We start from the raw sequence: 56,097 nt of genomic DNA on the forward strand, positions 1-56,097 counted from the left end.
CAACTGAAGAGCGATGTGTGGGATCCGATGACGAAAGAGAAAATAACAGTAAGTCAAGCTGCGGAAACGACAGCTCCTATTATGAAAGAATATATGTCAAAGCATACGTATAAGCATGATTTGAAAATGATGCTGAAAGTACGCGGAGAAGAGTTGCCGAAAGATTTGAAAGATCTTTCCTTATTTACACTCGTACCATCCTTTACGTTAACGCAAATTCAAAAAGGTTTACTAACAGGGATGTTCATTTATTTAGCGTTTGTATTTATAGATTTGATTATTAGTACACTTTTAATGTACCTCGGGATGATGATGGTACCGCCGATGATTTTAAGTTTACCGTTTAAAATACTCGTTTTCGTATATTTAGGTGGATATACAAAAATCGTCGATATTATGTTTAAGACGGTCGCCTGAAGCGCTTGATGCTATGTGATAGGAGTCATATAAATGAATACGTCACCAATTATAGATATTTTCCAAACCTTTTTTTATAAAGGGGTTATGATTTTAATGCCGATTGCCGTTGTAAGTCTGATTGTCGTTATTATTATCGCGGTTATTATGGCAATGATGCAAATTCAAGAGCAAACGCTGACGTTTTTACCGAAAATGGCCAGTATTGTGCTCGTTATTATCATTTTAGGTCCGTGGATGTTCCAAGAGTTAACGATGCTTATTTTAGATTTATTTGATAAAATCCCATCGCTATTGCGTTCGTACTAAGATAGGTGAACTGAAATGAATATGGAATTATGGGCGGCGACGTTTTTTGCGTTTTGTCGCATTACTTCATTTTTATATTTTTTACCGTTTTTCTCAGGTCGATCAATTCCGGCGATGGCAAAGGTTACATTTGGACTTGCTCTTTCAATTACAGTGGCCGATCAAGTGGATGTCTCTCACATCAAGACAGTTTGGGACGTTGCAGCTTATGCAGCAACGCAAATTGTAATTGGTTTATCACTTTCAAAAATTGTAGAGATGCTGTGGAACATTCCGAAAATGGCAGGGCATATTTTAGACTTTGATATCGGTTTATCACAAGCAAGTTTGTTTGATGTAAATGCGGGCTCACAGTCTACTTTACTATCAACCATTTTTGATATATTTTTTCTCATTATTTTTATTTCACTTGGCGGCATTAACTATTTCGTTGCCACGATTTTAAAGTCGTTTCAATATACAGAGGCGATTTCAAAATTGTTGACGACTAGTTTTTTGGATAGTCTACTCGCAACGTTATTATTTGCGATAACATCAGCGGTTGAAATTGCTTTGCCACTTATGGGCAGTCTATTCATTATTAATTTCGTCCTTATTTTAATCGCAAAAAATGCACCGCAATTAAACGTTTTTATGAATGCGTACGTAATTAAAATTACGTGTGGGATTTTGTTTATTGCGATGAGTGTACCGATGCTCGGTTATGTGTTTAAAAATATGACGGATGTATTACTTGAAGAGTATACGAAACTATTTAACTTTTTCTTAACGAAGTAGGGGGACGCGCATGGCAAAGGATAATAAAACAGAAAAGGCCACCCCGCAGAAGCGTAAAAAATCGCGTGAAGAAGGGAATATCGCCCGGAGTAAAGATTTAAATAATTTATTTTCCATTCTCGTATTAGCAGTTGTCGTTTACTTTTTTGGAGATTGGCTAGGGTTTGAGATTGCGAATTCCGTAGCGGTGCTGTTTGATCAAATTGGAAAAAATACAGATTCAACCGAGTATTTTTATTTAATGGGGATTTTATTACTGAAAGTATCGGCTCCGATATTAATACTCGTATATGCTTTTCATTTATTCAATTATATGATTCAAGTCGGCTTCCTATTTTCTTCTAAAGTCATTAAACCGAAAGCGTCACGTATTAATCCGAAAAACTATTTTACGAGATTGTTTAGTCGTAAAAGTTTAGTAGATATTTTGAAATCACTGTTTTACATGGGATTAATCGGTTACGTTTCGTACGTTCTCTTTAAAAAGAATTTAGAGAAGATTGTTAGTATGATTGGATTTAACTGGACAGCGTCACTTACTGAAATTATTAGCCAAATTAAATTTATCTTTTTAGCCATTTTAATTATTTTAATCATTCTTTCTATTATTGATTTCATTTATCAAAAATGGGAGTACGAACAAGATATTAAGATGAAAAAAGAAGAAGTAAAAAGGGAGCATAAAGATAATGAAGGGGACCCGCAAGTAAAAGGGAAACGAAAAAACTTTATGCATGCAATCTTGCAAGGAACAATTGCGAAGAAGATGGATGGCGCAACGTTTATTGTAAACAACCCGACTCATATTTCGGTCGTACTTCGTTACAATAAACACGTTGATGCAGCACCAATTGTCGTTGCAAAAGGGGAAGATGAGCTCGCATTATATATACGAACACTTGCCCGTGAACAAGAAATACCAATGGTGGAAAACCGTCCGCTTGCTCGTTCTTTATATTATCAAGTCGAGGAAGATGAGACGATTCCTGAAGATTTATATGTAGCTGTAATTGAAGTTATGCGCTATTTAATTCAGACGAATGAACTTGAAGTATAATAGCGCGTTTGGAGGAGATCTCTTTGTTTAAGATAGATTCTGCAAGAACCTATTTTTCTATCTTTTTAGCAGCGTCATTCGTAGTGGCGCTCTTAATTCCACTTCCACCATTTATACTTGATATCATTATCGTTTTTCTACTAAGTATGTCAGTACTTATTTATATGCGAGCGACAAGTATTAACGAGTGGGATGAATTAAAGTCATTTCCGACGATGTTGTTATTAATCGGGATTTTCCGCGTATCGATTAACGTTTCGACGACGCGAGCGATTTTGACAGATGGAAATGCCGGTCATGTTATTGAAGAGTTCGGCCAGTTCGTAATTGGCGGAAACTTATTAATTGGTATCGTTATTTTTACAGTATTAATCATATTCCAGTTTATCGTTGCAAACGGTGCATCTCGTACAGCTGAAGTAGCAGCTCGTTTTACACTTGATTCTTTACCGGGGAAACAAATGTCTATCGATGCTGATTTAAACCAGCGTATTATTTCAGAAAAAGATGCACAGGCAAAACGTAAAAAATTAAATATGGAAACAGAGTTTTACGGAGCGATGGATGGTGCCGGGAAGTTCATTAAAGGGGACGTTATTTTCGGGATTGTCATTTTATTCGTAAACATTATTTTCGGTTTAATTGTCGGAATGATGCAGCAAGGAATGAGCTTTGCAGATGCAGCTCTTCATTATACACAGTTAACTGTCGGTGACGGAATCGTAAACCAAATCGGTTCATTAATGCTTGCAATTTCAACAGGTATTATCGTAACGCGTGTATTTGACGGCTCACCGGATACAGTAACAGAAGGTATCTTTAAAGAGTTATTAGCGCATGAAGTCGTTGTATATGCACTAGGTGGTTTATTTATCGCAATGGGTATTTTTACTCCGCTACCGTTTCTACCATTCGCACTCGTTGGTGGAACGATTATCTTCTTAGGCATTCGTAATAAAAATCGAATAAAGAAAGAAAAAGAAGACGAGCTCCAAAAAGAATTAGAAATGATTCAAGGCGAAGATGAGCAATTACAACAAGTGGAAGATTCATTCGGAGTATTTACGGATAAATATCCAATTATAGTAGAGCTTGGTTTAGATTTAGCAGCACTTGTAAAGCAGAAAATTAACGGGGAAACAGCTCGTGATAAAGTTGTTCTTATGCGGAAGTCGATTATTACTGACCTTGGTATTAACGTTCCTGGAATTAACTTTAAAGATAATACGAGTTTTAGACCACGCGGACGTTACATTATTCGAATTAAAGGTGCGAAGGCGGCTGAAGGTGTTTTAAAATCAGGTTATTTATTAGCACTGAAAACACCGAACGTAATGGCTGATTTAGATGCAGAGCCAGCGAAAGATCCAATTTTCGGTGAAGATGGATATTGGATTTTAGAGCATATGGTGCAAGATGCACAAATGAAAGGCTATCAAGTGTTAGAGCCACTTAGCATATTAATTACACATTTAGATGTTATCGTTAGACGTAATCTTCATGAATTAATTCAGCGTCAACATGTAAAAGACTTAATTAACTCGCTTGAAAATGATAATGGCGTTCTATTAGAAGAGATTAAGAAGAAAGAAATTGATTTATCACTCGTTCAAAATGTTATTAAACAACTTCTAAAAGAAGGTATTTCTATTCGTGATTTACCAACAATTATTGAAGGTATTATTGACGGCAAAGAAATTTATCAAAACCACGTTGACGGTGTGACATCATTTGTTCGTGAATGTATTTCAAAAGTTATTTGTGAAAATGCGAAAAATCCGGACGGAAAAATATATGCAGCGCTCTTCTCTGATTCAATTGAGTTAGATGCGGATGTTGTGAATAATTCATATCAAGGTTACTTATTAAACTGGGATTTAGATTTAGAAACACGTGTCGTTGAGCAAGTGCAACGCGTCTTTAAGCAAGCACGTTTAATGGGAAGAGAACCAGTGTTATTAACACGTAGAAAAGATTTTAGATTTGCGATTGTAAGACTGCTAGAACGTTATCAAGTGGAAGCACAAGTACTTTGTATTAGCGAATTAGCACCAGAAATTGTGGTGGATCAAATTGCCTATATTGAATAGTAGGGGGTGAAGTAATGGAAAGTACAGAAAAGAAAGAAGCGTTAATGCGAATAAAAGCAGCTTCGAAAAATGAATTGTATCGAAAGTTATTTGACCAATATGGTACAGATTATTATTACGTTGTCGATGAAAGTGTAAAACGAAATATACCGTTTTTCTGGAAAAAGGATTATGAAATGTTAGTTGCTTTTCCAGAAGAAAAACAGGAAGAAGTGAATGAAGGTACAGCACAATTTCATGAACAGTTAATGGATGTCGTGAATGATCCTTCAGAACAAATTGTGAAGGCGAATGGAATTCAATCAGTACTGCACAATTTAGAAAACGTAACGACTTCTATGTCATACGCGGCAATGCAAACAGGAAATAGTGAAGAATGGGCAAGAAAAAAAGAAAAACTATTAAAGCTGTTTGAAAAAGGAATTGTCGTGGTGAAACAGACGAAAGAAACGGAAGTACCGAAAAAGAAAAAAGTTGTGAAACAAGTCGTTCCGGTAAAGAAAGAAGAAGTAGTTCCAAAGAAAGAAAATCAAGAATCTGTACCGTTTATTATTCAAAAAGTAATTCGGATGCTAGAACAAAACGATGTAGAACAATATTTCATTTATGCATATGCTGAAAAGTTAAAAATAAAGTTTGAAAATGCAACGATGATTACGGAAGAAGAAGTTATTAGGTACATATTGGAAGATATGAAATCTCATTTCAATACGGAAAACGTCTTTGAAAAAGAAGTACAAACAATTGCATTAATCGGTCCAACTGGTGTTGGTAAAACGACGACGCTTGCGAAAATGGCATGGCAATTTCACGGTAAGAACAAAACAGTTGGTTTTATAACGACAGATCATTCGCGCATAGGGACAGTGCAGCAATTGCAAGATAACGTAAAGACAATTGGATCGGAAGTAATTGCTGTGCGTGATGAAGCTGCAATGACAAGAGCGCTTACGTATTTTAAAGAAGAAGAGCGCGTCGATTATATTTTAATTGATACAGCTGGAAAAAATTATCGTACGTCAGAAACAGTAGAAGAAATGATTGAAACGATGGGACAAGTAGAACCAGATTATATTTGTTTAACGTTATCAGCTTCGATGAAAAGTAAAGATATGATTGAAATCATTACAAACTTTAAAGATATTCATATAGATGGTATTGTGTTTACAAAATTTGATGAAACAGCAAGTAGTGGTGAATTGTTGAAAATTCCAGCAGTATCATCAGCTCCTATTGTATTAATGACAGACGGCCAAGACATAAGGAAAAATATACATATCGCTACAGCTGAACATTTAGCGAAACAAATGTTACAAACATCGTAGAAAAGAGGTGAAGAATAAGGCGCTTGCCTTATTCAAACGAATATGAACGGTCTTTATATAGGTTCTATGGGTATGATGAACTACATGCAGCGAATTAATGTTCATTCGAATAACGTTGCAAATGCTCAAACGACAGGATTTAAAGCAGAAAATATGACGTCTAAAGTATTTGATGTACAAGACACATATCGCCGCGGAGATGGGGCGGTAACAAATATCGGTTCGGTCGATTACGCTGTAGTACCAGCCGCAACACACGTGAATTTAGTACAAGGAAACATACAAATGACAAATAGTGCTACAGATTTCTTTTTAGATGACGGCGCGGCCGGCACAACATCATTTTTTGTTACTTCTAAAAATGATGAAACGTTTTTAACGAGAGATGGTAGTTTCACATTAAATAGTGATCGTTATTTACAAACATCTTCAGGTGCTTTCGTAATGGGAGAGAATAATGAGCGTATTCGTATTCCAGAAGGAGCAAAGGTTGCTGTACAAGCAGACGGTACATTATATGATGAAGTAACACAAAATAATATTGCTCGTTTGCAAACAAAAACAGTAGATGCAGAAACGAATGCACGTCTCGTGCAACGTGAAAACAAAAGCTTTACACTAGCAGAAGGAAACATTGCTAATTTACCGAACGGAACAGGAATAGTAAAAAATCATATGCTAGAAAATTCAAATGTAGATATGACGAAAGAGATGGCCGATCTTATGACGGATCAAAAGATGATTCAAGCATCACAGCGTGTTATGACGTCATTTGATAAAATTTATGAAAAAGAAGCGAATGAAATATTGAGATAAAGGACTTCCAAAAGTGGGAGTCTTTTTTGTTATTGCTTTTATTACAGTTACATCATAAAATGATAATGATTATCAATATCATTTTATCTATTTTCATAAGAATAGAATTTCATAATGACAGCAACATTTGTTTAACTAAGTGAATTAAAAACAAGGGGATGGTGTATATATGTCTACAAAGAATCAACTTTGCATTGGATTATGTTTAATTTCTAGAAAGAAAGAACAAGAGAATGAGTTTAATTCCGGAATTGATGAACAAGTAGAGTTGGCACTACAGGCAGAAAAGGCTAAGTTAGATTTTGTTTTTAAAGCCGATTATTTAGTGGCGCACCCAGATTTAATTGCTCGTAATAAAGGGAGTGTCATTTTAGACCCGACGTTACTGTTTACTGCTATTGCTTATGCGACAGAAAAAATTGGAGTCGTTACAACTGCTTCAACTTCGTTTTATCCACCATATATATTAGCAAGGCAATTACAATCGTTACACTGGATTAGTAACGGCCGAGTAGGGTGGAATATTGTTACATCCATTGACGGTGCTGAAAACTTTGGTGAGGAAGGGATGCCATCATCTGAGGAACGATACGCGAAAGCGGCAGAATGTACAGAGTTAGTAAGAAAACTTTGGAGGAGTCACCCTAATGAAGTATTGAAAGTAGATAATCCTGATGTTATTAGAGAGATAGTAAAGCCTATTGAGCATAATGGTGAGTACTTTAAGGTAAAAGGTCCACTTAATATTCCGCAGCATATATCAGGAGAAATGCCATTATTTCAAGCCGGTGCTTCAGAGTCTGGTCGGAATTTTGCTGCTTCTGTTGCTGATGCAATTTTTGCCGCAACGCCTGATATAGAGTCAGGAATTGAACTTCGTCAAGATTTAAGAAGAAGAGCAGAACAGCATGACCGTAGCCAAGATGTTATACGTGTATTACCTGGATTATATTTCTTTATAGGTGATACATATGAAGAAGCGTTAGAAATGCATAGGCAAGCTCATCAACATCTCACAAAAGAGAAGAGATATGCGTTACTTGAAATGGTTCTCGGATTAGATGCGAGAGGGATTCCGCTAGAAAGTAAAATTACGGAAGAGATGCTGCCAAGTCGGGATCAAACTGTACGTAGTAAAACTCATGCCGAGTTATTACGGAACTTCATTATTAAAAATGAACCAACAGTTGAACAAATACTAGAACGACCAGAAGTTGTTGGATCGGCTCATTGGGTTGCGGTTGGTACACCACAAGACGTTGCGAAGCAAATTATGGATAGGTTTGAGGCAGGGGCGTTAGATGGATTTATTGCTATTCCAGGAGGACCTCCAAAGTCACTAGATCTATTCTTTAGTGAAGTCATTCCTTTATTTGTGAAGGCGGGTGTATTTAGGGAAGAGTATACAGGTTCTACTTTACGGGAGCATTTGGCGGGGAACATATTAAATACTTTACAGTTAAAATAATAGCATGTAGAAAAAAGCCTTATTGTAAAAGGCTTTTTTTATTTAAAATTAAAAATTCTGAAATATAAGTTGACTGTATGAATGTTATTTTTTATATTAGTAGGTATAACTATAACTACTAAAGAGGTGAGAGTATGACAACGGCATTATATTTAGAAGATGCATACAAAACGAGTTGCGAAACAGAAGTGATAAAAGTAGAAGGGAATAAAGTATTTCTAAAAGAAACAGTTTTTTATCCAACTGGTGGAGGACAGGAATGTGATACGGGTGTCATTGTACAAGATGGGTCTGTATTTGAAGTTGAAAAAGTAAAGAAGGAGCAGGGAGAAATAGTTCACTATATAAAAGATGAAGCTCAAGTAAAATTAGGTCCAGTTAAATTAGAGATTAATTGGGAAAGACGTCATAATTTAATGCGTCATCACTCTTTACTGCATCTTATCGGAGCTGTTGTTTATGAAAAGTATGGAGCACTATGCACCGGAAACCAAATTTATCCTGATAAAGCACGTATCGATTTTAATGAGTTACAAGAGTTATCGAGCGTGGAAGTAGAAGAAATTGTTGAGGAAGTGAATAAACTTATTGAGCAAAATAAAGAAATTTCCACTCGTTATATGAGCCGCGAAGAAGCAGAAAATGCTGTAGGAATGATTAAAACAGCAATAAATCTCCTGCCAACTACTATCCAAGAAATCCGCATTGTTACAATTGAAAATTTAGACGAACAAGCTTGTGGAGGCACACATGTGAAAAATATGAGTGAAATAGGAACACTTGTTATTGATAAAGTAAAAAGTAAAGGGAAGCAAAATCGTCGTTTTGAAGTAAGGGCGATTTAGATTGTGAGGGGTTACCGATGGATGAAATTATAAAGGAATTACAAAAGTTAGGATTTTCCCAGTATGAATGTAAAGCGTATATTGGATTGTTAAAACACTCCCCAGTAACAGGCTATGAAGTGAGTAAACAAACAGGAGTACCTCGTTCTATGATTTACGAGGTACTCGGTAAGTTAATGGATAAAGGAGCGGTGCATATTGTACCTTCTGAACCAGTTAAATATGTACCAGTACCAGCTACCGAATTAATGAATCGAATGCGAAAAGACTTTGAAAAGTCCTTTGAATTTTTAGATGAGAAACTAAATTGTTTAGAACAAGAGCGACAAATAGATGTAATTTCGCATATTCGCTCAAATGATCGTGTTTTAAAAGAAATATGCAATATAATTAATAGGGCAAAGGAAGAATTATGGATTTCTGTATGGGAAGATCAAGTGCATGAAATTGAGCCGTACATTCATCAAAAGGAAGAGGAAGGCGTACATATATTTTCAATCTTATTTGGAGCTCCAGAAACAAAAATAGGAGCCACGTTTCATCATAATTATATGACGCCCCACGTTGTTGAAAAGAGAATGGGTGGTCATTTAACTGTTATTGCTCGTGATGGAGAGGAAGTATTAATTGCGAACTTCTCAAATGATAGCACTTCATGGGCCATTACAACGTATGACCCAGCGCTAGTTCTCGTTGCGACAGAGTATGTGCGGCACGATATTATGGTTGAAGAAATCACAAAGGAATTTGGAGCTGATAAGTTAGATACGTTATGGCGTGAAAATATAGATTTAGTTCATGTCGTAACAGGAAAACGAACTTTAGAAGGAATGGAGGATGATAGAGATGAGTAAAGCTGAGGCACATGTAGCTTTGCAGAGCGATGATACATTTCAGCAAGGAGTAAAAGATTGTTTACCAACTGTATTTGGTTATTTGAGCATCGGTATAGCAGCTGGTGTAATTGCAAAAACAGCAGGTTTTTCTATCATTGAAATTGCATTTATGTCCACTTTAATTTATGCAGGTTCTGCCCAATTTATATTAGCTGGTATGTATGCAGCCGGTGCTCCTGCTTCCGCAATTATTTTCACTGTATTTTTTGTTAATTTACGCCATTTATTAATGAGCGCAGCGCTTGCACCGTACTTTACGAAAATTCCTCTATTTAAAAACTTAATCATCGGTTCTCAAATTACAGATGAAACTTTCGGCGTTGCAGTGCAGCATGCAGCGCAAAAAGGATATTTAGGTGAAAGGTGGATGATTGGGCTTAACGTAACAGCGTATTTAAATTGGATTCTTGCTACTATTATTGGTGGGCTGTTTGGTGAGTGGATACCAGATCCGCATACATACGGGATGGATTATGCATTACCAGCGATGTTTATCGGATTATTTGTTCTTCAGCTCATAAGTAGTAAACCAACACTAGTAATTCATTTAAGTGTTGCAATTGTATCGATTATTATCGCATACGTTTCACACCTATTTATGCCAGCTAGTATAGCGGTTATTATCGCAACATTACTAGCTGCGACGATTGGAGTGGTGATTGAAAAATGGAAATGAGATTAGATGTATTATTACTTTTACTAGCAGCAGGAGCTGTTACACTCGTGCCACGTATTTTACCTCTACTCGTATTTAGCAAACTACAAATTCCTGACTGGGGTCTAAAATGGTTAAATTACATACCAATTGCGATATTAGCAGCGCTTTTAGCACAAGTTTTATTTATGCATGAGACGATGCAGTGGGATTATCTTATTGCAGCAATTCCAACATTTCTTGTAGCGATATATACTCGTAGTTTATTAGGTACAGTATTAACGGGAGTGGTTGTGATTATTTTGTTACGTTTCTTTTTCTAAAAAGGATTACGCTCATATAATAGCGAAAAGTGTAATAACATGAAAAATATAGGGGTGGTGTTATGATACTTTTAACGATAGGAGCAATTTTGTTAACGTTGTTTATTTTCTTTATTCTCGGTTTTATTACATTTATGATGTTTGTTGATAAGGCGACGCCTCAAATATATTATACACCTTGTGAATCAGTGACAGTGAAAGCTAAAGGTAAACATAGAAGGAAGAAAAGTTGAAAGTTGGCTTTTCTTCCTTCTTCTATTACATCCCCGAAATAACTAACAACAATAACCAAAATAGAAAACTAATAAAGGAAAGAAAACCAATACATATCGAGAACACACGATTATTTCTCCATTCGTGCCAAAAAGCGATAAATCCTAAAATACAAAGGAAAAACCAAATGGGCAGGAATATGAACTCGCTAACTTTCTCGGGGAGTAACGAATAAAAAGTTGTTACATATACGATCCAATTAGTAAAAAATAAAATGCAAATGATAATAGATTGTAAGTAGGGGCGGTTGAAAAATCTCCCTTTTTTTACGGTTTTAAAAATGATAGTTAGCGCTGAGATAAAGGCAATGAGTATGAAAACAAGTAAGAGTAATGTCAGCGTCATTTGATTCTCCTTTATAAGATTGTTTTTATCACGCATGGGCAGTAAGACCCACATCTTAAAACTCAACGTAAGAAAAGAGATTAGGTGGGGGATGAACATCCCCCACTGATTGAAGTTTCACTTTACAAGAAATGAATCTATTAAATTGTATGCTTGTTTTGTAGAGTGCCCGTTATATTTTTCAGTGTACGGATTTAGAAATCCATGTTCACCGTGTAGTTGTTTTATTTCTAATAAAGGATTATTTTGTTGCTGCAATGTTTGAATTAAAGAGGATACTGAAAAACTAGCTTCTTTTTCAGGGAAAATAAGTAAGGTGGCACATGTTGGTTTCATATGAATATAGTCACGTATGCGGGAACCGTAACATCCGATAATAAAATCTATTTTTGGATTGGTACTACATAACCATGAGATGGTAGCTCCAACACTAAAGCCGATAAGTCCGATATGTGTGTAACTAGTAGAAAGATTAGTAACGAATTCTTCAATTTGCTTTTTTCCATAATCAAATCCAATATGATTTACAAAATGTTCATATGCTTTTTCTTCATCACTATAATGAAATGCATGTTGCGATTGGAGAAGGTTAGGACAGAATACGTCTATATGAGATGAAGTAAAGTGTTGGATAACGTGATGCATATGGTCGTTCACACCATATATTTCATGAACAGCAATGAGAGCTACTTTTTTCTTCATAGTTATAAAGTACCTCTATGAAACTTAAATTCTTTCTCAACAAGGCAAATACGCAGGTGAAAGTTGTCATACCATTGCTGACGACCTCTTTTTTTCGCTTCTTTATGTAAGGCGTTCTTCTTCCAATTTTCAATTGCATCCAGTGATTCCCAATAAGAAATTGTTATTCCGAGTCCCGAATCACCTCGTGCACTTTCTACACCTAAAAATCCAGGTTGCTGCTTTGCAAGTTCCTCCATTTTTTCGGCAACGGTATTATAGTCAGTTGTATCATTTGATAAATTAGAAGTGAATATAACCGCATAATAAGGCTGGTTTTTTTCTAAATTAGATGCCATTATTTTTCCTCCTTAATGTATAGTACGAATAATTAATCCATAGTTTGTATTTTAGCAGGTCACAAAAAGAAAAGAAGTAGAAAATTCTTATTTTTTCAGCTCATGTAAAATAAAGAGTTGAAGAAATTTATAATAAGTAATCTGAAAGAAGAAAAATGCCACTTCAAAAGAGAAGTGGCATTTCTTATATTTCCTCTAAGCTATTAACTGGAACTGTTAATTCGCGTCCTGGGTTTTTCACTTCATATATGCGGGCGGTTTCATTGCTTTCGTCGACGTGTTGAATCATAACAGGCATGCCTTGAAAACTAACATTAGCTTGCTCCGCTGACACAGAAAGCTCTTTTGCACGTTGAATATTCATTTATATTCCTCCCATCATTATTATCTTTGCTAAAAAAGAGGAATAATATACCATTTCGAGACATTCTTAAAGTTTTTGTATTATTTGTAATGTTTCTTTAATAAATGAGGAGAAAATAGAATCAGGATAGTTATCTATCGCTTGAACTGCTTCTTTTGCTTCTTTCAGAGCAGCTGTTTTATCTTGAAGTTCTATATAGCAAAGGGCACGATAAGATCCAGCTGTTAATAACCATGATTGATCAAGTGGATGACTCATATAATCCGGTATGATAGCACGATCTAATACTTCTAAAGCTTCCTTGTAATGTTTTAAACCATACAAAGATTTTCCTTTTTCAAGATAATACAGTCCATCGTCTTGGAAAATTGGATCGTTTTTTAGTTTTTCTCGAAATTGTTCTAGATGTTCTAATGCGATTGTATATTCATTCGTAACAGTGTTATAGTAATAAGCTTTTAATATATGTATATTTGCAGCTGATAAAGTATCTTCTGTAAAAATGGCAAATTGCTCCGATTTTTTTATGTAATATAAATATCGTTCTTTATCAGTTGTAATGATTTTTTGATAAGATAAAATACGATAAAATTCATCTGTTTTATAATACACTTGATGTTTTTTTGAAAATGCAAGTGCATCTAAAATGACTCCCTCACATTTTCCATAATCGCCAAAAGCGAGTAAAATAATTGCTTCTTTTAAGGATAATTGTATATGTGTAATAAGATCCATTTCTAAATTCTTCGATTTATAGTCATCACGAATTTTGGTAATCAGCTGTAAACATTCTTTATATTTTTTACGCTTGAAGAGCATATAGTAAAACAGTAGTTTCGTTTCAGTACTTTCTCGATATAAAGTATATTTTTCAAATATAGAAACAGCTGTTTCAACGTAATATTCAATATTATAATCGTTCACAATAGCCGCTCCAGTTATGAACTGTTTATATAAACGTGCTGTATTTAAAGTAGAAGGTAAATCTTTTTGAACGATAGGTAGTAAAGTCTCATATACTTCATCACATTTATTCTTTATGAGTCGCTCCATTTTTTGAATGAGTTCTACAATTTCATGATCGTCTTCCTCTAATAAAAAACTCGTTTCACATTCAAGTTTTTCTGCAATATATTGTAATGTTTTCATGGAAGGTGTAGCTTTTCCATTTTCAATTTGACTAAGCATGCTTTTTGTAAGTTCCGAACCTGCCAGTGCTGTTTGAGTAAGCTTTTTTTCTTTTCGCAATGCTTTAATTTTTTCTCCGAGAGTTGCCATATTATTGCTCCTTTATAATTAAAAAGTTAAATACAATTTAACTTTTTGTTGTAAAAATTGGAAAGTTGATTATATAATAAGTTTAACACAATTTAACTTTTAAGGGGAGAGAGTCAAAAATGGGAGATATAAGTATAGGACAACATGATTCAAGAATGAAGATTGCAACTAGAAATATCATTTTAATGATGATTGGAAAAATGACGTCTTTATTAGGCGCAGGTATTTATACGTTCGCAATGGGGTTATATGTATTAAAGACTACTGGTTCAGGGATGGGTTTTGCAATTACGCTCGTTTGCGGATCACTTCCAAGGATGATCTGTGGCCCAATTGCTGGTGCTGTAGCAGACCGTGTGAATCGAAAATGGCTTGTCATTGGTACTGATTTATTAAGTAGTTTAACGATGCTTAGTATGTTTATTCTTGCTACTATATTTGGGCCATCACTTCTTTTTATTTATATTTCAGCAGCATTATTATCAATTTGTGCAAGTTTTTATTCTGTTGCATTAACTTCGTCTATTCCGAGTTTAGTAGATGAAGGACGTATTCAAAAAGCGAGTGCTTTAAATCAAACGGCGGCTTCTTTATCAAATATTTTAGGACCGATTATTGGCGGAGTTGTATATGGTTTCTTTTCAATTAAATCGTTTTTCCTATTAAATAGCATTACGTTCTTTTTAGCGGTTATTTTGCAATTATTTATCGTATTTGATTTATATAAAAAAGAAGTGGCTGAAAGTACAGAGCATTTCTTGACGAGTATAAAAGAAGGTTTTTTATATGTAAAAAGACAACGTGAAATATATGGTTTAATGAAAATAGCATTGTGGGTAAACTTTTTTGCGTGTGGTCTAACAGTTGCACTTCCGTACATTATCGTCCATACATTGCATTTATCTTCAAAGCAACTCGGTACTGTAGAGGGAATGTTAGCAGTCGGGATGCTAATGGGAGCGATTGCTTTATCAGTGCGTAAAGAAGTGAATAATCCGTTTCGTTCTATTTATACTGGACTGTTTTTGTTTGCAGGTTTAAGTTTATGTACAGTCTTTCCGTTGTTAGTTATCATTCCAAAAGTAGCAAGTTTTATTTACTATATTGCTTTTATGATGTTAACTGGTATAGCAATTATGATTGTAAACATTCCAATGCAAGTACATATGCAAAAAACGACAGATCCGAGCTATCTAGGGCGTGTGTTTGGCCTACTTGAAACAATTGCGACTGCAATCGCACCACTTGGTATGATTGTATATGGACTACTATTAGATATGTTGCCAACTAGCATTGTTATGATGACAATAGGCGGAGGTTTATTGTTAGTTGTATTAGTTGGAGTAAAGCAACACATGGCGAAAAAACAAGTAGATGTGTCCGCTTAAAAATAATAAAAATTTGACTTATCATTATAAAAATGACTAAACTAGTATTTTAGTTTTTGAAACTCTTTTTCATGTATGTTAAAGTAAAGTGAGCTTGCAAAGAAAAGGAGACAACAGCATGAAAAAATTAAGTTTTGTTATGCTTTTTCTATTAGTCGTAATGGCTGGATGTAGCAATTATGACACATATATTGAAACAGGTATGCAATCATTGAAAGATGAAAAGTATAGTGATGCAACAATGTGGTTCGAAAAAGCAGAAAAAGAGAAATCAGGAAATGAAGCGAAATCATATAAAGAAGTTGCTGAGAAAATGGATCGCGGAGCAACAGCATTAAAAGACGGTAAGTATTTAGAAGCGAAAGACATTGCAAATGAAGTGTTACAAAAGAAAAAAGATGATGAACTTGAAAAAGCTGTAACATCAAATGCAGAGAATATGATTCAAAAAGCAAAAGATGTGGAAGAGAAAGTAAATGAAAGAGTGGCAAAGCGTAGAAAGGTAGAAGAAGAAGGAATCGATAAAATTATTAAAGCTGTCGATAGTATAGATGAAGTGAAAGAAAAAGAGAAGAAAGTATCAGAAGCATTAGATAAGGCTGAAGAGGCGCAAGCAAAAATTGAGGCAAAGAAAAATAAATAGATTTATAGTTTGAAAGGCTGTCGTGCATAACGACAGCCTTTTAATTTTTTGTTGCAAATGAAGTGATGCTCTGTAGTAAAAAAGAAATAATTTTAGAATTCCATCTGTCCTCATGATGAATCGTATAAATGTTACGCTGAAATTCAAATTCAGGGATTGGTATATAGTATAGCTCATTTCGTTGTATTTCTTGCTCGATAGCAAGTTTAGAAATAAAGGCAATTCCATTACCATATTTTAAAATTTGTTTCATCGTTTCTAATGAGTCTAATTCAATTTCAGATTGGAATGTAATGTTGTGCGCCAACGTCCATTGTGTAAGTAAATCTCTCGTTGTAGATGGATTACGATGCAATAGTATGCGTTCCTTTTCGATATTTTGTAACGATACATTGTCTTTCTTTGAAAAATGATGTTCTTTGGAAAAGGCAAGAACAAGTGTATCGGGCATTATATTCGTTTGTTTTAAAAGTGGTTCATCAAATGGAGCAGCGGAAATTATCCCAATGTCGATTTCGTGATTTTGTAGCATCATTCGAATTTCAGGGGCTGTTTTCACTAGTAGCGTTATTTTTATATTGGGAAATTCACATTGAAATTGATGAACGACTTCTGGCAAAAGATAAGTCGCTGGTACATAACTAGCGCCGATTGTTATAGCACCTTTATGAAAATCTTTAAACTCTTGCGTGACACGTCTAGCTTCTTTCATAAGTGCATCTATTTTACAAGCATAATGGTGCAAAGCCTCACCAGCCTCTGTTAAGAAATACCTTCCAGAACGTAATTCGAATAGAGATACACCGAGTTCTTCTTCTAAGCTTTTTATATGAAATGTAATAGTTGGTTGTTTAACGCCAAGTTTTTCTGCAACGATTGTAAGCTTTTTGTATTTCTTAATAAGTACTACAATTTCTAATTTTAAGAGATTCATTATGAATTGCCGCCTTTTTTATTTTAACTATAGAAAAAATCTATAGAAATAAATAGTTTATTAGAAGTTTTTTAATTTAATCTTTACAGTACATTAACATTCAGTATAAATCTTCCATATAGAATGAAAGCAGGTTAAGAATGAGGGGAGAGAGGTGAAACGGTGGATATTATAATTAGTGGATTAGAAAAAACATTTGGAAAAACACAAGCATTAAAGCCGTTGCAGATTGTAATGAAACAAGGGGAATTCACTACACTTTTAGGACCTTCGGGATGTGGGAAAACGACTTTACTTAGAATGATAGCAGGGCTTGAAGAACCGGATAAGGGAGAAATATATTTTGGAAACCAGTGCATGTATTCTGCTGCCAAAAAGATAAAGACATCTCCTCATGAACGGAATATCGGTATGGTATTTCAAGATTTTGCTTTATGGCCGCACATGACTGTTTTTGAAAATGTTGCATTTGGTTTAAGAGCTACAAAGCAAACGAATCAATTGCGAGAAAAAGTAGAAGATGCGATAAAGCGAGTTCGCCTGCAAGGTATGGAGAAAAGGTATCCACACGAACTTTCTGGTGGACAGCAACAACGTGTCGCATTCGCTAGAGCAATTGTAACAAAACCTCATTTTATTTTGTTTGATGAACCGCTAAGTGCACTCGATGCAATTTTGCGAGAAGAAATGAGAATAGAGCTTATGGATATCGTTCATTCCATTGGTTTAACTGCACTGTATGTCACTCACGACCAAACAGAAGCAATGTCAATGTCAGACCAAATTATTGTCATGAAACAAGGAGAAGTATTACAAAAAGGAACACCGGAAGATATTTATGTGAAACCGTCTCATGAATTTGTTGCCAAATTTGTTGGTAAGGCGAATTGGCTTGTAGAGGGTAAAAAAATGGTTCGTCCAGAGCATGTGAGCTGGACGAAAAATGAAGTGTGCGAAATGTATACAGGTGAAATTCAGCACGTTACATATGTAGGAGAACGGTATGAAATAAAAGTAAACATGGGGGCACTCGGAATATGGACAGCTTATCACAATAGTAAATTAAGCATCGGTAAACCAGTATCGTTATATGTGCCAAAAAAATGTATTCATCATATAGGGGGAGAATCGTATGAAGAAATTCAGTTCGCTTAAGTCTTTATTTGTATGTACTTTATTATTTTCGGCTGTAGTAACAGGGTGTAGTTCAAAGACAGGCAATGCAGATGCAAAAAGTAAAAATACGACTGAAAAGAAAATTGTTGTATATAGTGCAGGGCCAAAAGGGTTAGCAGAAAAAATTCAAAAAGACTTTGAAAAGAAAACTGGTATAAAGGTGGAAATGTTTCAAGGGACAACTGGTAAAATTTTAGCGAGAATGGAAGCTGAAAAGAAAAATCCAGTCGTTGATGTAGTCGTACTTGCATCATTACCAGCGATGGAAGGATTAAAGAAAGAGGGTCAAACGTTAGCTTATAAAGAAGCGAAACAAGCTGATAAGCTGCGTTCTGAATGGTCAGATGATAAAGGACATTATTTCGGGTATAGTGCTTCAGCATTAGGGATTGTGTACAATACAAAAAATGTGAAGACAGCGCCTGAAGATTGGAGCGATATAACGAAAGGAGAATGGAAAGGGAAAGTGAATCTTCCAGATCCAGCACTTTCAGGTTCAGCTTTAGACTTTGTAACAGGATATGTGAAAAAGAATGGAAAGGATGGATGGAATTTATTTGAGCGGCTTAAGAAAAATGAAGTTACAGTAGCAGGAGCAAATCAGGAAGCGTTAGACCCAGTTGTAACAGGTGCGAAAGATATGGTAATTGCGGGTGTTGATTATATAACGTACAGTGCAAAAGCAAAGGGTGAACCGGTTGATATTGTTTATCCAAAAAGCGGAACAGTTATTAGCCCACGTGCAGCGGGGATTATGAAGGATAGTAAAAATGTAGAAGGCGCAAAAGAGTTTATTGATTATTTATTATCCGATGATGTACAAAAACAAGTTTCTAAAGCGTATTTATTGCCTGGTAGAACAGATATAAAAGCTGAAAATAGACCAAATGTAGAAGAGATTCCAGTATTAAATATTGATTGGAAAACAGTTGAGAAAGAGCAAGATGAAATAGGAAAACAATTTAAGAAAGTATTTCAATAAGATGGTGATTCCATGGTAAATCGATTCGTATCAGTAAGACAAGTTGGAATGACGGTAGCGTTATTGCTTGTGGCGATGTTAATCGTCATTCCCCTTTTTCTTATTTTGTTTTCTAGTATATATGAAAATAGTAGTTGGAACTTTTTAAAGCCTTTTGAAGTGATGCAGAGTGGTGGATTAGCTGGGATTTTTCTGAATTCGATGCTTCTAGGTGTACTCGTTGTAATAGGAGCTACAATATTTGCATTTCCATTGGCGTTTATTATGAGCAAAACAGATGTAGGAAAGTATAGTAAGTTAGATATTGTTTTTATGATTCCATTTATGACACCGCCGTATATTGGATCAATGGGCTGGATTTTGTTCATGCAACCTAACGGCTATTTTGAACAATTTTTTCCGATGCTAAAGACAGTTTCATCATCGTTTTTTAGTTTAGGAGGTATGGTCTTAATTATGAGTCTGCATTTATTCCCATTCCTTTATTTCATGCTGAAAAACACGTTACTTCAGATTGGGAGTAGTAAAGAAGAAGCTGCAGCAGTTCATGGCGGAAGTTTTTTCTATCGTTTAAGAAAAATAATATTGCCGTTATTAGTATCAAGTTATGTAATGGGTGCTTTACTCATTTTCGTAAAGACGATTGCTGAATTTGGAACACCGGCTACATTCGGACGTAGAATAGGATTCCACGTGTTAACATCAGAAATCCATAAATTTATTTCGAGTTGGCCAATTGATTTTAGTAGTGCAACAGCATTATCTTCTTTATTACTTAGTGCTTGTATGCTTATTTGGTATATGCAAAATGTATTGAATCGAAAGTATTCATATGCAATGGTTAGTGGAAAAGGTGTGAAATCTAAAAGATATACTTTGTCTATATTTACGCGCGTTGTAGCATGGATGTATGTAATTGGTTTATTAATAGTATCAATTGGAATTCCATACTTTTCTATACTTATTGCTTCTTTGTCAAAATTAAGAGGCGGTGGTTTACATGTAAATAACTTTACAACAAGCCATTATGAGGCATTGTTTACAATAGGATCTCCGGGATTAGAGGCTTTATGGAATAGTTTTCTTTTTTCACTCGTAACAGCGATTATCGCGGTAATGATTGGAGTCTTTTTGGCACTTATGATTCGAAAGGGGAAAAAAACCTCTGAAAAATGGCTTGATATGTGCGGTATGTTACCGAATATGGTACCAGGAATCGTTATGGTTGTAGGTCTTATTCTATTTTGGAATTCACCATATATGCCTATGTCAATTTACAATACACCAATCATGGTTATCGTAACGTATGTTGTTCTGTTTTTACCTTACACGGTGCAATATGTAAAATCATCACTCGGACAAATTGATGATTCTCTCATGCAGGCAGGAAGTGTTTTTTCTGGAAATTATATTTATATTTTTAGAAAAATAATATTGCCTCTTATTATCCCAGGCATTCTTGCTGGATGGGCGATGACATTTACAATTTCGATAAGAGAGTTAGTAGCATCGCTTCTCGTATTACCTCCATCAGTAGAAACGTCAGCAACGTTTATTTTTGCTCAATTTGAACAGGGGGAAGTATCTATAGGCATGGCGATGGCCGTTGTTTCTGTTGGACTTACAACAATGTGCTTATTACTGCTGCAACATATGGAGCAAAAACGAAAAGGGGTAGCAGGATGAGAGTAGAAGTATGGGGAGGAGCTGGAGAGTACGGTCGCTCCTGCTATTTTATAAAAAATAAAGAGACGAAAATAGTATTTGATTGTGGTATTAATCGATCTTATGAGGATAGTTATCCAAAAATAGAGAGAGAAGCTGTTCCATTTTTAGATGCGGTATTTTTATCACATATTCATGAAGATCATACGATGGGTTTACCTTTATTAGCGAAGTATGGCTATAAGAAAAAAATTTGGACGACTCGTTATACGAAGGAGCAACTGCCGTTATATTATGAAAAATGGAGAAACTATAATGTGATGCAAGGGTGGGATTTACCTTATAGCGACCAACACATAAAAGATTTAAATTATGTATGTATTGATGAGATTAGCAATCCAAATGAATGGGTACAAATTACTCCTACATTGCGGTTTCAATGGGGATATAGTGGGCATGTATTGGGAGCTGTTTGGTTTTTAGTTGATATGTATAATACATACGTATTTTATTCAGGCGACTATTCAGCAGAGTCTAATATACTACGAGCTAATTTACCTGAGAAATTGGGCCACAATATAAAAGTCGCAATTGTGGATGCCGCTTATCACACAGATGATGTTTCGCAAAATGAACGTGTAAACGAACTATGTGCAGAAATTGAACGAGTTATGAAAAATAAAGGAATAGCATTATTACCGCTGCCACAACTTGGTAGGGCGCAAGATATAGTATTGTATTTATATGAACGATATAAAGAATTTCCTCTTATAGTAGATAAAGAAATCTTGGCTGGATTTGAAGAGATGTTCGCATATAAAGATTGGATAAAAAATAATAAAGAACTTAAATGGGTTATGAAGAGTCTAAAAAGAAACATAATAGTGATGGATAATGACATTAGTATGCAAAATAGTTACGGAATAGTTGTAATGAGTGATGCGAATATGCAAACGAAACGAGCACAGTTATACTATGAACAGCTTCGGAATGAAAAGCGGAATGCCGTTATTTTTACTGGGCATATTGCGAAAGGGAGTTTTGCAGAAAAAGTTATGAAAGAGCATGTAAAGAATACATGTAGGGTGAATCGAGTTTCGTATAAAGTTCACCAAAGTATAAGAGACGTTAAAAAGATGTTAAATACATTATTACCAGAACATACGGTGCTAGTGCACGCTCTTAAAGAGGATACGGATCGATTACAACAAAAGCTAAGTACAGCAGGATATGAAAATGTATATTCACTTGCAATGGAACGTATAGAAGTCATTTGAAATGTAAAGGGGATAGGTATATGAAAAAAGTATTTGTATTCGTAAGCATTTTCTTTTGTTGTTTCCTTTATAACGTTAAGGAAGGTTTTACTGCTAGTCCAATGAAACCTAGTTTTGAAGTGAAGTTATTATTAAAGCCAGAACAAGTATTAGGTTATAACAAAGAGATGAAGCAAGAGGTGCTAGAACATTTCCAGGCTGGTACAAAATATGAAAGAATACAAGTGCAATTTTTAGATACTGCGAATAAAAGTTTAAGTGATGAAGGTTGGTTTGCTAGAATTCGAAAGAAAGAATTTAGTAAAGATTTTGAACTAACATATAAAAAAAGATATCCTATTCAAAATGGTGTAATTCAAGATGCACTAGAAGTAGCTAAAAAAGAAGGATTCGATAGTAATGCGGATAGTTATGAGGCGGAAATAGATTGGGGATTTGAGAAGAAAACATTAAGCATTTCAAATAAGAAAAGTTACAGTGCTAAAGGATATGGGATACTTGATTTACCAAATGAACAAGCTGCTCAAAACATGTTAATAGAAAAATTACCAGGGAAAATGAACAAATGGTTGTATACAAATTGGGGAGAAGAGATGTTAAAGAATTCCCGTATTTACGGTCCTGTATTAATGAAGCGATATACAGGAGAGTTTGAAAACATAAAAGCAAATATTGAAATTTGGCCATTAAGTAATACTGGGAAATTAGAAGATGACTTCGTAATAGAAGTGTCATTTAAAACAAATGAAGAAAGTATTGCGACAAAACAAAGGGAATTATTAATGGCGAGTTTAGAGAAAAAAGGCTGGTTGTTACCGAAAGATAGTTTGAAGACAGAGCTTATTTTTCAGTAAATAGTAAAAAGGAATCCATATTTCGTGGATTCCTTTTTCTAATATATGAGTATTAAGCTAAATCAGCTGACACGAACATATCACTATTTTGAAGATTTTTAGAGCGTAAACTATAAGCAACTACCTTCTTTTTATATTGTTTTACAACATCAACATGCTCTTCATGACTGTAAATATAAAATGTGAAATCTTTTTTACCACGTTTTGCATGGATAATTAAAGGAGTGCCTTCATTATAGGGTGGTGCATAATAGCGATCTAAAAATAAACCTTCGTTAAAATCATGAATAATTTTTGATTTCTGTTCGCCTTCTACGTTATTTCCGTGAATTGTAATAGTCACATTCTCTTCTTCAAGTTTTGGATGTGTTTCGTACTTGCTAATAATGGATTCAATAACAGTGTTAGGAAGGCTAGAAACGATAATTTTAAATGCTCCAAATACAACTAACATTACAATAAACCAAGTCGTCATAGTAATCATCCCCTTTATTCTATTTAATAATATAACTCATATGGTAATAGTACATATGGTGAAGTTTTGTATAATTTGTGAAAAATATGCCATTTTTACGAACGAAATGTTAGAAAAATCAATTTTGTTACAAAAAGTTGAAATTGAAGTATTTTGAAAGAAAAAGGTTTATAATAAAAATATAACTAATAACCACATTACTAATTATAAGGAAGTGTAACTATGAGTACTGTAGCAATCGTATATGGTATTATTCTTTCCACAATTATTGTTTTGTTTTTCGTTGGGGTTTCACGTTATATTCATAAATGGAAAGAAGGCGTTGCGAAATTAAATCACATTGAAGAAGAACTTAGTGATTTAATGTTACATCATGGTAAGTAAAATTTTTCAACTAAACAATGTGAAGAATATCACAAAACATGCTTTCCTAATGAAGGCATGTTTTTTTGTTGTTTAAGAAAAGAAGCGTTTTTGTATAAATAATCTAATTATTACTTAAAAAGGGAAATTTATTTAGTATAATATATAATATGTTTATTTTAGGGGGAGTATCATGAGGGGATTAAAAGTTGTTGGAATTATAGCTGGAATTACTATAGTAGGCTGTATAGCTTTCTTTTCAGTGAAGGAATATGTCAATTCCAAAGAAGACTCTAATTATGTGCTAAATTACATAAAAGAACATAAGGATGATAAAACAACTTCTTTAATTGTTAAAAGAAATGGTGAAACATTGACATCAATAAATGAAAAAGAAAAACTACCGCTAGCAAGTATGTCGAAAATCGTTATAGCAATTGAATATGCTAAGCAAGTAGCTGAAGGGAAAATAAGAAAAGACGAGCAAATTTCATTGAAAGAATTAGAAAAATACTATGTGAAAAATACTGATGGTGGTGCACACCCTGCATGGCTAGATGATGTAAAAGTTAAAGAGTTAGTGAAGGGTGGTCAAACTTCTTTAGAAGAAGTAGTGAAAGGAATGATTCATTATAGTTCGAATGCGAATGCATCATATTTATTGGACAAGCTTGGAGCAGCGCGGATAAATGAAAGTTTGAAAGAGTTAGGCTTAAATAGTCACGATGAATTTTATCCAACGTATACAGGGGCATTATATATGAGGGGCTATGTTGAAAAAGAACTGCATATTCCTCAAAATAAAGCATTGGACAAGCTACGTAATATGTCTAATGATGAATATGTTAAGCATGTATGGCAAATACATGAATGGATGAAAGACGAGAAAGAATGGACAAAACGCGAGATATCGTTAAAAGCCGATATGGACTTTCAGCGTATTTGGTCAGATCGGTTTATAGGTGCAAATGCGAAGGATTACATGAGTTTACTGGAAAAGATAAATAGCAGAAATTATTTTACACCACAAATGCAAGGTGAGATTGAGAATATATTTAAAGGAACCGTAGGAGAGGGTATGTTCGAATTTGCTGGACAGAAAGGTGGTTCTACGGCATTTGTATTAACAAATAGTTTCTATGGTACTGATAAAAAAGGGAATAAGATTGAGATTGTCTTTATGATGAACAATTTGAGTGAAAAAGCATTTGAAAAACTTCTAAGTAATATGGATTACTTTATTCGAGATATTGTCATAAGTAAGGAATTCAGAAATAAATTATAATGAAATAATTTTATTATGTAAACAAAAGGCGCTTATGAAAAGTGCTCTTTTTTAATACAGGATTTTCCAATCTTATTATTGAATATAGATTGAAAATTAGAAAGGAGGTTGAAAAATGACAACAATATATTTCGTTCGCCATGCCCATTCTACATATACAAAAGAAGAACGGGAACGACCTTTATCTGAAAAAGGGCACTGTGATGCAGAGAATGTAACGCATTTATTAAAAGATAAACATATTGATGTTGTTATTTCTAGTCCGTACAAAAGAGCAATCCAAACTGTACAAGGAATTGCGAATACATATAAATTATCAATACAAACAGAAGAAGATTTGCGTGAAAGATTATTGAGCACAGAGCCGGTATCAAATTTTAATGATGCTATGCAGAATGTGTGGGAAGATTGGAGTTTTGCATACGAAGGCGGAGAATCGAATGATGTCGCACAAAGGCGTGCTGTAATATGTATGCAAAATATATTAAAACAATATGAAGGTAAGAAGATTGTAATAGGTACGCATGGAAATATTATGGTATTACTCATGAATTATTTTAATTCGAAATATGATCTTGAGTTTTGGAAAACACTTCATATGCCTGATGTGTATAAATTAAATTTTGATAAAAATCGTTTCATTTCTGCTGAAAGAATAGAGAAAACAGGTCATCGGTTAAATATTTTGTAAAAGTTTATCAAAAAAAGAGGAAAGAGAGAAGTTATTGTAGAAGTATGACTTTGTAACATAAAAAATATATGTTAAAGGAGGCTGTTTACATGTTTGAGAAAGAGAAAGAAGGGCTTATTGAAGTTCAAAACGTATATGAAATTGCACCAGAAGATGGAACAATTATTGGTATGGCAACGGAAGAAGAAATGGAAATTGCTGCTGAACTAGAGTTACAGTACTATGCCCATTCTCGTTTGTTAGAAGCAAATATTCAGTTAGACGGTTCCTCCTATAAAGAGTTACTTCAGGAGTTCCAGGAGTACGAAAGAAAATCAATGAGCTTTTGGCGAGCGATACATAAACGTTTAGCTGTGCCATGGGCGTGGGTACTACGTATTGATGTTGCGAATGGCCCTATATATGTAAGTAATGGGAGTTCATATTACGAAGAAATCGATGATGAAGAAGATTATGAATAGATAAGTAAGGAAGCAGCTTTAGTTGCTTCCTTTTTTGATTTGTAAGAAATGAATCGCTTCAATAATAACATCTGGTCGATCATTTTCTATACCGTGACTAGCATGTTCGGCAAGAATATATTGGTTATTAGTTGAGAGGTGTAATTGTTCGTGAATTAGTTCTTGCCACATTGCTTCAAGTTGTGTTGCTTCCTCTTTTGGCATGCCGCCATTAGTCAATTGAGTAATAGAATATTGAGGATCTCTACCGATAACGATTAATGGTATTTCTAATGTTTTACATAGCTCTTTTAGTGAGAGAGCACAGTTTTTCCACTCCGATAGTTCAGAAGCTGTCGCTTTATATAATGAAGACGAGGTAGAGAATTCAATTTGCTGTTTTGATTGATCGGTGAGCATAGGTTTTAGTTCATTATAAAGTGTGTCTACATCCATTTTGGAATATATATTATATTTTTGAAACCAAAAATCATCAGAATCAGTTTGATCAGAAATTGGTAAATGAAGTTCATCTAAACGGTGTAAGTTCATCGAAGTAGAATCAACTAAAATAAGTGCTTGCAGCTTATCTTCATGTAACATCGCAAAATGTTGTGCACATAATCCTCCATAGGAATGACCGATTAGAATGAATGGATCTTGAATAGCTAGTTTGTTTAGTAACATATGTAGCTCTTTTGTAACTTGCCTTATTGTACGCGGCTGATTGCCTAAATCACTTTTTCCGTAACCTGGGCGATGGTATGAAACGACTGTAAAGTGCTCTGAAAGCTTTTCTATAATAGGAAACCAATCATAAAATGAGCAACTCATTCCAGTTTGAATGACTACAGTTTGTTTACCAATTCCTTTTATATGTACTTCTATATTTTGCCCCATTATTTCTACAAATTTATGAATGTTAATTCCTCCTAAGCTTGAAATAATTTTTGACAAGCAAAAACGATACACCAAACACCTATACCGAGTAGGACAGATGTACTAAGTGTAAATGAATTTTTCAAACCAATATAGACGATAAATAATAGTAGTGCTGATGCGGGGAATCCATATAATACCCCTAAAGCAAATTGACTCAATTCTTGTTTATTTCCGCCTTCGAATGAAATCCAAAATAGACTAAGTAAACTCACGAGAGGAAGGGCAGCAATAAAGCCACCTATCGTACTGTAGTGTTTAGCGACTTCAGTGATAACGCCGATAATAAGTGCCGAAACGATTACTTTAACGAGGAAATGCATATTTTGCCTCCTTCGCTAATAACGAAAATGCTTTTTCAATTAATTGTTGTTCTTCTTTTGATAACTGTGATTCTAATATTTTTATCTTTTCTTTATCTAGTAAAGTATGTTTTTCTAATCCTTCAATTCCTTCAATTGTTAATGTAAGGTTTACAACTCTTTCATCTTTTTTATTTCGCTCTTTAATGATGAAGCCCTTTTGAATAAGGCGCTTTATGTGTTCAGACGCTGTGTTATGAGAAAGACTAAGCTCAGTAGCGACTTTTCCAATTGTTATATCTTTCTCACGAGAAACGATTTGTAAAATACGAATTGCTTGGTGGGAAAGGTTGTCCTCGTATTCGTATCGTAAGTGATAATAAATGCTCTCCCAATGTTGATTAATGTTGTTCATAATAATAAATCCCCTTTTTTATATCGTATAGTAAGATATATTCGTTGTTTTAGAAATAAAATCCTTTTATTTGGATAAAAAATGTTGAAAAAGTTTATTTTTATTGAAATATAAGGTAATCTATGTGTAAAGGTATACATTTAGCAAGAGAGAGGATGATAGCTGTGAATACATTCAAATGGATTAGTCATGAACAGATGTATGTAGATGAAATACATGTTGAAAAATGTGGTCCTCTTTCAGTCGGCGTATATGGGGGGAATCAAGAGAGTGATGCATATGAACGAGGAGATGCGGTGCTAGCTTGGTGGGATCCTGAATTACAATTTGAATTTGTTATGATTTTTGATACACATCACAAAACAAAAAATATAGATTATATAATAGAAGCGATTTCGGAAAGAAAAGAAAAACTAAAAGAGTTATTCTCATATCCAATACATTTAGCTTTTCATCATACACATATGTACTTATTAGCGTTATTTACAGATGAGTTATTTATTAAAAAGTGTGATCAAGATGATGAGGAACTCGCTTGCTTAATTTGTTTACGAAAAGGCGAATTTTTATATTGGTTATCAGTTGGTGATTGTTTCGCGTATTTATTCCATTCTGAGAAAACGAAAAATGGAAAAGGACGATTAAATAAACGGAAAAATTACGAATATATTGGCAGGAAAAATATTTTTGCAGCAAATACACCTTGCTTTACGTCAGGTGTAAGAGGATTAGAAAAAGGAATGAATCACATTGTAATGGCAACGGACGGTATTTTAGAGTGTGACAAACGAAGGTTTGATGATGATCAATCTTTAGTAGAAATATTACACGACGGGAATAGCTTGCAGATTGAGCCAGTATTAACAAATGTACTGCAGTGGAAAGGTAGAGATTGTGCCACGATTATTGGATGGTCTATTGATACTGATAATAAGCAATGTGCTAATTAATATAAAAGGAGTTCAAGGTTTTTATCCTTGAACTCCTTTTTGTTAAGCAATATGGATGTGATATGTTTTTAACCATTCATTTACTTGTAGCATATACTCCATAGCACTTCTTGCCTCAAAATTGTTAATCTCTTTATTACTTTGATCAGCAATTGAAAGTAAGATGGAATGGTTAATAAGTGAGAAAATAGGATTGTTTTTATTGCTACACATATCAAGTGTTAAATTACGGATTGTTTGTAAGTAGTGTGGATCTTGTGAAGTTGGATAAGCGCTTTTTCTTCTATTGCGTACATCGTCAGGTAAAGCTGGTTGGAGTGCTCTACGTAAAATGCCTTTTTCAATATTATCAATACTTTTTATGTTGAAAGGAACATTCCATAAATATTCAACTAATCTATAATCGCAAAACGGTACACGAACTTCAAATCCAACAGCCATACTCATACGATCTTTACGATCAAGTAAGAAAGGAAGGAATCTTGTTAAAAATAAATAAAACATTTGACGTTGTTTCGCAGATTTTTTACTTTCTCCTTCAAGAGTAGGTACTTCATGAACAGCTTCATGGAATCTTTTATTAATATAATGTTCAGGATTACATTGCTTTGTTACTTCGTTTAATAATAGAGAAGATGTGTTTTTCCAGTTTGTTAACCACGGAAACTTATCTACATAAAGTAGTTCTTCTTGATGAAACCAAGGATATCCCCCGAATACTTCATCAGCCGATTCGCCGGATAAAGCTACGGTCGCATCTTTTTTCATTTCGCAAAATAGTAAATATAGTGAAGTTTCCATTTCACCAGCACTCGGTAAATCTTTCGCATGAAGGGGAACGAATAAGTGATTTGCTAATTCTTCAGCATTCACAATAATATCATGATGCGCTGTCCCGACATGTTCAGAAACGCGTTTTACCCAAGGTGCGTCTAAACCAGTGCGAGCAAATGTCAGTTCGAAATCTTTTGCGCTATTTACAAAGTCAACAGAATACGTATGAAGTGTTTTATTTTCAGCAGCAAATTCTTTACCCGCAAGTGCAGTAATACCGCTAGAGTCTAATCCGCCTGATAACATACAAACGAGAGGAACATCGGCAATTAATTGTCTTTTTACTGTATCTTGTAAAATAGATAAAATATGTGAAGACGTATCTTCTATAGAGTCTGTATGGAAATTACTTTCTAAATTCCAATACTTAGTAACTACTTTTTTATGACGTGTAAATGTTATAGAATGTCCAGCACGTACTTCTTGAATATGTTTAAAGACGCCACATCCTGGAGTGCGAAATAAGCCTAATCCAAATATTTCATTTATTCCATCCGCATCAATTGCAGCAGGGACAGATGGATGCGCTAATAATGCTTTAATTTCAGAGCCGAAAATAATACTGCCATTTCTTTCTGTAAAAAAGAGTGGTTTTACACCTAAATGATCTCGTGCTAAAAACAATTGTTGCTTCTGATCATCCCATAAGGCAAAAGCGAAAATTCCGTTTAAATGTCGTACGCAGTCTTCTTTCCATTCTAAATAAGCATGTAGTAATACTTCTGTATCTGAATGGGTTTCAAATGCATGCCCACATTTTTGAAGCTGCTCTCTAAGTTCACGGAAATTATAAATTTCTCCATTATAAGTAAGAGCATACGTATAATCACCAGCACGAAATGTCTTAGGCTGTGTCCCACCTTCTGGATCTATTACGATTAATCGGCGGTGTGCAAAAGCTGCGCGAGGTGAAAACCAAAATCCTTCAGCATCCGGACCACGATGCTGAATACTATTTGCCATCTTTTTTAAAATAACATGTTGATTTGAAAGGTCTTCTTTCCAATCTACCCAACCTGTAATTCCACACATACATATCTCATCTCCTAATTTAAAATAGTAGATTAACGAAATAAAATGTACACCAAGTTAAAGAATGACTATATAAATAGTGTACTACATGAACCAAATTGTAGACTTGAGAAAATTTTCTTTGAACGCATAGTTATGTGAGACAATGGCTAAGGAAAAGTATTCCATTACATACAAAAAATAAAAAAGATGAGAGAAAAAATTTTCTCAGACGTTATATAGGGTGTAAAAGCTTTTACAAAACAATAAGGGGAATCGCTACATGAAATCAAATGAGAAAAATTTTATAAAAAGATTACAGCGGCAAAAAGAAGACGCGTTAGAATTTGTTGTCGATACATACTTACCACTCATAAAGGGGATCACGCATAAAGTTCTACTTCCCATTCAAAATGATGGACTCATAGAGGAATGTATAAACGATATATTTCTTTCCATTTGGAATAACGCAAATAAATTTCATGGAGAGCCGAGTGATTTTAAAAAGTGGATTGCAGCGATTGCAAAGTTTAAAGCAATTGATTATTACCGGAAATCGACTAAAACAGTAGAAATCATTTCAGATGAGCTTCATATCAGTACAGAAAAATCAGCAGAAGACGAATTAATCGTTATGGAAGATAGGGAAGAATTATTGAAGCTCATTAATCAATTAGAACCGCTAGATCAAAAGGTGTTCATTATGAAATATTTACTTGGTATGAAGACAGAGGAAATAGGTGACAAGTTAGGATTAACTCGGGCAGCAATTGATAATCGAGTGTACCGGGGGAAAAAGAAACTACAACAAAATGCTACGAATATTAGTTTTGGAGGTAGTGCGATATGAAAGACATTTATGAACTATTAAATGATATTGATATAGATGAAAAAGAACTAGAAGAAATTGAGGCTTCTGAAATTGAAAAGGAAAAAGTAAAACGAAATGTAAAACAATCGATACGTACGAAGAAAAAGATGAAAAGTTGGAAAAAAGGTGTCGCTGCTGCATCTATTTTAGTAGGGTTATCGGTTGCAACTCTTGGTATCGGTTTTCCTACATATGCAGGGGGATTGCCAATTGTAGGTGACATATTCCGATTTTTAGATAATGGTAGAACGGGGTTATATGAAAATTATAAAGAGTTTTCGACCGAGTTGAATATGACGAGGGAGAGTAATGGAGTTAAGGTTACAATTAATGATGCTGTGTTCGATGGTAGAACAATCACAATTACTTATTCTATTGAGAGTGATAAAGATTTAGGTGAGAAACCGTTCCTATTTGGAAGTCCGCAAGTTAAGGGCTTTAATGGTGGGGGAGGTGGTTCGAGCGTTACAAAAGTTGGAGAGGGAAAATATGTAGGTATGATTACGATGAGTGGTCATAGTAATGAAAGGCTAGATGTTGCAAATGTTTGGTGGGATATAGAGGCAATTGAGTTGGATTATGAAGGTAATGTAATAAAGGGGAACTGGAATTTCGCACTTAGTTTAAAAGCAATGGATAGTAAGGAAGTAAAGGTTAATGGGGTTTCTGAAAATGAATTAATAAAAGTAAATATAAACAAAATGGAAGTAACCCCGATGTCCTTTATCGTTTTTTTCAATCAGGAAGAATCTAAGGCGTTAAGAAGTATATGGGATAGTGCGGATGTTGAGTTAGAAATAAAAGATGATTTAGGAAATCATTATACTGGTGAAGGAAATGGCGGAAGTAGTACAGTAGCAGAGCCACATAAAAGTAGTTGGAGTGCCACCTTCCAAAAACTAAACGAAAATGCAACAAAGCTTATCGTTACACCTCGCGTGCACTTGCGAGTACATACACCTGAAAATCATGGTGGAGTAGAGTATGTGAATGGGAAAGAGAAGAAAATAGAAGTGCCGAAAAAAGAAGCGAAGAGTAAAGATATTGTGTTAGATGATATTGTCATTGATTTAAAGAAATAAAAGAGAGACTGCCTAAAACCATTTAGGCAGTCTTTTTTTCGTTAAGAACTAGTAACGAGCAATGCATGCGGATGCTGCGTTTTATATTCATCTTTCCACGGAATATTTAGTTGTTCCCACGATTCGCCGCTATCATTGGATTGAAAGACGCCATTGTTATTTAACGTGTAAAACGTATGTGGTTCAGCCTTGTTTGTCGCAAACATCGAAATGACTGTACCGATTGCAGATGGTAGTCCTTGTTGTACTTGCTGGAAAGGAGTATCTTTCGTTTTTCGATAAATATAAGATTCATAAGGGATACGGTGATGAGCCAGATCAGCACTTGGCGCGGCAGAAACTAGAATCGTATTACAATCAGCTGGATCAATTGCCATGCTGTATAAATAATGATGTTCAAGTCCTTCACTACATGAGATCCAGCTGTTTCCATTGTTATAACTTTCAAGATAAGCACGATCAGGTCCGCCCATAAATCCGTCACCACATGATGCATAAAGACGATTTGGTGCTTCAGGGTGCATAAGTAATTGATGAGCATCGATAGGAGCACCGAATTTTTTATCAATCCATGTATGCCCTTTATCATTACTTTGAATAACAGCACCAGCTTCGATTGAAACGTGTATTGTATTAGGGTTGTTTGGATCAACTGTAATCCAGCGTACGTGATGGGTAAAAGGTCTAGGTGGGAAAGCCCACGTATAAGAAGATAATAATGATTTCATATTTTTAAGTTCAGTCCACGTTTCACCACCATTTTCAGAGCAAAATAAAGCGCTCGGTTCTGTGCCGACATAAACGCCCCCATATCCGTTCACTTGTTCATTTGGGCTTATTGTTATGGAAGTGATAGAGGAGTGCAAAATACCATCTTCTTTAGGGAAATCAAAGTAACGATAAGAATCTCCAATTGGTCTCCATGAATCCCCGCTATCGTCACTTAACCATAGACCTCGTCCAAATGTTCCGCAATATACACGGTTTGGGTGGAACGGATCAACAGCGATACAGGTAGGTTGCATATTTTGTAAGTGGTAAGTCGTTTCATAGTTATCATATTGTTCTTTCACTACAACAAGTTCACGTTCCATACAGAGAAATAAACGTTTCATTTAAGTAACCTCCTTAAAATTCTTTCATTAGTAAACAATATGAAAATAAAAAAGAAGTAGTCTTGTTTTATTTGAGAAAAAGGGATTGTCTAAAAAATAGAGAAGTGTGTATACAGAGGAAGCGGGCGTTTACAATCAGTCGATTCGGGATAAAGATGGGGAGTTTGTTTCATACTAACATACAGATATTGTACTTAAAGGAGTATAAGTATGGGACATTCGCATGATCATGGTCATTCAAAAAATAAAAAGGCGTTACTAATTGCCTTCCTACTAACAACAAGTTTTATGATTGCAGAAGTTATTGGTGGATTTGTAACAAATAGCTTAGCACTACTATCTGACGCGGGGCATATGCTAAGTGATGCAGTATCTTTAGCTTTAAGTTTACTTGCGTTTAAGCTCGGAGAAAAAACAGCAACAACTGTGAAAACATATGGATATAAGCGAGTCGAAATGTTAGCAGCATTATGTAACGGTGTCGTTCTTATTGTCATTTCGGTATACATTTTTATTGAAGCAATCCGTCGTTTTAAAGAACCAGTTGAGATTGCTAGTAATGGGATGCTCATTATTGCAGTCCTTGGTCTGCTTATTAATATTTTATCAGCTTGGATATTAATGAGAGGCGGAGATGTGAAAGGTAATTTGAATTTAAGAAGTGCTTTCTTACACGTACTAGGCGATCTATTGGGTTCCGTCGGAGCGATTATTGCTGCGTTACTTATTAAATTTTTCGGATGGACTGCTGCAGATGCGATTGCTAGTATTCTTGTGTCTATTTTAGTCATTATTAGTGGATGGCGTGTAACACGTGATACGGTTCATATATTAATGGAAGGTGCACCACAGCACATAAATGTTAAAGAGGTAAAAAGTACATTATTAAATATTCCGATTGTAAAAGAAGTTCATGATTTGCACATATGGTCTGTCACATCGGATTTTCAAGTATTAACTTGCCACTTGATTATTAAAGGTAATGAAACGCAAAGTGTATTAAAAGAGGCTACGGATGTATTAAAGGAGAAGTTTCATGTAGAACATGTCACCATTCAAGTAGAAATAGATGGTGAATTTCATCATGATGAGACAACTTGCAAAGTATGAAAGAAAAAAGATAAGAAAAAGTGTCATAACATTTTTCGCACGGCATACATATATATAATGTGGCCACAAATACTTTGCAAGGTAAATATTTCATGAAATTACTTTACTTATAAAGAGTCATCTTTTATAATCAAAAGTGGTAATTGATAAAGATTATCATTTTCAATGATCGTAGAAAGGAGTTTTTTAAAAGATGAGTAGTCAACTCCGTTTTGCTGTTGAAAATCGTAAGAGGCATTTAATTGATGAGTTAATTGGAGCAGGTGTGTTTAAGATTCGCGACCGACAATTATACGAGCTGTCTTTAGAGGAATTGGAAAAAGAGTACGAAGATATGGAAGATTATGCAAATGTTCAGGCGTAGCTATATAGATTAGTAAAAGGAGAGCTGGTTACAATTTTGTGTAACCAGCTCTCCTTTTATTTCGTAGAAATTATTTTTTGTATTTCTTTCATGGGACGGAGCCAGTTTTGAGTCATTATTTGTTCCATTTGTTTTTCGTCCTGCTTCTGCAATGCTTGAATGATAGAGTGATGTTCTTCAATAGATTGACTTGCTGGAACAAAGTTTTGGAAAAACAAATATTCAAGACGTAAAACGTGAAGTTGCATATTTTCTAGAAAGGGTTCAATATATTGATTTTTAGCAATAGAAGAAATTGTATTGTGGAATTGTATATCTAATTCTAAAGCTTGTTTTGCGTTTTTTTTCTCTATAGAGTGCTGAAAATGATCATTTATTTCAGAAAGTAGTTGAATATCAGCGTCTGTAATGTTTTGAAGAGCTTGCTTTCCTATAATAGAGTGAAGACCAGCCATCGTTTCATAAATGATAGATACGTCGTCTAACTTAATAGGAGCAATTTTCGTTTTTTGCCCTGGTACCATTTCCACTAATCCAGAAAGCTCTAATATTTGAAGTGCTTCCCTTACAGGTGTTCTGCTTACTCCTAGTGCCTCAGCCAATTCCCCATCATTAATTTTTTCATTGGGCTTCAGTACACCTTCAATAATCCAATTTTGTAGTTGATTTAAAACGAGTGATTTTGCTGAAATTCTTCCTGGTTTTTTATAATTTTGAGGGACAGGCATAGTGAATTCAATCCTTTCATTGTATATTTTCCTTTTTTGCATGAACAAGCTTTAATTTTTGTTTCCCTTCATCCGGCTTTTGGCTTAAGATGAGCACCATTACAATGACACAAAAAGCGCCTAATAACTGAAAAGATTGAAATGGCACGTGCAATATAAGTACAGAAGAAATAATAGCTGCGAGTGGTTCTGTGCAACCAAATAATGTTGTTTCTTTCGGAGTCAGGTATCGTATGCTGTCTAAGTATAAATAAAAGGCAATAAGTGTCCCGAAAATGACGACAAATGTGATGAGCGGTAGGGTACTGAGTTTTACATATTTCATAGTTGATAATAAAATGAATTCGTTTGTAGAAATAAAGTGTACAATCGTTACACCAATACCCCCAATAATCATGCCCCATCCAACGATAACGGAGGAAGACCATTTTTCTAACAATTCCTTTGAATATAAACTATAAAAAGCGAGAGATAATCCAGATAAAATACCCCAAATAATAGCTGGTGTAGAAACAGCCAAGTTATGAACAGACCCGTTTGTTAGTAAGAGAAAAGTGCCTACTAATGAAAGGGTAATTGAAATAAAATCAATTTTTGATGGACGAACGTTCCATTTGAAAAGTAAGTATACAGTGATGAATATAGGAGCTAAATATTGTAATAATGTTGCCACGGCAGCATTTCCTTCTTTAATTGAAGCGAAATACGTATACTGTACAGCAAGCATACCGAATAGACCAAACAAAATCATTTTAATAGCATCAGATTTTTGTTTCCAAATGCCAAATATCTCTTTTTTTCTCGTTCCGAATGAGGAAATCATGAGCAAAATAATTCCAGATATAAGTAAACGGATCGTAACTAACCATTCGGTTGAAACATTGTCATATTGAAAAAGTTGTTGTGCAGCTGTACCAGACAAGCCCCATAAACAAGCACCGATTATGACCATTATAATTCCTTTTAATCGATTTGAATCCATAGGATCTAAAATTCTCCTTTCTAAAAATACAAATTGAATACAATATGCAATATATCACAGAATGACTCGTTAATAAACTGAAATTTCTAATTTGTTTTTTATGTATAGTAAAATATTGTAGAGGAGGGGGAGTATATGTTAGATGGATTTTTAGTTTGTTTATTTGTTGGGTTACTTATCATTTTTTTAGTGTATCAAATACATGTGAAAAAGAGGTTGTTTTTGTTAGCAGGATATCAAGAAGAAACGTTTGTTGGAGATAAAAATAAATTAGCGAAGCTTTCAGGAGCATTTTCTTATATAGTTGGAGTTGCTACTATAATATTACCGCTTGGCTTAGAAAACATAGGGGATGTAGTTGGTATCGTATATGCTATATTAATTGTTTTAGGTACAATTGTATTTATAATTAAAGCAAACCTATTAAATAAGAGTGCTATAAAGTAAAAAGGCTTCATTCTACTGAAGCCTTTTATTAATTATTATGAAGTATAAGTAAAAGCCGGTATAGGATCAATAAATGTATTCCAATCTTGTCTCATTTCTTTTTCTGTTAATAGACAATCATCTAATGATTGTTCAATTAAAGAACAGTTCATATCAATTCCGATAAATACGAGTTCGGTTATTCGATCTCCATATTGTTTATCCCAGTTTTTCAATACTTCTGGTTCTTCTGTAATCATTTGATTTCTTTCAGTTTCAGGTAATGCCGCTATCCACTCACCGGCTCCTTGAATTGTAATAGAGGAACCTGCTTGAGATAGAAGCCCTATCATATTATTACGAGATGCCAGCCAGAAGAATCCTTTCGCTCTTACAACATCTAAAGGCCATTTTTCTAACCAATTCATAAGGCGCTTGGGATGGAAAGGATATTTGCGGCGGTAAACAAAGGACTTGATACCGTATTCTTCCGTTTCCGGTGTATGATGATCACTATTTAATTCTTGTATCCAGCCGGCCGATTGACTGGCTTCTTCATAATTGAATAGATTTGTGTTTAAAATTTCTTGTAATGGTACTTTGCTAAACGAAGATTCAAGAACTTTTGCATTAGGATTTAATTTTTTTAGTAAATGATGAAGCTCTATCACATCTTCTTTTTCTAGCAAATCTATCTTATTAAGAATAATTACGTTTGCAAACTCAATTTGATCTATTAATAAATCAATAACTTCCCGAGTATCATTCTCATCGATTGCTTGTTTTCGGTCTAATAAACTTTCTCCATCTGCAAAATCATCCCAAAATCTATTTGCATCTACAACTGTAACCATCGTATCAAGGCGACAATTTTTCGTTAAATCAATGTTAAGAACTTCGTCTGTATAAGTAAACGTTTGAGCAACTGGAATAGGCTCACTTATACCAGAAGATTCAATAATAATATAGTCAATATCACCATTTTCCACAAGACGATTCACTTCTATCATTAAATCTTCTCGTAGTGTACAACAAATACAGCCATTTTGAATTTCTACTAGTTTTTCCTCCGTACGTGAAAAACCACCCTTTTTTATAAGAGATGCATCAATGTTTACTTCGCTCATATCATTAACGATAACAGCTACTTTTAAGTTATTCTTATTAGTCAAAATGTGATGTAGTAAGGTAGTTTTTCCAGATCCTAAAAAACCACTTAATACAGTGATAGGTACTTTTTTCATGAAATGATCTCTCCTTTAAATCGTAATGATTACGTTTTATATTAAACGATGGGAAAAGAAAAATCAATAATAAATCATAATGATTACGATTTAAGAATAGAAATAGACTATAAAATTTGTGCTGTAGTATGAAGCATTTGGACAAGCACATGTTTACATATAAATAAAATGGAGGCGAGAAGCTTGGTCTTTAATAGAGTTTCAAAAGAATTAGTAGGCATAGCTCTTATCGCTATGTTTCTCTTTTTATTATTTTTTGTAGATTTTACAAGTCTAGTAAATTTGTATAAAAATATACCGCAGGAATGGTTGAATGTGAATACGGTATTTTTAAGTATCATTTTTGAAGCAATACCTTTTATTTTATTAGGGGTCATTGTTTCTTCATGTATTCAAGTGTTTGTGACGGAAGATATGATTCAAAAAGTAATGCCGAAATCTCCAATTGTTGCAATGATTCCAGCAGTATTTGTGGGAGTTCTTTTTCCAATGTGTGAATGTGTCATTATACCAATTGTAAGAAGGCTCATTCAAAAGGGGTTACCACTTCATGTAGGCATTGTTATTTTAATGAGTGCACCCATTATGAATCCAGTCGTTCTTTTATCTACTGTATATGCGTTTCCAAAAAATGATTACGTTGTATATGCACGCTTTGGGATAACAATTCTAGTTGCTCTATTCATAGGTCTAATTGTGTATTATTGCTATCGCGAAAGAAATGTTTTAAAAGACGTAGAGGTTTCAGTTCAAACAAGCAAAAAAAAGAGTTGGAAAGATGTTATGAATCACACTGTAGATGAGTTTTTTGATACTGGTAAGTATTTATTGATAGGTGCTTTTTTAGCAAGTGTATTTCAAACGTTTTTTGATCGGAATGTACTGGATGTAGTAGCACATAACGAAGTAATTGCTCCCGTTATTATGATGGGATTTGGTTATGTTTTATCAATTTGTTCTGCAGCCGATGCTTTTATAGCCGCATCTTTTGGACATGTTTTCTCGGTAAAGGCACTTCTCGCATTTCTTGTGTTTGGGCCTATGCTTGATATGAAAAATACGTTAATGCTATTTGCGTATTTTCAAAAGAGATTTGTATTCTTTTTGATAGGAATTGTCATTGTATCTGTGTATACCATTCTGCAAATCATAATGTTATAGGAGGTGAGAAAGAATGGAGAAAGAGGAGCAGAAGGCGTATCATCGCTATATACGTGGAATTATTTTAATTGGTTTAGCAATGCTCTTATTTAAACTACTTGTAACAGGGAATATTTATAATTTTATCGCTCCAAAAATGATTAAATTTACGTATATAGCTTTTGTAGTAATTTTAATTTTTGGTATTGTACAAGTTTGGGGAGATGGAAGAGAAAAACAGCATGATTGTAATTGTTGTAAACATCATACAACATCAAAATCAGGGATAAAAAGTTTCTTTGTATATGTTTTATTTGTTGTTCCGATAGTTAGTGCTTTTCTCTTTGGAAGTGTAACAATTGATGGAAGTTTAGCAGGAAAAAGGGGTATGAATCAAAGTATACAGGCGAGAAGTCTGGAATGGAACGAAAAAGAGGGGAAACAGGTTAATTTTGATGGGCGAGAAGTATCAGTTGATCCAGATGAAACATCAAATTTATCAACGGCTTATGAAACGGAAGAGCAAGTAGTAAAAAGTATGTTAGGACAGCGTAAACTACAAGTAAAGGATAAGGATTATGTTCAAACAATGAATGTAATTGGTCAAAATGTTAATGGGTTTAAAGGGGAAGAAATTACATTCTTAGGGTTTATATATAAGGATAAAGATGTGACGGGTAATAAAGCAGTAGTGGCTCGATATAGTATAACTTGTTGTATTGCGGATGCATCAGTCTGGGGGATGATTGTTACCGGGAAAAATATTGAAAAAATTCCAGAAGAAACATGGGTGAAAATAACAGGATTATTAGATGAAACGACATATAAAGGAACAGTCTTTCCACTTGTAAAAGTAAACAAAATCGAGAAAATTAATAAGCCAACTGACCCATATGTATATGATGCTTTACCTCAATAGAAAAGAATAAATTCTTCATATTTTCATGAAATAGAATCATAATCAAGGCGATAAAAAAATAAAGATAAGAGTAATTTGGTTTGTTAAAAATATGTGCAGAAGGAGTTATGCGATGAACTGGGTTACTTATAAACCATCATTTGAATTTGAAACATTTAGTCCTATTATTCGGTCACAATCTGCTTGGAGTGGACATTTAGATTTTGCATATGACTTAGTACGATTTGAAAAACCAGAAACTTTAGTTGAGTTAGGTACACATTTAGGAGCCTCCTTTTTTAGTTTTTGCCAGGGAGTAAAAGATGGAGGGTTATCGACTAAATGCTTTGCAGTAGATACTTGGGCTGGAGATGGGCATACAGGTCCATATGGAGAAGGGGTTTTTCAAATAGTAGAAAAAGTAGTGAGCGATAACTACCTTAATATAGGAAATTTAATTCGATCTACTTTTGATGATGCTGTAGATCGGTTTCAAGATGAAACGATAAATCTTTTGCATATTGATGGCTATCATACGTATGAAGCTGTTTCTCACGATTATAATACATGGCTACCGAAAGTCGCGAAAAACGGTATTGTATTATTTCATGATATTGAAGTTAGAAGTAGTGATTTCGGCGTGTATAAGTTTTGGGATGAGGTAAAAGCGAAGTACCCTCATTTTCAATTTGCGCATTCATATGGTCTGGGAGTGTTATTTCCGAAGGGGTGTAGTGATAAGTTTGAGGAAATACTTAAAAATAAAGAAGAAATACAAAATATGTATAAATAAAGATAGGGCATGCATCATTTTTATGATGTGTGCCCTATTTTTGTGTGGAAAATAATAGTGTGAATTAAAAAGTGAAGATAGTTGTAAAAAGTTTTGTTGCAGCAAATATTAAAAAAGTTAGTATGGGATTTTTCTTTGTAAATAAAGTGAAGCTTTAATACGTTCATATCAATTCGGAATTTTACAGTAGTTAATTTCTTACTTAAGTGCTTTGTACTTACTGAATTTTAAGGCGGGGGTCTTATTGGCCGAAAATATCGGGATAAATAAAAATACAACATTTTTTATATTTTTCATTGCGAAAAACGTAATCTACTTTTACAATAGAAAGGGTTGTGAATATATTATACTGGAAAAATAAATCGAAATAATATGAAAATTTTGTTTTGTCTTCGCTAATTGTATACTACATACACGTAAGACGACATACGTCATGTTATCGACTTGTAAGGAGAGAAAAAAATGAAAAGTGTAAGATTACCATCGATGCTAGAAATCATAGTTCTTTTATTACTATTTCTTGCTGTTGTCTTTTCCTTCCAAACGATTTTTGATCTCCCAATTCAATTAGCGCTATTTATTTCATGGTTTTTAGTAATTGCGCTTGGATTAAGATTAGGATTTCGTTATCAAGAATTGCAAGATGCAATTACGAAAGGGATTTCTAACGGATTAGAAGCGATACTGATTTTAGTTGCAGTAGGTGCTTTAATTGGAACATGGATTGCTGGTGGGGTAGTACCAACATTAATCTATTATGGATTAGAATTTATTCACCCTAGCATATTCCTATTAGCAACATTAATTATTTGTTCTATAACTTCTATCGCAACAGGAACGTCTTGGGGAACAGTGGGAACAGCAGGTATTGCTATGATGGCGATTGGTGAAGGACTTGGTTTACCACTTCCGCTTGTTGCTGGTGCAGTTCTTTCAGGAGCTTATTTCGGCGACAAATTATCACCACTTTCTGATAGCACAGTTCTTGCAGCTTCTATGGCGAAAGTAGATGTTATTGCTCACGTTCGAGCTATGCTCGTATTAGATGTTCCAGCTTATATTATTACTAGTATTATGTTTACTGTAGCTGGTTGGATGTATGGCGGCGATAATGTAGATTTGAATCGAGTAGAATTTTTAAAAGAAGCTTTATTAAAGCAATTTGATATTAAAATATGGATGCTTGTCCCAGCGGTCATTGTTATCGTTCTATTAGCGATGAAAAAACCGTCTATGCCAACAATTGCAATGGGAGCTTTAATTGGTGCAATTTGGGCAACTCTTTTCCAAGGGATGAACTTTGGAGAGGCAATTGGAACAGCTTATAACGGATTCTCAATTCAATCTGGTGTTGAGTTTGTTGACAAGTTATTAAACCGTGGTGGAATTAACGGCATGCTTGGCTCAGTAGCCGTTATTATTTTCGGTTTAGGATTTGGTGGATTACTTGAAAAACTAGGTGTTTTAAAAGTAATCGTATCAAAATTCGAGAAGAAATTAAATTCTGCAGGTAATGTAACATTGTCTACATTAATCGTGGCATTCTTAGCTAATATATTTGGTTGTGCGATGTATGTATCACTAATTTTAACACCAAAAATTATGGAAGATAGCTATGATAAATTAAAAATAGACCGTCGTGTATTAGCGCGTAACTCAGAAGTAGGTGGAACGTTAACTTCAGGTATGGTTCCATGGTCTGATAATGGTATTTTTATGGCTGGTATTTTAGGTGTAGCAACGTTCTCATACGTTCCGTTTATGTGGTTAAGCTTCGTATCGTTAATTTTAGCAGTTATTTACGGATATACAGGCAAATTCATCTGGTATGTAGATGATGCAGATAAAGGAAAGCAAGCATCATAAAATAAAAAATCACCTTCTACAATATGTAGAAGGTGATTTTTTTATTTTTTAATAGCATTTGCTGAAGTTATTTCATTCTCATATTTAGCAATTTTTTGTTGTATCTTTTTTAAGTTTTTTTCAGTGTCTTGAATGAGCTGTAAGACATTGGTCTCCTGTTGTTTCATTAATTCTAACCTTTGAAGGATGGTAGATTCTCCTTCCATAGACCAGTCGATAAATTGTTTTATTTTTTGAATTGGCATACCAGTGTTTTTTAAACACAAAATCATCTCTAAATATTTCAGTGCTTCTTCATCAAAAACTCGATCTCCTTTTTCGTTTCTTTGCAGAAAAGGAAACAGTCCTTGTTTATCGTAATAACGTATTTGAGAAATAGTTAAGTGTTGCATTTTGGCGACTTGCCCAATTGTATAATACATATCATTCATCCTTTTATTACCAAGGTATAATGCCATCTTTATTAAGTGTTTTACCATTATAGTTTGTTTCACTTAATGCATATTTAATAATAATTTTAGCACTTTCAGTGGTTGTATGGCCACCGGGGGAATTTCCATTAAGATCCGTAGTTGTAAAACCAGGAGTTACCCCAAATACTTCTGGACCGTTAGTAGCAAATTCTTTACTAAAAGCTAATGTTAAAGCATTAATAGCTGTTTTTGAAGAATTATATCCTAGTGTATTAATTGGATGTGTTTCACCATTAGCAAACATTGTTAGTGAGGCCATGTCAGTTGTTACATTTATTATTTTACTGTTGCTTGAATTCTTTAATAATGGTAAAAAGGCTTGCATCATTTGGAAAGTTCCAAAAAAGTTAACTTCAAATCCTTGGCGTAAAGTTTCAATATTTAATTCACTAGGTAGCGTATTGAAGTCTAGTGCTATGCCTGCGTTATTAATTAATAAATGTAAGTGGTCAGTCGTTTCGTAAATTTTCTTTGTTGCTTCTTGAATGGATTGTGCATTTGAAATATCTACTTGAATATAGGAAACGTTTGAAACATTTAAAGATTTTACGGCTTGTTGTCCAAGTTGTTCATTACGAGCACCTAAAAATACGTGATAATCTTTTTCTGCTAATTGACGAACAAGTTCATATCCAATTCCTTTATTCGCACCTGTTATAAAAGCATATTTTTTCATATTGAATTCCTCCAGTAGTGTTATAGTAGGTTACAATGGAAAGGATACAGCCTAAACTTAAGTTTAGGTCAAGAGGAATTTTTTAAAATAAATATAGAATATCTATATATAAGAGTGAGAATTCTTATCATTTAAGAGAAAGTCTGTTATTATAAGAGATGTAGGTATTATATTTTCAAGGGGATGAAAACATGGAGTACAGAATTGAAAGAGATACATTAGGAGAAATAAAAGTTCCAGCTGATAAATTATGGGCAGCACAAACACAACGTAGTAAAGAAAACTTTCCAATTGGAACAGAGCAAATGCCGCTTGAAATTGTAAAAGCATTTGCAATTTTAAAGAAGAGTGCAGCGCTTAGCAATCAAAAATTAGGAAAGCTATCAGAAGAAAAAGCAGAAGCAATTGTAGAAGCTGCGGATGAAGTGATTGCAGGGAAATGGAATGAACATTTTCCGCTTGTCGTATGGCAAACAGGTAGTGGTACACAGTCAAACATGAATGTGAATGAAGTAATTGCAAATCGTGGGAATCAAATTTTGAAAGAGAAGGGATCTGACGTACACATTCATCCGAATGATGATGTGAACATGTCACAAAGTTCAAATGATACATTTCCAACGGCGCTTCATGTAGCTTGTGTAATCGCAGTAGAAAATCAGGTATTACCAGCAATTACGAAATTAAAAGAAACTTTAGCAGAAAAAGTAACTGCATTTGAACATATTATAAAAATTGGTCGTACACATTTACAAGATGCAACGCCGTTAACTTTAGGGCAAGAAATTAGCGGATGGCACCGTATGCTTGAAAAAACAGAGCGTATGATTGCAGAGAGCAATACATATATGAAAGAGTTAGCAATTGGTGGAACTGCGGTTGGAACAGGTATTAATGCTCATCCTAAATTTGGTGAGATGGTATCAGAGGAAATTAGTCAATTTACAGGTAAGCAATTTATTTCTGCACCAAATAAGTTCCATGCATTAACGAGCCATGATGAAGTTGTATATACTCACGGTGCATTAAAAGCATTAGCTGCGGATCTAATGAAGATTGCTAACGATGTACGTTGGCTTGCAAGTGGTCCGCGTAGTGGTCTTGGAGAAATTATTATTCCAGCAAATGAACCAGGAAGCTCTATTATGCCAGGTAAAGTAAATCCAACGCAAAGTGAAGCATTAACGATGGTTGTAGCGCAAGTGATGGGGAATGATGCAACAATCGGATTTGCTGCGAGCCAAGGTAATTTTGAGTTAAACGTATTTAAACCTGTTATTGCTTATAACTTCTTACAATCAGCTCACTTATTAGCGGATGCAATTGTTTCGTTTAATGACAATTGTGCAGTTGGTATTGAAGCAGATGAAGAAGTAATTAATGAAAATGTGAATCGTTCACTAATGCTTGTAACAGCGCTAAACCCACATATCGGATATGAAAATGCAGCGAAAATTGCGAAGCATGCTCATAAAGAAGGATTAACTTTAAAAGAAGCAGCATTGCAATCTGGACTACTAACAGAAGAGCAATTTAATGAAATTGTAGATCCAAAGAAAATGATTGCTCCAAAAGAGTAATAGAAAAAGCCAGGGTTCTGAGTATAGAATCTTGGCTTTTTTGATGTTCATTTTTATGTTTCATCTACTTGCAATACTGCAAGCTTCAAAATATATTATTTGTTAGCGGGCGTATTCATTACTTTCATCTGTGGGCAGTTCTCTTTTAAGAGTGAAATGAATTTTTCTTCTTCTTGTGGTACGAAAGTGGTCACTGAGTCAAATAAATTATAATTAATTTCTAATTGTTGCCTCGTCCATTTTTTTGAACGAAGTTTTTTGCCAGAGTACTTAATATGGCGAATGTCTTTAAATGGGATTTCAGTACGAAGTATGAAACCGTGTTTTACAACAAGAGATGATTCCGTTACGTTGTAGTGAGAGAAATAGAATGAAGAAAGATTCACGATATTTAATAGCATCATGAGAGTGAAAAAAATAGAATTTTCATTTTGGAAGAATAACGAAACGAAAAAAATAATTATAAATAATGTAATGAAAATGACGTGGAATGGATTTTTTTTCGCTTTAAATTTCAAGTTAGTCACCTCGGTATACTTGTTCTTTAACTAAATTAAATCATAACATTGTGATAAAACGTGTGAATATGCAGAATTGCATATTCACACGTTTTATTATTCATGTAAAATTTCTTGATGGGATAAATTTAAAAGAAGTTTTGTAATAGTGGAGTGGCATGGAGTGACTTACAAGAATAGAAAGATAGCGTTAGTCATAATTAGTTGTATGATGATTATGAGTAGTTGTGCTAATAAATTTGTTGAAGATAGAAATCGAAAGCATACATTTGTACAAGCAAGTAAGGTTTTAATAGAGACTGTAAATAGAATATATAAAAAGTAAAAGGTGTTTTCTTATACGGAAACATCTTTTTTGTAGTTAAAATTGAATACTGAAGTTTTGGCATGAGTGAATACCGGTTCCATATTCACTAATCGCATATGTATTCTGTGCAATTTTCTTAACGGTAAACCAAGGGGGGATGAAGAATATTCATGTTCTATTTTACATCCTATAAAATGAATTTGTATAAACATATTCGCTTCTCGTTGTATTAAACCCTTTCGATAGATGTTTTTTTAAAAGTTTATAAAATGGGCAAACGAAACGTTGAAATGTTTGTTTGTGTTATGATAAGATGATGAAGTGATAATAAACGGAATAGTGATTTGTTTGGTTTTTAAATAAACATTTTGAAGGAGTGTTTAGTATGAGTGATATTTCAGAGAAGTTTTGGGATGCGTCAATAGAGGAATTAAAGAAAGGGTATGTGTTTGATGAAGAAAAAGAGGAGTACATTTGCTTAGCTTGTGGTGAAACATTTATTAAAGGTGTTATTTATCAAGATAATCAAATTTTGTATGAAGCAGAGAAGTTCGTCCAATTGCATATTCAAAATGAGCATACGTCTATGTTTGATTATTTGTTAAATATGGATAAGAAATTTACTGGTTTAACGGATTTACAAAAGAAAATGGTTCAGTTTTTCCATATGGGACTGAATGATAAAGAAATTGTAAAAGAAATGGATGGCGGAAGTACATCAACAATTCGTAATCATCGATTTACACTGCGAGAGAAAATGAAGCAAGCAAAAGTATTTTTAGCGCTAATGGAATTATCAGAAGAAAAATCAAAAGTACAAACGAAATTTGTGCCAATTCATAGAACAGCAACGATGGTGGATGATCGATACAATATTACGGAAGAAGAAAATGATGAAGTATTAAAAGCTCATTTTACAGAAGGATTAGATGGACCTCTCTCTAAATTTCCGAAGAAACAAAAGCGTAAATTAATTATATTGCGCCATTTAGTGAAGAAGTTTGATAGTAATAAAAAGTATAATGAAAAAGAAGTAAATACAGTGATAGCAAAAGTATACCCTGATTTTGTAACATTAAGAAGATATTTAATCGAATATGGATTTTTAGATCGAACAGCCGATGGAAGTCAATATTGGGTGAAGTTATAATCATACGAAAAGAAAATGAATAGAAGCACAGTATTATAACAACTATACAAAGAGATAGAGATTGAAAATAGATGTTTAATAAAAGGAGAAATGAAATTTGAAACCACCTGCAGATAACAATAAAGAAGGTGCGGAGTCACATAAGTTGGAAAGTGAGAGTAAACCGATTTGGAAATCGATGTCGATGTTTTTAGTACCGTTATTATTAAGTAATGTACTACAATCAGTTGGACAATTATTTGGTATGGTAGTAGTAGGAAGATGGCTTGGAGTTAATGATTTAGCGGCCATATCAGCATTCTTCCCGTTATTTTTCTTACTCGTTTCATTTGTAATTGGTATCGGTTCAGGAAGCTCTATTTTAATTGGTCAGGCGTTTGGTGCTAAAAACGAAGATCGTTTAAAAGCTATCGTTGGTACGACGCTGACATTTACCTTTATTATTGGAGTTGTGTTGGCGATAATAGGCAGTATTTTTGCGATGGATATTATGCGTCTAATGGGAACGCCAGAAAATATTATTGAAATAAGCGTACATTATGCACGAATTTTATTTATATCGATGCCAGTATTATTTTTATATTTCGCATACACAACATTTATGAGAGGTACAGGAGATTCTAAAACGCCATTTTACTTTTTAATTGTAAGTACAGCTCTAAATATGATCTTATTACCGATTCTTATTTTTGGATGGTTAGGAGCTCCGAAATTAGATGTGTATGGAGCAGCCTATGCCTCTGTTATATCTACAGTTATTACGTTTATTGTCATGCTGGTGTATTTAAAGAAGAAAAATCACCCATTACAACTAGATGGCACGGTTAGAAAATACCTTCGAATGGATGGGGAGTTATTAAAGTTATTGCTAAGACTCGGTATTCCAGCAAGTATTAATATGATATTAGTTTAATTATCTGAAATTGCCGTAATCGCGTTTGTAAATCGCTACGGTTCGGATGCAACAGCTGCTTACGGCGTTGTGAACCAAGTTGCAAGTTATGTACAAATGCCAGCGGTTAGCCTTGGTATTACAGTTTCCATTTTTGCGGCACAATCGATTGGTGCGAATCAATTTGATCGATTGCAGAAAGTTGTGAAGGCCGGAATTATTATGAACTACGTCATCGGTGGTGTGTTAATATCTCTTATTTACTTATTCTCAAGAGACATTTTATCACTATTTTTAACGAGTCAAACTACAATTGAAATTGCTCATAGCTTAGTTATGATTACGTTATGGAGTTATTTAATTTTCGGTCATGCACAAATTATTAGTGCGACAATGCGAGCGAGCGGTACAGTACTTTGGCCAACTGTTATTGGAGTTGTTTCAATTTGGCTTGTAGAAGTACCCGTAGCATATTATCTTTCTTACCATACAAGTCTTGGAATAGAAGGCATCTGGATCGGGTATCCAGCAGCATTTATTGTCAGCTTAATATTACAGTATGCATATTATAAGCTTTCATGGCAAAAGAAACGAATTACACGATTAGTTAGTTAAATAGAAAAAATGTCCCTAAGTTATTAGACTTAGGGACATTTTTTCGTAAGTGCAGGTTTACAAATAGCTTTTTAAAGTGATATCAAAATGTTGTCTAATGAGTGTTTTATCACTCATATAAAACTCCCACGCTTTTTCCGGTTCACCGATAATCTCAAAGGATTCTTCTGTAATATATAAAGCGCAATTATCCTCGAGTGCAATTCCTTCTATATTCCCTTGATGATTTTGTAAAAAGGAATGGAAGGCGTTCATTCTGTTTAATTGATTATAATGTGGACAAAATCTTTTATTAACAATCCCCCATCCGTTACTCTCTATATAACCAGAACCTTCATAATCTGATCGGATACTAGACGTGAACCAACACATAGCACCAGCGCTATAACCAGCAATAAGTGTTCCTTGTTGCAGAGCCAATAATAATTTTTCATCGAGTCTATGTTCTTTCCATTGTGTAAGCATGTGAATATAGTTCCCGCCACCAAGATAAATTAAATCGGCTGAATGAATCATCTCGTCTATTTCATACTTAGAAGGTAAATCTGTTGTAGTACGTAAAATTTGTACTTCACAATGTAATTGTTTTTCAAACGTGTCTAAAAATAATTTTATATAGCTTTCATCATCATGACTAGCCGTTGGAATAAACAATATTTTTGGGTACTGTTTATTTGTTAATTCTATAAGGCGTTCATTAATAGGCAAGTGATTTGAATCTTGTAAATCACCGCCACCAATGACAGCTAATTTCATAGTAAAGCACCACCTAATCATTTTTGTTATATAAAAATTCGATAGAAGAGAGTTACATTCCTTCCGTAATGTAATCAATAATTAGAAAATGTAGCTTAAGTATATCGGAATAGTAAAGAAACTACTGACTATATATACCAATGCATTAGAAACCATTCATTGATATATAATATTTCATACTAATGTTTCAAAATATGGAAAAAATATGTTTAAATAGATGTAATGACGCATTCATTCATATTGAATTTATACTTATATTTTAAAAGGGTATCGGAAATAATAGCGATTTTCTAAAACAGTTTTTACTTTTAATAGGAAGTTGTATTACAATATGGTAAAATTATTTCAATATATTTATTTAATATGAAATACAAAGAAGGAGCGTGAAAAAAGTGGATTTTCGATTTGAATTTACAACGAAGCTGAAAGAATACTTAGACGATGAGAAGGATGAAAAAATAATAAAAGATGGACATAGAGATGTAATTTTTCACTATTTATATGCGTTAGAGACTGAAATTGGCGTTGTTAAAAATCCTAATTTTACTTTTTTTGCATCAGGAAGACGTTCACATATAGTGTTAGAAAACGTTGAATTTAAAACAGAAGTAAATGTAAAAAGTAATATAATTGAAATTACAAAAATAGTGGATAATGTCGTTATTCCATTAGATACTATCGTAGCAAAAGATCGGGAATTATTTGCACTTGGACGTAATGAGAAGTTTAGTGTACAAATATTAGAGCAGTATCTTTTTGAAACATTTGGAGAGAAGCTAGGATTATAATGAATGGAATGGCGTACGTATTTATAAGTAGTAAATTTTAGTGTATCTCGTTCGTGTTTGACCTTTTATTTAATTTGTACTACAATTCGTAGTGTGAAAGGAGCTATACTATGTTTACTCAAAACTATAAATTAAATGAGCGCGGGTTAAATCATTTCTTTGGACCGCTTGAAGCGAAAATTATGGAGATTGTTTGGTCTAACGAAGGTATTACGATTAAAGAAGTGCAGCAGAAATTAAGTGAAGAATCGCCTGTGAATTTTAACACTGTTATGACAGTTATGAACAGGTTAGTAGAGAAATTACACTTAGAAAAACAGATTGTAAAAAGAAGTGGCATATATCGTGCTGTACAAACAAAAGAAGAATTCTTATCCAAGCAAACGAAGAAAATGACACAGGAATTGATGGGGGAATTTGGAGATTTAGTTGTAAATTATATGTTAGATGAGTTAGAGCAGGCTGATCCGACTTTAATAAAAAAGTTAGAAGACAAATTGAGTCAGTTAAAAAAAGAGGATTAATGAAATGAAATGGCAAATGCGTAAAATCGTATTGTTAGCAGTAATTGTTAGTACCCTCTTTTTCAGTATGTTAGTGTATTACGTTACATATCCATTTCTGTTTCAAAATAAGATGTTCTTTCTTTCAAATTTTTGCTTGTTCCAGTTAGAAAAACATATGAAAGAATTATCGCTGATTCGTATTATAATCGCTGGATTATTATTACTTACTATATTAATCGTATGCAAAAGAATTTGGCGACAATTTTTCTATAGTAAAAAATTAAAAAAAGTACTTATCCCTTTCATCCGAAAAGGAAAACAAATATATATATTACCGACTACGGAAGTTGCGGCATTTACAGTTGGGCTATTTCGTCCGAAAGTTGTCATGTCAGAAGGGATGCTTCAGACATTTTCAGATGAAGAAATGGATGCAATTATTTTCCATGAAGAATATCATCAAAATAATCGTGATCCGTTAAAATTATTTTGTTTTACGCTATTAGCAGAAGGCATGATGTACATACCGATATTAAAAGGGTTGTTACAGCGATATCATACGTATCAGGAGCTAGCTGCTGATAGATATGCTATGCGAAAAATGGAATCTTCATTTGAGTTAGGTAGCGCGTTATTAAAATTAATTAAAATAAAGACAATGGAAAATCGATGTGTTACAGCTTCATTTGCAAAAACAGCAATAAATTTACGAATCGAGCAAGTGCTAAATGAAAAAGTTGTGAAGTTTAATATCCCGTTACATACGAATTCGGTATATGTAACAATAGGGTTATTCTGTGTGTCGGTTGTCCTTATTGTCGGAGAGTGCATATAGCCTCTTTTTTTAAGGATAAACACTACTCTATGTAGTGTAGATAGAGGTATTGTCATTTATATCATGATACTTTTTATCGCTATATATCTTATTTATCATATATTACAGGTATTTTATTGTATATAAATCAAATGACGGAAATGACAGCATTCATTATTCGTCTATTTGGTGGAGTTACAGGATTTTAAAATGAGGAGGAAAAAGAGTGAAGAAATTAATTGCTATTATACTAATAGGGGCACTCGTTTGGGCGGGGATCAATTTTTATAATTCAAAGAAAGAAGAGAAGGAAAGAAAAGCGAAACAAGCAGAGTTACAGGAGAAAGAAGTATTACCACAAGTCGGTTTTAAAGCACCTGGCATCACATTAAAAGGATTAGACGGAAAGTTACAGTCGTTAAATGATGCAAAGGGAAAACCGTATATTATTAATTTTTGGGCATCATGGTGTGGGCCATGTGAAATGGAGGCACCTGACTTAGTTCATATGTATGATAAATATAAAAAGGATGTTGAAATTTTTGCGGTGAATGCAACTGTTAGTGACCCAGTACAAGAAGCAAGCGCATTTGCTAATCGCTATGGATTTGAGTTTCCAGTTCTACTAGATATGGACGGAGTAGCTGGACTAGATTATAAAGTATTCTCTTTACCGACGACATTTTTTGTTAATAAGGATGGAATTATAGTAGATCATGTACGAGGTGTATTACCACCAGATCAATTAGAAAAGAAATTTAAGAAATTGATTGAGAATTAAAAGGAGATTTCGTGACGATGGAGTGGATCGTGAGGTTACAACCCGTATCTCTTATAATTGGAAGTCTATTTGGATTTATGTTGATGAAGCGAAAGATGAGGCATCAAAATGTATCATATGAAAAAATGATGGATACCGTAACCAATGCTTTTCTTATCATCGTATTTGTATGGAAGTTTGCACCGGCAATTTTAAATCCTGTATGGGCCTTTGGGGCGCCGGTGCAAGCATTATTAGCTGTTGGAAGTATGCAACATATTGTAGTAGGATGGGTAATTGCTAGTGTATACATTGTTTGGAAAAGTAAAAAGGAGCAATTTTCGCTTCGTATTTTACTTGATGTACTGCCTTTTGGATTGGGTATGAGCATTATCTTTTATTTTCTATTACATCATGAAGTAGGTGTACAAACGACACTACCATGGGGAATGAAAATATATGAATCTAGACTTGTATATCACCCTATATTCGTATACGAGATCATCCTTGCTCTTTGTATAATGGGCTTGTTATGGATGAAAAATGAAAGGCTCGGAAATGGAAAGAATATAAGTGTTTTTCTAATTATTGAGGGGTTTGCTCAAATCATTATTTCGCTTGTTAGTGAACATAATTCGGTTCTGTTTGGTCTATCAGCACAGCAAATAATGAGCTTTTGTATTATTAGTTTAGGGATTTTGCTGGTACCGAAAAAATAAAAAATAGCCATGTACAGAGAGTATCTGTGTATGGCTATCTTTTATAAGCATATTTCTTCATCATATGCTAAATCATTATATTATAGAAACCTAAAAACCCCTTTATTAGGGGTTTTTAGGTTTCTATAGGTCTGCATGTGTTTCTTGTTTATCTGTATCCCATTTTGGAAGTTGTTTTGCTTGTTGACTTTCAGTAAAATTATTAAATCCAAAAGCGAGTATGCATGTAAAGGTTAAAATAGCTAAACTAATCTTTTTCATTATCTTAGTGCCTCCTTAGTTAATAATTTTTGTTTTGCTTCGTAAGTTTTGAAAAAATATTTTTGAGATTTCTCTATTTTATTCACTTTATGAAATTCTACTGCTAATAATTCGTAATATTCTTGTACATAATCGTATAATTCTTTGCTGTTAAAATATGTAGTGCCTGCAATGATCGCGTTTTCTAAGTCGTCTAGAATACCAGTGTGTTGTGTTTTTAAGATAGTGAAATGGTGTTTATATTCTTGATTATTTAATTCATTACAAATTTCTAAGCCTTTTTGAACCCAATCGTTTGCAAGTTCTTTTTCATTTAAACTAAAATGTTCTTTGGCTTGTAGAAAATTGGCTTTTAGGTGTTTAGGTAATTTGTTTGTAACTATTGTAAGATGTCTAATAGCAAGGGTTGATAGATTTTGAGAAGAGTAGAGCCAACCTAAGTTATTTCGAACTTTTAAGATTAGTGTATCGTCTTTCAGCTTTTGTAAAATATTGATTGCTGAATTATAGTTCTCTTCGGCTTGTTCGAATTGTTTTAAATAAACAGAACATGAGCCTAAAATGTTTTCGCATAGAGCTATTTTAATTTCATAACGTGGATATTTTGAGAAAATCTCTTTAGCTTGATTTGCATAATTGATTGCTGTAAGTGGTTTGTTTGTATGGTGATTAAATATAGCGAATTTATATTTATATTCAGCTTCTTCTAGTTCGCCTGGTACATGTTTTAAAAGGGATTCAGCTTTTTCGTATTCTTTTTTTGCCTCATCATAATTTCCAATAATGGTAGCATGTTCAGCTTTAAAAAAGTGATAATAATAAGTAATAAAGTCTTCAGTTATTGGATTGTCTAAACGAACAATTTGACTAAAAGTATTATACTTAATGTTTGTCCAATCGGTTAGGACCTTATATTTAAAGTTTAGTAGGGAGTAGTAAAGCGATAGATTTTGATCAGCTTCAATTTTATTAATCTGTTTCTCTATTTTTTCTTTTAATTGTTTCGCTTCAATTAATTGCTCCGCTACCATTACTTGATATAAAATGTTTAATTCGTTGACAATTTGTTCATGTTCTTTTAATAACACACTCATTATATATTCCCCCATCCGATAAAAGTATCCTAATTTAATTATTTCTATAATAGCAAAATAGAAGAAGTATAAGAATGATTTTTATCATATTTTTCAACAAAATTCTGAAAAATAAATTAACTTACATGTGAATATTACAAGTGCCTCTGGTAGTGGTGGGATGAATCTGACTCATGATACGTTAACATCAATGGGAGGGATAGTTCCACTTGTAAATATGTTTTTAGGAGGATTGTTCGGATTGGGTCCAACTGTTAAGTTTTTAACAAAAATTTCACTTTTTTATTTAATAAAAACAGGATAATCCGTATTTTATAAGAATCATCCTGTTTTTATTGATATATTAAAAAATCGGCGGAGTAACAGAAAATAAGACTATCGCGTTTTTTTCAAAATGATTCACCCATTTATGCTTTAAATAAGCAGGTATCTTTACACTGTCGCCAGTTTCTAATACGTATTCTTCCTCATTTAAATATAATGTGATTTTCCCATCTAAGACAAATGCTAATTCTTCTCCTTTATGTTCTAGCACATTTTCTGATGAAGCTGTATTAGGCGGGACGGTCATAATTGCTGTTGCTAAATTTCCAGTGAAATCAGGTGAAAGCATTTCATATGATAAATTATCAATAATCATTTTCTTTCGTTTATGGGAACGTACAAT

At 33.9% G+C, this 56,097-nt stretch carries 65 protein-coding genes and 1 pseudogene (2 of these 66 only partly in view); 44 read left to right on the forward strand and 22 right to left on the reverse strand.

The features are described 5' to 3' along the window. The 13 genes from ACTJJY_RS02395 to ACTJJY_RS02455 form a co-directional block, all read left to right on the forward strand. Positions 1-417, forward strand: partial view of a flagellar type III secretion system pore protein FliP gene (locus tag ACTJJY_RS02395; RefSeq protein WP_440604897.1) — the 3' portion only. 342 nt of this gene lie to the left of the window's left edge; the window shows 417 of its 759 coding nt (coding positions 343-759); its start codon lies beyond the left edge, outside the window; the stop codon is at positions 415-417. Between the two features lie 33 nt (positions 418-450). Beyond that, on the forward strand, positions 451-726 hold the full coding sequence (locus ACTJJY_RS02400) for a flagellar biosynthetic protein FliQ (protein WP_001098080.1): 276 nt from the start codon (positions 451-453) through the stop codon (positions 724-726). 15 nt (positions 727-741) lie between these two features. Next, positions 742-1,503 (forward strand): flagellar biosynthetic protein FliR, encoded by a 762-nt coding sequence (locus ACTJJY_RS02405; RefSeq protein ID WP_001055695.1) that lies wholly within the window; start codon positions 742-744, stop codon positions 1,501-1,503. 10 nt (positions 1,504-1,513) lie between these two features. Beyond that, positions 1,514-2,560 (forward strand): flagellar type III secretion system protein FlhB, encoded by a 1,047-nt coding sequence (gene flhB / locus ACTJJY_RS02410; protein ID WP_065483016.1) that lies wholly within the window; start codon positions 1,514-1,516, stop codon positions 2,558-2,560. Positions 2,561-2,583: 23 nt separating this feature from the next. Then, a complete protein-coding gene (gene flhA / locus ACTJJY_RS02415; protein ID WP_078994760.1) occupies positions 2,584-4,650 on the forward strand; it encodes a flagellar biosynthesis protein FlhA in 2,067 nt (688 codons plus the stop codon). Between the two features lie 14 nt (positions 4,651-4,664). Then, positions 4,665-5,975 (forward strand): flagellar biosynthesis protein FlhF, encoded by a 1,311-nt coding sequence (gene flhF / locus ACTJJY_RS02420; RefSeq protein WP_440604898.1) that lies wholly within the window; start codon positions 4,665-4,667, stop codon positions 5,973-5,975. 42 nt (positions 5,976-6,017) lie between these two features. Continuing rightward, entirely contained in the window at positions 6,018-6,791 is a 774-nt protein-coding gene (locus tag ACTJJY_RS02425; protein WP_001013934.1) for a flagellar basal-body rod protein FlgG, read from the forward strand. Between the two features lie 169 nt (positions 6,792-6,960). Next, positions 6,961-8,259 carry an NtaA/DmoA family FMN-dependent monooxygenase gene (locus tag ACTJJY_RS02430; protein ID WP_440604899.1) on the forward strand — a complete coding sequence of 433 codons (1,299 nt, stop codon included), beginning with the start codon at positions 6,961-6,963 and terminating at the stop codon, positions 8,257-8,259. A gap of 134 nt (positions 8,260-8,393) precedes the next feature. Next, the gene (locus tag ACTJJY_RS02435; RefSeq protein ID WP_440604900.1) at positions 8,394-9,104 is read left to right on the forward strand and encodes an alanyl-tRNA editing protein; all 711 of its coding nucleotides are present in this window, start codon (positions 8,394-8,396) and stop codon (positions 9,102-9,104) included. Between the two features lie 17 nt (positions 9,105-9,121). Beyond that, positions 9,122-9,958 (forward strand): TrmB family transcriptional regulator, encoded by an 837-nt coding sequence (locus ACTJJY_RS02440; protein ID WP_440604901.1) that lies wholly within the window; start codon positions 9,122-9,124, stop codon positions 9,956-9,958. Further along, the gene (locus ACTJJY_RS02445) at positions 9,951-10,676 is read left to right on the forward strand and encodes an AzlC family ABC transporter permease (protein ID WP_440604902.1); all 726 of its coding nucleotides are present in this window, start codon (positions 9,951-9,953) and stop codon (positions 10,674-10,676) included. Before ACTJJY_RS02440 ends, ACTJJY_RS02445 begins: the two co-directional genes overlap by 8 nt. Further along, positions 10,667-10,978: an AzlD domain-containing protein gene (locus ACTJJY_RS02450; RefSeq protein WP_000425944.1), complete on the forward strand. Its 312-nt coding sequence runs from the start codon at positions 10,667-10,669 to the stop codon at positions 10,976-10,978. The genes ACTJJY_RS02445 and ACTJJY_RS02450 overlap by 10 nt, the downstream gene beginning before the upstream one ends. Before the next feature lie 62 nt (positions 10,979-11,040). Next, positions 11,041-11,211, forward strand: coding sequence for a DUF3951 domain-containing protein (locus ACTJJY_RS02455; RefSeq protein ID WP_000602245.1), 171 nt, complete (start codon positions 11,041-11,043; stop codon positions 11,209-11,211). A 25-nt stretch (positions 11,212-11,236) separates the two neighbouring features. Here ACTJJY_RS02455 and ACTJJY_RS02460 read toward each other — a convergent pair whose 3' ends face one another. The 5 genes from ACTJJY_RS02460 to ACTJJY_RS02480 form a co-directional block, all read right to left on the reverse strand. Next, the gene (locus ACTJJY_RS02460) at positions 11,237-11,596 is read right to left on the reverse strand and encodes a hypothetical protein (protein ID WP_440604903.1); all 360 of its coding nucleotides are present in this window, start codon (positions 11,594-11,596) and stop codon (positions 11,237-11,239) included. 117 nt (positions 11,597-11,713) lie between these two features. Next, positions 11,714-12,298 carry a dienelactone hydrolase family protein gene (locus ACTJJY_RS02465; protein WP_440604904.1) on the reverse strand — a complete coding sequence of 195 codons (585 nt, stop codon included), beginning with the start codon at positions 12,296-12,298 and terminating at the stop codon, positions 11,714-11,716. 2 nt (positions 12,299-12,300) lie between these two features. Continuing rightward, positions 12,301-12,636, reverse strand: a complete 336-nt coding sequence (locus tag ACTJJY_RS02470) for an antibiotic biosynthesis monooxygenase family protein (protein ID WP_440604905.1) — start codon at positions 12,634-12,636, stop codon at positions 12,301-12,303. 184 nt (positions 12,637-12,820) lie between these two features. Further along, positions 12,821-13,000 carry an H-type small acid-soluble spore protein gene (locus ACTJJY_RS02475; RefSeq protein ID WP_001025740.1) on the reverse strand — a complete coding sequence of 60 codons (180 nt, stop codon included), beginning with the start codon at positions 12,998-13,000 and terminating at the stop codon, positions 12,821-12,823. Positions 13,001-13,066: 66 nt separating this feature from the next. Then, entirely contained in the window at positions 13,067-14,278 is a 1,212-nt protein-coding gene (locus tag ACTJJY_RS02480; RefSeq protein ID WP_213746690.1) for a helix-turn-helix domain-containing protein, read from the reverse strand. A 119-nt stretch (positions 14,279-14,397) separates the two neighbouring features. Here ACTJJY_RS02480 and ACTJJY_RS02485 point away from each other — a divergent pair, with 119 nt between their 5' ends. Continuing rightward, complete coding sequence (locus tag ACTJJY_RS02485; RefSeq protein ID WP_029441922.1) at positions 14,398-15,666, forward strand: MFS transporter; 1,269 nt, start codon at positions 14,398-14,400, stop codon at positions 15,664-15,666. A 118-nt stretch (positions 15,667-15,784) separates the two neighbouring features. Then, positions 15,785-16,309: a hypothetical protein gene (locus tag ACTJJY_RS02490; RefSeq protein ID WP_440604906.1), complete on the forward strand. Its 525-nt coding sequence runs from the start codon at positions 15,785-15,787 to the stop codon at positions 16,307-16,309. Positions 16,310-16,349: 40 nt separating this feature from the next. Here ACTJJY_RS02490 and ACTJJY_RS02495 read toward each other — a convergent pair whose 3' ends face one another. Continuing rightward, entirely contained in the window at positions 16,350-17,243 is an 894-nt protein-coding gene (locus tag ACTJJY_RS02495; protein ID WP_440604907.1) for a LysR substrate-binding domain-containing protein, read from the reverse strand. Positions 17,244-17,405: 162 nt separating this feature from the next. Here ACTJJY_RS02495 and ACTJJY_RS02500 point away from each other — a divergent pair, with 162 nt between their 5' ends. Genes ACTJJY_RS02500 through ACTJJY_RS02520 form a run of 5 tightly spaced genes read left to right on the forward strand, consistent with a single transcriptional unit; the run spans position 17,406 to position 23,197 of the window. Further along, positions 17,406-18,398, forward strand: coding sequence for an ABC transporter ATP-binding protein (locus ACTJJY_RS02500; RefSeq protein ID WP_440604908.1), 993 nt, complete (start codon positions 17,406-17,408; stop codon positions 18,396-18,398). After that, entirely contained in the window at positions 18,376-19,401 is a 1,026-nt protein-coding gene (locus ACTJJY_RS02505; RefSeq protein ID WP_440604909.1) for an extracellular solute-binding protein, read from the forward strand. The genes ACTJJY_RS02500 and ACTJJY_RS02505 overlap by 23 nt, the downstream gene beginning before the upstream one ends. Before the next feature lie 12 nt (positions 19,402-19,413). Further along, the gene (locus ACTJJY_RS02510) at positions 19,414-21,087 is read left to right on the forward strand and encodes an ABC transporter permease (RefSeq protein ID WP_098377209.1); all 1,674 of its coding nucleotides are present in this window, start codon (positions 19,414-19,416) and stop codon (positions 21,085-21,087) included. Beyond that, the gene (locus ACTJJY_RS02515) at positions 21,084-22,343 is read left to right on the forward strand and encodes an MBL fold metallo-hydrolase (protein ID WP_440604910.1); all 1,260 of its coding nucleotides are present in this window, start codon (positions 21,084-21,086) and stop codon (positions 22,341-22,343) included. The genes ACTJJY_RS02510 and ACTJJY_RS02515 overlap by 4 nt, the downstream gene beginning before the upstream one ends. Before the next feature lie 20 nt (positions 22,344-22,363). Beyond that, on the forward strand, positions 22,364-23,197 hold the full coding sequence (locus ACTJJY_RS02520) for a hypothetical protein (protein ID WP_440604911.1): 834 nt from the start codon (positions 22,364-22,366) through the stop codon (positions 23,195-23,197). A 52-nt stretch (positions 23,198-23,249) separates the two neighbouring features. Here the strand turns inward: ACTJJY_RS02520 and ACTJJY_RS02525 are convergent, their stop codons facing one another. Beyond that, positions 23,250-23,672 (reverse strand): YfmQ family protein, encoded by a 423-nt coding sequence (locus ACTJJY_RS02525; RefSeq protein WP_440604912.1) that lies wholly within the window; start codon positions 23,670-23,672, stop codon positions 23,250-23,252. Positions 23,673-23,712: 40 nt separating this feature from the next. Here ACTJJY_RS02525 and ACTJJY_RS02530 point away from each other — a divergent pair, with 40 nt between their 5' ends. From ACTJJY_RS02530 to ACTJJY_RS02550, 5 genes are all read left to right on the forward strand, one after another. Next, complete coding sequence (locus tag ACTJJY_RS02530; RefSeq protein ID WP_001987133.1) at positions 23,713-23,829, forward strand: hypothetical protein; 117 nt, start codon at positions 23,713-23,715, stop codon at positions 23,827-23,829. 65 nt (positions 23,830-23,894) lie between these two features. Continuing rightward, the gene (locus ACTJJY_RS02535; protein ID WP_000108701.1) at positions 23,895-24,056 is read left to right on the forward strand and encodes a hypothetical protein; all 162 of its coding nucleotides are present in this window, start codon (positions 23,895-23,897) and stop codon (positions 24,054-24,056) included. A 172-nt stretch (positions 24,057-24,228) separates the two neighbouring features. Then, positions 24,229-25,320: a serine hydrolase gene (locus tag ACTJJY_RS02540; protein ID WP_440604913.1), complete on the forward strand. Its 1,092-nt coding sequence runs from the start codon at positions 24,229-24,231 to the stop codon at positions 25,318-25,320. Positions 25,321-25,435: 115 nt separating this feature from the next. Continuing rightward, positions 25,436-26,011: a histidine phosphatase family protein gene (locus ACTJJY_RS02545; RefSeq protein WP_440604914.1), complete on the forward strand. Its 576-nt coding sequence runs from the start codon at positions 25,436-25,438 to the stop codon at positions 26,009-26,011. Positions 26,012-26,100: 89 nt separating this feature from the next. Then, the gene (locus ACTJJY_RS02550) at positions 26,101-26,472 is read left to right on the forward strand and encodes a hypothetical protein (RefSeq protein WP_000461779.1); all 372 of its coding nucleotides are present in this window, start codon (positions 26,101-26,103) and stop codon (positions 26,470-26,472) included. Between the two features lie 18 nt (positions 26,473-26,490). Here ACTJJY_RS02550 and ACTJJY_RS02555 read toward each other — a convergent pair whose 3' ends face one another. The 3 genes from ACTJJY_RS02555 to ACTJJY_RS02565 are packed head-to-tail and all read right to left on the reverse strand — an operon-like array spanning position 26,491 to position 28,107. Then, positions 26,491-27,423, reverse strand: coding sequence for an alpha/beta fold hydrolase (locus tag ACTJJY_RS02555; protein WP_440604915.1), 933 nt, complete (start codon positions 27,421-27,423; stop codon positions 26,491-26,493). Continuing rightward, positions 27,384-27,713, reverse strand: coding sequence for a DUF3147 family protein (locus ACTJJY_RS02560; RefSeq protein ID WP_000545640.1), 330 nt, complete (start codon positions 27,711-27,713; stop codon positions 27,384-27,386). The genes ACTJJY_RS02555 and ACTJJY_RS02560 overlap by 40 nt, the downstream gene beginning before the upstream one ends. Next, complete coding sequence (locus tag ACTJJY_RS02565; protein WP_063546992.1) at positions 27,697-28,107, reverse strand: MarR family winged helix-turn-helix transcriptional regulator; 411 nt, start codon at positions 28,105-28,107, stop codon at positions 27,697-27,699. The genes ACTJJY_RS02560 and ACTJJY_RS02565 overlap by 17 nt, the downstream gene beginning before the upstream one ends. A 122-nt stretch (positions 28,108-28,229) precedes the next feature. On the opposite strand from ACTJJY_RS02565, the gene ACTJJY_RS02570 reads away from it, so the two are divergent. After that, complete coding sequence (locus ACTJJY_RS02570; protein WP_002040904.1) at positions 28,230-29,057, forward strand: protein phosphatase 2C domain-containing protein; 828 nt, start codon at positions 28,230-28,232, stop codon at positions 29,055-29,057. Between the two features lie 42 nt (positions 29,058-29,099). Here ACTJJY_RS02570 and asnB read toward each other — a convergent pair whose 3' ends face one another. Continuing rightward, on the reverse strand, positions 29,100-30,923 hold the full coding sequence (gene asnB, locus ACTJJY_RS02575) for an asparagine synthase (glutamine-hydrolyzing) (RefSeq protein WP_440604916.1): 1,824 nt from the start codon (positions 30,921-30,923) through the stop codon (positions 29,100-29,102). A gap of 262 nt (positions 30,924-31,185) precedes the next feature. Here asnB and ACTJJY_RS02580 point away from each other — a divergent pair, with 262 nt between their 5' ends. Further along, positions 31,186-31,752, forward strand: coding sequence for a sigma-70 family RNA polymerase sigma factor (locus ACTJJY_RS02580; RefSeq protein WP_048534371.1), 567 nt, complete (start codon positions 31,186-31,188; stop codon positions 31,750-31,752). Next, a complete protein-coding gene (locus tag ACTJJY_RS02585) occupies positions 31,749-32,855 on the forward strand; it encodes a DUF4179 domain-containing protein (RefSeq protein ID WP_440604917.1) in 1,107 nt (368 codons plus the stop codon). Before ACTJJY_RS02580 ends, ACTJJY_RS02585 begins: the two co-directional genes overlap by 4 nt. A gap of 41 nt (positions 32,856-32,896) precedes the next feature. Here ACTJJY_RS02585 and ACTJJY_RS02590 read toward each other — a convergent pair whose 3' ends face one another. Next, positions 32,897-33,970 (reverse strand): WD40/YVTN/BNR-like repeat-containing protein, encoded by a 1,074-nt coding sequence (locus ACTJJY_RS02590; RefSeq protein ID WP_440604918.1) that lies wholly within the window; start codon positions 33,968-33,970, stop codon positions 32,897-32,899. A gap of 210 nt (positions 33,971-34,180) precedes the next feature. On the opposite strand from ACTJJY_RS02590, the gene ACTJJY_RS02595 reads away from it, so the two are divergent. Continuing rightward, on the forward strand, positions 34,181-35,080 hold the full coding sequence (locus ACTJJY_RS02595) for a cation diffusion facilitator family transporter (RefSeq protein ID WP_440604919.1): 900 nt from the start codon (positions 34,181-34,183) through the stop codon (positions 35,078-35,080). A gap of 193 nt (positions 35,081-35,273) precedes the next feature. Then, on the forward strand, positions 35,274-35,444 hold the full coding sequence (gene fbpA, locus ACTJJY_RS02600) for a Fur-regulated basic protein FbpA (protein ID WP_000098303.1): 171 nt from the start codon (positions 35,274-35,276) through the stop codon (positions 35,442-35,444). Between the two features lie 56 nt (positions 35,445-35,500). On the opposite strand, the gene ACTJJY_RS02605 is transcribed toward fbpA, so the two are convergent. Together ACTJJY_RS02605 and ACTJJY_RS02610 are read right to left on the reverse strand one after the other, a co-directional pair. Beyond that, the gene (locus tag ACTJJY_RS02605) at positions 35,501-36,172 is read right to left on the reverse strand and encodes a GntR family transcriptional regulator (RefSeq protein ID WP_002023787.1); all 672 of its coding nucleotides are present in this window, start codon (positions 36,170-36,172) and stop codon (positions 35,501-35,503) included. A 16-nt stretch (positions 36,173-36,188) separates the two neighbouring features. Further along, the gene (locus ACTJJY_RS02610; RefSeq protein WP_440604920.1) at positions 36,189-37,154 is read right to left on the reverse strand and encodes a DMT family transporter; all 966 of its coding nucleotides are present in this window, start codon (positions 37,152-37,154) and stop codon (positions 36,189-36,191) included. Between the two features lie 135 nt (positions 37,155-37,289). Here ACTJJY_RS02610 and ACTJJY_RS02615 point away from each other — a divergent pair, with 135 nt between their 5' ends. Next, entirely contained in the window at positions 37,290-37,601 is a 312-nt protein-coding gene (locus ACTJJY_RS02615) for a DUF3784 domain-containing protein (protein ID WP_440604921.1), read from the forward strand. A 35-nt stretch (positions 37,602-37,636) separates the two neighbouring features. Here the strand turns inward: ACTJJY_RS02615 and ACTJJY_RS02620 are convergent, their stop codons facing one another. Continuing rightward, positions 37,637-38,824, reverse strand: coding sequence for a GTP-binding protein (locus ACTJJY_RS02620; protein ID WP_440604922.1), 1,188 nt, complete (start codon positions 38,822-38,824; stop codon positions 37,637-37,639). A gap of 168 nt (positions 38,825-38,992) precedes the next feature. Here ACTJJY_RS02620 and ACTJJY_RS02625 point away from each other — a divergent pair, with 168 nt between their 5' ends. The 4 genes from ACTJJY_RS02625 to nhaC all read left to right on the forward strand — a co-directional run bounded on the left by ACTJJY_RS02625 (position 38,993) and on the right by nhaC (position 43,521). After that, on the forward strand, positions 38,993-39,985 hold the full coding sequence (locus tag ACTJJY_RS02625; RefSeq protein ID WP_440604923.1) for a permease: 993 nt from the start codon (positions 38,993-38,995) through the stop codon (positions 39,983-39,985). 13 nt (positions 39,986-39,998) lie between these two features. Further along, a complete protein-coding gene (locus tag ACTJJY_RS02630; protein ID WP_440604924.1) occupies positions 39,999-40,883 on the forward strand; it encodes a TIGR03943 family putative permease subunit in 885 nt (294 codons plus the stop codon). A 112-nt stretch (positions 40,884-40,995) separates the two neighbouring features. Next, positions 40,996-41,655, forward strand: coding sequence for a class I SAM-dependent methyltransferase (locus tag ACTJJY_RS02635; RefSeq protein ID WP_100910360.1), 660 nt, complete (start codon positions 40,996-40,998; stop codon positions 41,653-41,655). A gap of 462 nt (positions 41,656-42,117) precedes the next feature. After that, positions 42,118-43,521, forward strand: a complete 1,404-nt coding sequence (nhaC, locus tag ACTJJY_RS02640) for a Na+/H+ antiporter NhaC (RefSeq protein WP_000843992.1) — start codon at positions 42,118-42,120, stop codon at positions 43,519-43,521. A gap of 41 nt (positions 43,522-43,562) precedes the next feature. On the opposite strand, the gene ACTJJY_RS02645 is transcribed toward nhaC, so the two are convergent. Both ACTJJY_RS02645 and ACTJJY_RS02650 read right to left on the reverse strand, forming a co-directional pair. Then, on the reverse strand, positions 43,563-43,943 hold the full coding sequence (locus ACTJJY_RS02645; protein ID WP_000291861.1) for a MerR family transcriptional regulator: 381 nt from the start codon (positions 43,941-43,943) through the stop codon (positions 43,563-43,565). Between the two features lie 16 nt (positions 43,944-43,959). Next, the gene (locus ACTJJY_RS02650; RefSeq protein ID WP_440604925.1) at positions 43,960-44,670 is read right to left on the reverse strand and encodes an SDR family NAD(P)-dependent oxidoreductase; all 711 of its coding nucleotides are present in this window, start codon (positions 44,668-44,670) and stop codon (positions 43,960-43,962) included. A gap of 191 nt (positions 44,671-44,861) precedes the next feature. Here ACTJJY_RS02650 and fumC point away from each other — a divergent pair, with 191 nt between their 5' ends. Then, positions 44,862-46,250 (forward strand): class II fumarate hydratase, encoded by a 1,389-nt coding sequence (gene fumC, locus ACTJJY_RS02655; RefSeq protein WP_440604926.1) that lies wholly within the window; start codon positions 44,862-44,864, stop codon positions 46,248-46,250. Positions 46,251-46,345: 95 nt separating this feature from the next. Here fumC and ACTJJY_RS02660 read toward each other — a convergent pair whose 3' ends face one another. Beyond that, positions 46,346-46,768 carry a PH domain-containing protein gene (locus ACTJJY_RS02660; protein ID WP_000669072.1) on the reverse strand — a complete coding sequence of 141 codons (423 nt, stop codon included), beginning with the start codon at positions 46,766-46,768 and terminating at the stop codon, positions 46,346-46,348. Positions 46,769-47,460: 692 nt separating this feature from the next. On the opposite strand from ACTJJY_RS02660, the gene ACTJJY_RS02665 reads away from it, so the two are divergent. Further along, on the forward strand, positions 47,461-48,225 hold the full coding sequence (locus ACTJJY_RS02665; protein WP_440604927.1) for a DUF2087 domain-containing protein: 765 nt from the start codon (positions 47,461-47,463) through the stop codon (positions 48,223-48,225). 97 nt (positions 48,226-48,322) lie between these two features. Beyond that, positions 48,323-49,732: pseudogene (locus ACTJJY_RS02670) on the forward strand (MATE family efflux transporter). Positions 49,733-49,789: 57 nt separating this feature from the next. On the opposite strand, the gene ACTJJY_RS02675 reads toward ACTJJY_RS02670, so the two are convergent. Next, positions 49,790-50,488 carry a peptidase E gene (locus ACTJJY_RS02675; protein WP_000762115.1) on the reverse strand — a complete coding sequence of 233 codons (699 nt, stop codon included), beginning with the start codon at positions 50,486-50,488 and terminating at the stop codon, positions 49,790-49,792. Between the two features lie 392 nt (positions 50,489-50,880). On the opposite strand from ACTJJY_RS02675, the gene ACTJJY_RS02680 reads away from it, so the two are divergent. The 5 genes from ACTJJY_RS02680 to ACTJJY_RS02700 all read left to right on the forward strand — a co-directional run bounded on the left by ACTJJY_RS02680 (position 50,881) and on the right by ACTJJY_RS02700 (position 54,075). After that, on the forward strand, positions 50,881-51,276 hold the full coding sequence (locus tag ACTJJY_RS02680; RefSeq protein WP_440604928.1) for a DUF3942 family protein: 396 nt from the start codon (positions 50,881-50,883) through the stop codon (positions 51,274-51,276). Between the two features lie 110 nt (positions 51,277-51,386). After that, on the forward strand, positions 51,387-51,800 hold the full coding sequence (locus ACTJJY_RS02685) for a BlaI/MecI/CopY family transcriptional regulator (RefSeq protein ID WP_440604929.1): 414 nt from the start codon (positions 51,387-51,389) through the stop codon (positions 51,798-51,800). Positions 51,801-51,804: 4 nt separating this feature from the next. Further along, positions 51,805-52,617, forward strand: a complete 813-nt coding sequence (locus tag ACTJJY_RS02690) for a M56 family metallopeptidase (protein WP_440604930.1) — start codon at positions 51,805-51,807, stop codon at positions 52,615-52,617. 205 nt (positions 52,618-52,822) lie between these two features. Beyond that, on the forward strand, positions 52,823-53,377 hold the full coding sequence (locus ACTJJY_RS02695) for a TlpA family protein disulfide reductase (protein WP_440604931.1): 555 nt from the start codon (positions 52,823-52,825) through the stop codon (positions 53,375-53,377). 17 nt (positions 53,378-53,394) lie between these two features. Continuing rightward, complete coding sequence (locus ACTJJY_RS02700; RefSeq protein WP_440604932.1) at positions 53,395-54,075, forward strand: prolipoprotein diacylglyceryl transferase family protein; 681 nt, start codon at positions 53,395-53,397, stop codon at positions 54,073-54,075. 123 nt (positions 54,076-54,198) lie between these two features. On the opposite strand, the gene ACTJJY_RS02705 is transcribed toward ACTJJY_RS02700, so the two are convergent. Together ACTJJY_RS02705 and ACTJJY_RS02710 are read right to left on the reverse strand one after the other, a co-directional pair. Continuing rightward, the gene (locus ACTJJY_RS02705; RefSeq protein WP_000724012.1) at positions 54,199-54,336 is read right to left on the reverse strand and encodes a hypothetical protein; all 138 of its coding nucleotides are present in this window, start codon (positions 54,334-54,336) and stop codon (positions 54,199-54,201) included. Next, positions 54,336-55,430 (reverse strand): tetratricopeptide repeat protein, encoded by a 1,095-nt coding sequence (locus ACTJJY_RS02710; RefSeq protein ID WP_440604933.1) that lies wholly within the window; start codon positions 55,428-55,430, stop codon positions 54,336-54,338. The genes ACTJJY_RS02705 and ACTJJY_RS02710 overlap by 1 nt, the downstream gene beginning before the upstream one ends. 127 nt (positions 55,431-55,557) lie before the next feature. Between ACTJJY_RS02710 and ACTJJY_RS02715 the strand changes: the two genes are divergently transcribed. Further along, positions 55,558-55,734, forward strand: coding sequence for an ATPase (locus ACTJJY_RS02715; protein ID WP_440604934.1), 177 nt, complete (start codon positions 55,558-55,560; stop codon positions 55,732-55,734). A 39-nt stretch (positions 55,735-55,773) separates the two neighbouring features. On the opposite strand, the gene ACTJJY_RS02720 is transcribed toward ACTJJY_RS02715, so the two are convergent. Beyond that, positions 55,774-56,097 carry the 3' portion of a helix-turn-helix domain-containing protein gene (locus tag ACTJJY_RS02720; protein WP_000427637.1) on the reverse strand. Its footprint extends 222 nt past the window's final position, so 324 of the gene's 546 nt are visible here — the last part of the coding sequence; the start codon falls outside the window, past its right edge; it ends in the stop codon at positions 55,774-55,776.

The organism is Bacillus sp. 22475 (genome assembly GCF_052044835.1).
Classification (GTDB): Bacteria; Bacillota; Bacilli; order Bacillales; family Bacillaceae_G; genus Bacillus_A; species Bacillus_A cereus.

Bases quoted from the DNA above. Each gene is read 5' to 3' on its own strand.
- ACTJJY_RS02400 (WP_001098080.1), top strand. From the start codon at position 451: ATGAATACGTCACCAATTATAGATATTTTCCAAACCTTTTTTTATAAA.
- ACTJJY_RS02405 (WP_001055695.1), top strand. From the start codon at position 742: ATGAATATGGAATTATGGGCGGCGACGTTTTTTGCGTTTTGTCGCATT.
- flhB (WP_065483016.1), top strand. From the start codon at position 1,514: ATGGCAAAGGATAATAAAACAGAAAAGGCCACCCCGCAGAAGCGTAAA.
- flhF (WP_440604898.1), top strand. From the start codon at position 4,665: ATGGAAAGTACAGAAAAGAAAGAAGCGTTAATGCGAATAAAAGCAGCT.
- ACTJJY_RS02425 (WP_001013934.1), top strand. From the start codon at position 6,018: ATGAACGGTCTTTATATAGGTTCTATGGGTATGATGAACTACATGCAG.
- ACTJJY_RS02430 (WP_440604899.1), top strand. From the start codon at position 6,961: ATGTCTACAAAGAATCAACTTTGCATTGGATTATGTTTAATTTCTAGA.
- ACTJJY_RS02435 (WP_440604900.1), top strand. From the start codon at position 8,394: ATGACAACGGCATTATATTTAGAAGATGCATACAAAACGAGTTGCGAA.
- ACTJJY_RS02440 (WP_440604901.1), top strand. From the start codon at position 9,122: ATGGATGAAATTATAAAGGAATTACAAAAGTTAGGATTTTCCCAGTAT.
- ACTJJY_RS02445 (WP_440604902.1), top strand. From the start codon at position 9,951: ATGAGTAAAGCTGAGGCACATGTAGCTTTGCAGAGCGATGATACATTT.
- ACTJJY_RS02450 (WP_000425944.1), top strand. From the start codon at position 10,667: ATGGAAATGAGATTAGATGTATTATTACTTTTACTAGCAGCAGGAGCT.
- ACTJJY_RS02455 (WP_000602245.1), top strand. From the start codon at position 11,041: ATGATACTTTTAACGATAGGAGCAATTTTGTTAACGTTGTTTATTTTC.
- ACTJJY_RS02460 (WP_440604903.1), bottom strand. From the start codon at position 11,596: ATGACGCTGACATTACTCTTACTTGTTTTCATACTCATTGCCTTTATC.
- ACTJJY_RS02465 (WP_440604904.1), bottom strand. From the start codon at position 12,298: ATGAAGAAAAAAGTAGCTCTCATTGCTGTTCATGAAATATATGGTGTG.
- ACTJJY_RS02470 (WP_440604905.1), bottom strand. From the start codon at position 12,636: ATGGCATCTAATTTAGAAAAAAACCAGCCTTATTATGCGGTTATATTC.
- ACTJJY_RS02475 (WP_001025740.1), bottom strand. From the start codon at position 13,000: ATGAATATTCAACGTGCAAAAGAGCTTTCTGTGTCAGCGGAGCAAGCT.
- ACTJJY_RS02480 (WP_213746690.1), bottom strand. From the start codon at position 14,278: ATGGCAACTCTCGGAGAAAAAATTAAAGCATTGCGAAAAGAAAAAAAG.
- ACTJJY_RS02485 (WP_029441922.1), top strand. From the start codon at position 14,398: ATGGGAGATATAAGTATAGGACAACATGATTCAAGAATGAAGATTGCA.
- ACTJJY_RS02490 (WP_440604906.1), top strand. From the start codon at position 15,785: ATGAAAAAATTAAGTTTTGTTATGCTTTTTCTATTAGTCGTAATGGCT.
- ACTJJY_RS02495 (WP_440604907.1), bottom strand. From the start codon at position 17,243: ATGAATCTCTTAAAATTAGAAATTGTAGTACTTATTAAGAAATACAAA.
- ACTJJY_RS02505 (WP_440604909.1), top strand. From the start codon at position 18,376: ATGAAGAAATTCAGTTCGCTTAAGTCTTTATTTGTATGTACTTTATTA.
- ACTJJY_RS02510 (WP_098377209.1), top strand. From the start codon at position 19,414: ATGGTAAATCGATTCGTATCAGTAAGACAAGTTGGAATGACGGTAGCG.
- ACTJJY_RS02515 (WP_440604910.1), top strand. From the start codon at position 21,084: ATGAGAGTAGAAGTATGGGGAGGAGCTGGAGAGTACGGTCGCTCCTGC.
- ACTJJY_RS02520 (WP_440604911.1), top strand. From the start codon at position 22,364: ATGAAAAAAGTATTTGTATTCGTAAGCATTTTCTTTTGTTGTTTCCTT.
- ACTJJY_RS02525 (WP_440604912.1), bottom strand. From the start codon at position 23,672: ATGACGACTTGGTTTATTGTAATGTTAGTTGTATTTGGAGCATTTAAA.
- ACTJJY_RS02530 (WP_001987133.1), top strand. From the start codon at position 23,713: ATGGTAATAGTACATATGGTGAAGTTTTGTATAATTTGTGAAAAATAT.
- ACTJJY_RS02535 (WP_000108701.1), top strand. From the start codon at position 23,895: ATGAGTACTGTAGCAATCGTATATGGTATTATTCTTTCCACAATTATT.
- ACTJJY_RS02540 (WP_440604913.1), top strand. From the start codon at position 24,229: ATGAGGGGATTAAAAGTTGTTGGAATTATAGCTGGAATTACTATAGTA.
- ACTJJY_RS02545 (WP_440604914.1), top strand. From the start codon at position 25,436: ATGACAACAATATATTTCGTTCGCCATGCCCATTCTACATATACAAAA.
- ACTJJY_RS02550 (WP_000461779.1), top strand. From the start codon at position 26,101: ATGTTTGAGAAAGAGAAAGAAGGGCTTATTGAAGTTCAAAACGTATAT.
- ACTJJY_RS02560 (WP_000545640.1), bottom strand. From the start codon at position 27,713: ATGCATTTCCTCGTTAAAGTAATCGTTTCGGCACTTATTATCGGCGTT.
- ACTJJY_RS02565 (WP_063546992.1), bottom strand. From the start codon at position 28,107: ATGAACAACATTAATCAACATTGGGAGAGCATTTATTATCACTTACGA.
- ACTJJY_RS02570 (WP_002040904.1), top strand. From the start codon at position 28,230: ATGTGTAAAGGTATACATTTAGCAAGAGAGAGGATGATAGCTGTGAAT.
- asnB (WP_440604916.1), bottom strand. From the start codon at position 30,923: ATGTGTGGAATTACAGGTTGGGTAGATTGGAAAGAAGACCTTTCAAAT.
- ACTJJY_RS02580 (WP_048534371.1), top strand. From the start codon at position 31,186: ATGAAATCAAATGAGAAAAATTTTATAAAAAGATTACAGCGGCAAAAA.
- ACTJJY_RS02585 (WP_440604917.1), top strand. From the start codon at position 31,749: ATGAAAGACATTTATGAACTATTAAATGATATTGATATAGATGAAAAA.
- ACTJJY_RS02590 (WP_440604918.1), bottom strand. From the start codon at position 33,970: ATGAAACGTTTATTTCTCTGTATGGAACGTGAACTTGTTGTAGTGAAA.
- ACTJJY_RS02595 (WP_440604919.1), top strand. From the start codon at position 34,181: ATGGGACATTCGCATGATCATGGTCATTCAAAAAATAAAAAGGCGTTA.
- fbpA (WP_000098303.1), top strand. From the start codon at position 35,274: ATGAGTAGTCAACTCCGTTTTGCTGTTGAAAATCGTAAGAGGCATTTA.
- ACTJJY_RS02605 (WP_002023787.1), bottom strand. From the start codon at position 36,172: ATGCCTGTCCCTCAAAATTATAAAAAACCAGGAAGAATTTCAGCAAAA.
- ACTJJY_RS02610 (WP_440604920.1), bottom strand. From the start codon at position 37,154: ATGGATTCAAATCGATTAAAAGGAATTATAATGGTCATAATCGGTGCT.
- ACTJJY_RS02615 (WP_440604921.1), top strand. From the start codon at position 37,290: ATGTTAGATGGATTTTTAGTTTGTTTATTTGTTGGGTTACTTATCATT.
- ACTJJY_RS02620 (WP_440604922.1), bottom strand. From the start codon at position 38,824: ATGAAAAAAGTACCTATCACTGTATTAAGTGGTTTTTTAGGATCTGGA.
- ACTJJY_RS02625 (WP_440604923.1), top strand. From the start codon at position 38,993: ATGGAGGCGAGAAGCTTGGTCTTTAATAGAGTTTCAAAAGAATTAGTA.
- ACTJJY_RS02630 (WP_440604924.1), top strand. From the start codon at position 39,999: ATGGAGAAAGAGGAGCAGAAGGCGTATCATCGCTATATACGTGGAATT.
- ACTJJY_RS02635 (WP_100910360.1), top strand. From the start codon at position 40,996: ATGAACTGGGTTACTTATAAACCATCATTTGAATTTGAAACATTTAGT.
- nhaC (WP_000843992.1), top strand. From the start codon at position 42,118: ATGAAAAGTGTAAGATTACCATCGATGCTAGAAATCATAGTTCTTTTA.
- ACTJJY_RS02645 (WP_000291861.1), bottom strand. From the start codon at position 43,943: ATGTATTATACAATTGGGCAAGTCGCCAAAATGCAACACTTAACTATT.
- ACTJJY_RS02650 (WP_440604925.1), bottom strand. From the start codon at position 44,670: ATGAAAAAATATGCTTTTATAACAGGTGCGAATAAAGGAATTGGATAT.
- fumC (WP_440604926.1), top strand. From the start codon at position 44,862: ATGGAGTACAGAATTGAAAGAGATACATTAGGAGAAATAAAAGTTCCA.
- ACTJJY_RS02665 (WP_440604927.1), top strand. From the start codon at position 47,461: ATGAGTGATATTTCAGAGAAGTTTTGGGATGCGTCAATAGAGGAATTA.
- ACTJJY_RS02675 (WP_000762115.1), bottom strand. From the start codon at position 50,488: ATGAAATTAGCTGTCATTGGTGGCGGTGATTTACAAGATTCAAATCAC.
- ACTJJY_RS02685 (WP_440604929.1), top strand. From the start codon at position 51,387: ATGTTTACTCAAAACTATAAATTAAATGAGCGCGGGTTAAATCATTTC.
- ACTJJY_RS02690 (WP_440604930.1), top strand. From the start codon at position 51,805: ATGAAATGGCAAATGCGTAAAATCGTATTGTTAGCAGTAATTGTTAGT.
- ACTJJY_RS02700 (WP_440604932.1), top strand. From the start codon at position 53,395: ATGGAGTGGATCGTGAGGTTACAACCCGTATCTCTTATAATTGGAAGT.
- ACTJJY_RS02705 (WP_000724012.1), bottom strand. From the start codon at position 54,336: ATGAAAAAGATTAGTTTAGCTATTTTAACCTTTACATGCATACTCGCT.
- ACTJJY_RS02710 (WP_440604933.1), bottom strand. From the start codon at position 55,430: ATGAGTGTGTTATTAAAAGAACATGAACAAATTGTCAACGAATTAAAC.